Origin of the sequence: Pseudomonas sp. WS 5411, assembly GCF_012985595.1 — a bacterium.
In the GTDB taxonomy this organism is placed as follows: domain Bacteria; phylum Pseudomonadota; class Gammaproteobacteria; order Pseudomonadales; family Pseudomonadaceae; genus Aquipseudomonas; species Aquipseudomonas shahriarae.
The window spans coordinates 115,344-172,236 of sequence record NZ_JAARMC010000002.1 but is presented as its reverse complement, the minus strand read 5'-3'; the positions used below and the strand labels follow the sequence as shown (position 1 = coordinate 172,236).

51 protein-coding genes and 2 tRNA genes (2 of these 53 only partly in view) are annotated in these 56,893 nt (G+C 61.2%); 33 read left to right on the top strand and 20 right to left on the bottom strand.

Going from position 1 to position 56,893, the window contains the following annotated elements; translation table 11 throughout:
• The 4 genes from HBR93_RS04660 to HBR93_RS04645 all read right to left on the bottom strand — a co-directional run.
• On the bottom strand, positions 1-604 hold the 5' end (the start) of the coding sequence (locus tag HBR93_RS04660; RefSeq protein WP_169959884.1) for an iron ABC transporter permease. The gene continues 962 nt to the left of window position 1, outside the view; 604 of the gene's 1,566 nt are visible here — the first part of the coding sequence; its start codon is at positions 602-604; its stop codon lies beyond the left edge, outside the window.
• Positions 604-1,629 carry an extracellular solute-binding protein gene (locus tag HBR93_RS04655; protein ID WP_057958156.1) on the bottom strand — a complete coding sequence of 342 codons (1,026 nt, stop codon included), beginning with the start codon at positions 1,627-1,629 and terminating at the stop codon, positions 604-606. The genes HBR93_RS04660 and HBR93_RS04655 overlap by 1 nt, the downstream gene beginning before the upstream one ends.
• A gap of 144 nt (positions 1,630-1,773) precedes the next feature.
• Positions 1,774-1,860, bottom strand: a tRNA-Leu gene (locus tag HBR93_RS04650).
• Positions 1,861-2,039: 179 nt separating this feature from the next.
• Positions 2,040-2,126 (bottom strand) — tRNA-Leu (locus HBR93_RS04645).
• A 224-nt stretch (positions 2,127-2,350) separates the two neighbouring features.
• Here HBR93_RS04645 and rnr point away from each other — a divergent pair.
• The 15 genes from rnr to HBR93_RS04570 all read left to right on the top strand — a co-directional run bounded on the left by rnr (position 2,351) and on the right by HBR93_RS04570 (position 21,792).
• A complete protein-coding gene (gene rnr, locus HBR93_RS04640; protein WP_115127258.1) occupies positions 2,351-4,984 on the top strand; it encodes a ribonuclease R in 2,634 nt (877 codons plus the stop codon).
• The gene (gene rlmB, locus HBR93_RS04635; RefSeq protein WP_057444490.1) at positions 4,981-5,736 is read left to right on the top strand and encodes a 23S rRNA (guanosine(2251)-2'-O)-methyltransferase RlmB; all 756 of its coding nucleotides are present in this window, start codon (positions 4,981-4,983) and stop codon (positions 5,734-5,736) included. Before rnr ends, rlmB begins: the two co-directional genes overlap by 4 nt.
• Before the next feature lie 324 nt (positions 5,737-6,060).
• Positions 6,061-6,483, top strand: a complete 423-nt coding sequence (rpsF, locus tag HBR93_RS04630; RefSeq protein ID WP_003217491.1) for a 30S ribosomal protein S6 — start codon at positions 6,061-6,063, stop codon at positions 6,481-6,483.
• Between the two features lie 29 nt (positions 6,484-6,512).
• Positions 6,513-6,743 carry a 30S ribosomal protein S18 gene (gene rpsR / locus HBR93_RS04625; protein WP_003171373.1) on the top strand — a complete coding sequence of 77 codons (231 nt, stop codon included), beginning with the start codon at positions 6,513-6,515 and terminating at the stop codon, positions 6,741-6,743.
• 36 nt (positions 6,744-6,779) lie between these two features.
• A complete protein-coding gene (locus HBR93_RS04620) occupies positions 6,780-7,673 on the top strand; it encodes a hypothetical protein (RefSeq protein ID WP_057437422.1) in 894 nt (297 codons plus the stop codon).
• 18 nt (positions 7,674-7,691) lie between these two features.
• A complete protein-coding gene (gene rplI, locus HBR93_RS04615; RefSeq protein WP_003171376.1) occupies positions 7,692-8,138 on the top strand; it encodes a 50S ribosomal protein L9 in 447 nt (148 codons plus the stop codon).
• 110 nt (positions 8,139-8,248) lie between these two features.
• Entirely contained in the window at positions 8,249-9,646 is a 1,398-nt protein-coding gene (gene dnaB / locus HBR93_RS04610; protein WP_017138451.1) for a replicative DNA helicase, read from the top strand.
• A 189-nt stretch (positions 9,647-9,835) separates the two neighbouring features.
• Positions 9,836-12,139: a YgiQ family radical SAM protein gene (locus HBR93_RS04605; protein ID WP_057958158.1), complete on the top strand. Its 2,304-nt coding sequence runs from the start codon at positions 9,836-9,838 to the stop codon at positions 12,137-12,139.
• Between the two features lie 220 nt (positions 12,140-12,359).
• A complete protein-coding gene (locus tag HBR93_RS04600) occupies positions 12,360-13,277 on the top strand; it encodes an NAD synthetase (RefSeq protein ID WP_169959883.1) in 918 nt (305 codons plus the stop codon).
• Complete coding sequence (locus HBR93_RS04595) at positions 13,277-13,720, top strand: hypothetical protein (protein WP_169959882.1); 444 nt, start codon at positions 13,277-13,279, stop codon at positions 13,718-13,720. The genes HBR93_RS04600 and HBR93_RS04595 overlap by 1 nt, the downstream gene beginning before the upstream one ends.
• A 58-nt stretch (positions 13,721-13,778) precedes the next feature.
• Entirely contained in the window at positions 13,779-14,228 is a 450-nt protein-coding gene (locus HBR93_RS04590) for a hypothetical protein (protein ID WP_169959881.1), read from the top strand.
• A gap of 12 nt (positions 14,229-14,240) precedes the next feature.
• Positions 14,241-14,699: a hypothetical protein gene (locus tag HBR93_RS04585; RefSeq protein WP_057437428.1), complete on the top strand. Its 459-nt coding sequence runs from the start codon at positions 14,241-14,243 to the stop codon at positions 14,697-14,699.
• 237 nt (positions 14,700-14,936) lie between these two features.
• Positions 14,937-18,221, top strand: a complete 3,285-nt coding sequence (locus HBR93_RS04580; protein ID WP_169959880.1) for a transglutaminase family protein — start codon at positions 14,937-14,939, stop codon at positions 18,219-18,221.
• Between the two features lie 194 nt (positions 18,222-18,415).
• Positions 18,416-20,902, top strand: coding sequence for a circularly permuted type 2 ATP-grasp protein (locus tag HBR93_RS04575; RefSeq protein ID WP_057437433.1), 2,487 nt, complete (start codon positions 18,416-18,418; stop codon positions 20,900-20,902).
• Entirely contained in the window at positions 20,902-21,792 is an 891-nt protein-coding gene (locus tag HBR93_RS04570; RefSeq protein WP_115127263.1) for a transglutaminase family protein, read from the top strand. Before HBR93_RS04575 ends, HBR93_RS04570 begins: the two co-directional genes overlap by 1 nt.
• A gap of 176 nt (positions 21,793-21,968) precedes the next feature.
• Here HBR93_RS04570 and HBR93_RS04565 read toward each other — a convergent pair whose 3' ends face one another.
• Entirely contained in the window at positions 21,969-22,157 is a 189-nt protein-coding gene (locus tag HBR93_RS04565; RefSeq protein WP_057437435.1) for a hypothetical protein, read from the bottom strand.
• A 382-nt stretch (positions 22,158-22,539) separates the two neighbouring features.
• On the opposite strand from HBR93_RS04565, the gene azu reads away from it, so the two are divergent.
• Entirely contained in the window at positions 22,540-22,986 is a 447-nt protein-coding gene (gene azu / locus HBR93_RS04560; protein ID WP_057437438.1) for an azurin, read from the top strand.
• A gap of 133 nt (positions 22,987-23,119) precedes the next feature.
• On the opposite strand, the gene nadE is transcribed toward azu, so the two are convergent.
• The 3 genes from nadE to HBR93_RS04545 all read right to left on the bottom strand — a co-directional run bounded on the left by nadE (position 23,120) and on the right by HBR93_RS04545 (position 26,225).
• Positions 23,120-23,947 (bottom strand): ammonia-dependent NAD(+) synthetase, encoded by an 828-nt coding sequence (gene nadE, locus HBR93_RS04555; protein ID WP_057437440.1) that lies wholly within the window; start codon positions 23,945-23,947, stop codon positions 23,120-23,122.
• Between the two features lie 3 nt (positions 23,948-23,950).
• Complete coding sequence (gene pncB / locus HBR93_RS04550) at positions 23,951-25,165, bottom strand: nicotinate phosphoribosyltransferase (protein WP_057958168.1); 1,215 nt, start codon at positions 25,163-25,165, stop codon at positions 23,951-23,953.
• A 169-nt stretch (positions 25,166-25,334) separates the two neighbouring features.
• On the bottom strand, positions 25,335-26,225 hold the full coding sequence (locus tag HBR93_RS04545; protein WP_057437442.1) for a LysR family transcriptional regulator: 891 nt from the start codon (positions 26,223-26,225) through the stop codon (positions 25,335-25,337).
• 154 nt (positions 26,226-26,379) lie between these two features.
• Between HBR93_RS04545 and HBR93_RS04540 the strand changes: the two genes are divergently transcribed.
• The 9 genes from HBR93_RS04540 (at position 26,380) to HBR93_RS04500 (ending at position 37,469) form a co-directional block, all read left to right on the top strand.
• Positions 26,380-27,870, top strand: coding sequence for an aldehyde dehydrogenase family protein (locus tag HBR93_RS04540; RefSeq protein WP_057437443.1), 1,491 nt, complete (start codon positions 26,380-26,382; stop codon positions 27,868-27,870).
• Positions 27,871-28,014: 144 nt separating this feature from the next.
• Entirely contained in the window at positions 28,015-29,298 is a 1,284-nt protein-coding gene (locus HBR93_RS04535; protein WP_169959879.1) for an FAD-binding oxidoreductase, read from the top strand.
• A gap of 389 nt (positions 29,299-29,687) precedes the next feature.
• Entirely contained in the window at positions 29,688-30,824 is a 1,137-nt protein-coding gene (locus HBR93_RS04530; protein WP_057437446.1) for a branched-chain amino acid ABC transporter substrate-binding protein, read from the top strand.
• Positions 30,825-31,046: 222 nt separating this feature from the next.
• Positions 31,047-31,961, top strand: a complete 915-nt coding sequence (locus HBR93_RS04525) for a branched-chain amino acid ABC transporter permease (RefSeq protein WP_057437447.1) — start codon at positions 31,047-31,049, stop codon at positions 31,959-31,961.
• 2 nt (positions 31,962-31,963) lie between these two features.
• A complete protein-coding gene (livM, locus tag HBR93_RS04520; protein WP_115127266.1) occupies positions 31,964-33,241 on the top strand; it encodes a high-affinity branched-chain amino acid ABC transporter permease LivM in 1,278 nt (425 codons plus the stop codon).
• Positions 33,238-34,113 (top strand): ATP-binding cassette domain-containing protein, encoded by an 876-nt coding sequence (locus HBR93_RS04515; protein WP_057437448.1) that lies wholly within the window; start codon positions 33,238-33,240, stop codon positions 34,111-34,113. Before livM ends, HBR93_RS04515 begins: the two co-directional genes overlap by 4 nt.
• Positions 34,110-34,826: an ABC transporter ATP-binding protein gene (locus tag HBR93_RS04510; RefSeq protein ID WP_057437450.1), complete on the top strand. Its 717-nt coding sequence runs from the start codon at positions 34,110-34,112 to the stop codon at positions 34,824-34,826. The genes HBR93_RS04515 and HBR93_RS04510 overlap by 4 nt, the downstream gene beginning before the upstream one ends.
• 800 nt (positions 34,827-35,626) lie before the next feature.
• Positions 35,627-36,391, top strand: a complete 765-nt coding sequence (locus HBR93_RS04505; RefSeq protein ID WP_057437457.1) for an SDR family oxidoreductase — start codon at positions 35,627-35,629, stop codon at positions 36,389-36,391.
• Between the two features lie 172 nt (positions 36,392-36,563).
• Positions 36,564-37,469 carry a cation diffusion facilitator family transporter gene (locus HBR93_RS04500; RefSeq protein WP_057437459.1) on the top strand — a complete coding sequence of 302 codons (906 nt, stop codon included), beginning with the start codon at positions 36,564-36,566 and terminating at the stop codon, positions 37,467-37,469.
• 120 nt (positions 37,470-37,589) lie between these two features.
• Here the strand turns inward: HBR93_RS04500 and HBR93_RS04495 are convergent, their stop codons facing one another.
• The 5 genes from HBR93_RS04495 to ureE all read right to left on the bottom strand — a co-directional run bounded on the left by HBR93_RS04495 (position 37,590) and on the right by ureE (position 41,275).
• Complete coding sequence (locus HBR93_RS04495) at positions 37,590-38,711, bottom strand: AGE family epimerase/isomerase (protein ID WP_169959878.1); 1,122 nt, start codon at positions 38,709-38,711, stop codon at positions 37,590-37,592.
• Between the two features lie 174 nt (positions 38,712-38,885).
• Positions 38,886-39,458: a HupE/UreJ family protein gene (locus HBR93_RS04490; RefSeq protein ID WP_057437463.1), complete on the bottom strand. Its 573-nt coding sequence runs from the start codon at positions 39,456-39,458 to the stop codon at positions 38,886-38,888.
• A gap of 21 nt (positions 39,459-39,479) precedes the next feature.
• On the bottom strand, positions 39,480-40,094 hold the full coding sequence (ureG, locus tag HBR93_RS04485) for an urease accessory protein UreG (protein ID WP_003217431.1): 615 nt from the start codon (positions 40,092-40,094) through the stop codon (positions 39,480-39,482).
• A gap of 9 nt (positions 40,095-40,103) precedes the next feature.
• A complete protein-coding gene (locus HBR93_RS04480; protein WP_057437465.1) occupies positions 40,104-40,778 on the bottom strand; it encodes an urease accessory protein UreF in 675 nt (224 codons plus the stop codon).
• Entirely contained in the window at positions 40,775-41,275 is a 501-nt protein-coding gene (ureE, locus tag HBR93_RS04475; RefSeq protein WP_057437471.1) for an urease accessory protein UreE, read from the bottom strand. Before ureE ends, HBR93_RS04480 begins: the two co-directional genes overlap by 4 nt.
• A gap of 342 nt (positions 41,276-41,617) precedes the next feature.
• Here ureE and HBR93_RS04470 point away from each other — a divergent pair, with 342 nt between their 5' ends.
• Complete coding sequence (locus HBR93_RS04470; RefSeq protein WP_057437473.1) at positions 41,618-42,136, top strand: C40 family peptidase; 519 nt, start codon at positions 41,618-41,620, stop codon at positions 42,134-42,136.
• A gap of 5 nt (positions 42,137-42,141) precedes the next feature.
• Here the strand turns inward: HBR93_RS04470 and HBR93_RS04465 are convergent, their stop codons facing one another.
• Positions 42,142-42,774 (bottom strand): TetR family transcriptional regulator, encoded by a 633-nt coding sequence (locus HBR93_RS04465; RefSeq protein ID WP_057958175.1) that lies wholly within the window; start codon positions 42,772-42,774, stop codon positions 42,142-42,144.
• 152 nt (positions 42,775-42,926) lie between these two features.
• A complete protein-coding gene (locus HBR93_RS04460; protein WP_169959877.1) occupies positions 42,927-43,346 on the bottom strand; it encodes a hypothetical protein in 420 nt (139 codons plus the stop codon).
• 367 nt (positions 43,347-43,713) lie between these two features.
• Between HBR93_RS04460 and HBR93_RS04455 the strand changes: the two genes are divergently transcribed.
• On the top strand, positions 43,714-45,783 hold the full coding sequence (locus tag HBR93_RS04455) for an AsmA family protein (RefSeq protein WP_169959876.1): 2,070 nt from the start codon (positions 43,714-43,716) through the stop codon (positions 45,781-45,783).
• A gap of 136 nt (positions 45,784-45,919) precedes the next feature.
• On the opposite strand, the gene HBR93_RS04450 is transcribed toward HBR93_RS04455, so the two are convergent.
• Positions 45,920-46,450 carry a ferritin-like domain-containing protein gene (locus HBR93_RS04450; protein WP_029297770.1) on the bottom strand — a complete coding sequence of 177 codons (531 nt, stop codon included), beginning with the start codon at positions 46,448-46,450 and terminating at the stop codon, positions 45,920-45,922.
• A 175-nt stretch (positions 46,451-46,625) separates the two neighbouring features.
• On the opposite strand from HBR93_RS04450, the gene HBR93_RS04445 reads away from it, so the two are divergent.
• Positions 46,626-47,516 (top strand): triacylglycerol lipase, encoded by an 891-nt coding sequence (locus tag HBR93_RS04445; protein ID WP_057437484.1) that lies wholly within the window; start codon positions 46,626-46,628, stop codon positions 47,514-47,516.
• On the opposite strand, the gene HBR93_RS04440 is transcribed toward HBR93_RS04445, so the two are convergent.
• Positions 47,513-48,385 carry a DMT family transporter gene (locus tag HBR93_RS04440; protein ID WP_115127276.1) on the bottom strand — a complete coding sequence of 291 codons (873 nt, stop codon included), beginning with the start codon at positions 48,383-48,385 and terminating at the stop codon, positions 47,513-47,515. The two genes, HBR93_RS04445 and HBR93_RS04440, sit on opposite strands and share 4 nt — an antisense overlap.
• 97 nt (positions 48,386-48,482) lie before the next feature.
• Here HBR93_RS04440 and HBR93_RS04435 point away from each other — a divergent pair, with 97 nt between their 5' ends.
• The 4 genes from HBR93_RS04435 (at position 48,483) to HBR93_RS04420 (ending at position 51,318) form a co-directional block, all read left to right on the top strand.
• Positions 48,483-49,271: a helix-turn-helix transcriptional regulator gene (locus HBR93_RS04435; RefSeq protein ID WP_120734393.1), complete on the top strand. Its 789-nt coding sequence runs from the start codon at positions 48,483-48,485 to the stop codon at positions 49,269-49,271.
• Between the two features lie 71 nt (positions 49,272-49,342).
• Positions 49,343-49,642: a PsiF family protein gene (locus tag HBR93_RS04430; protein ID WP_057437488.1), complete on the top strand. Its 300-nt coding sequence runs from the start codon at positions 49,343-49,345 to the stop codon at positions 49,640-49,642.
• 197 nt (positions 49,643-49,839) lie between these two features.
• Positions 49,840-50,853 carry an AI-2E family transporter gene (locus tag HBR93_RS04425; protein ID WP_057958180.1) on the top strand — a complete coding sequence of 338 codons (1,014 nt, stop codon included), beginning with the start codon at positions 49,840-49,842 and terminating at the stop codon, positions 50,851-50,853.
• Positions 50,854-50,976: 123 nt separating this feature from the next.
• Positions 50,977-51,318, top strand: a complete 342-nt coding sequence (locus HBR93_RS04420) for a thioredoxin family protein (protein ID WP_057437492.1) — start codon at positions 50,977-50,979, stop codon at positions 51,316-51,318.
• Positions 51,319-51,355: 37 nt separating this feature from the next.
• Here the strand turns inward: HBR93_RS04420 and HBR93_RS04415 are convergent, their stop codons facing one another.
• Positions 51,356-52,624, bottom strand: coding sequence for an Hsp70 family protein (locus tag HBR93_RS04415; RefSeq protein ID WP_128593130.1), 1,269 nt, complete (start codon positions 52,622-52,624; stop codon positions 51,356-51,358).
• 272 nt (positions 52,625-52,896) lie between these two features.
• Here HBR93_RS04415 and HBR93_RS04410 point away from each other — a divergent pair, with 272 nt between their 5' ends.
• Positions 52,897-53,841 (top strand): DnaJ C-terminal domain-containing protein, encoded by a 945-nt coding sequence (locus HBR93_RS04410; RefSeq protein WP_120731426.1) that lies wholly within the window; start codon positions 52,897-52,899, stop codon positions 53,839-53,841.
• A 485-nt stretch (positions 53,842-54,326) separates the two neighbouring features.
• Here the strand turns inward: HBR93_RS04410 and HBR93_RS04405 are convergent, their stop codons facing one another.
• A complete protein-coding gene (locus HBR93_RS04405) occupies positions 54,327-55,451 on the bottom strand; it encodes a HAMP domain-containing sensor histidine kinase (protein WP_169959875.1) in 1,125 nt (374 codons plus the stop codon).
• Between the two features lie 100 nt (positions 55,452-55,551).
• A protein-coding gene (gene ureC, locus HBR93_RS04400; RefSeq protein WP_115127279.1) for an urease subunit alpha crosses the window boundary here: on the bottom strand, positions 55,552-56,893 show its 3' portion. 359 nt of this gene lie beyond the right edge of the window; 1,342 of the gene's 1,701 nt are visible here — the last part of the coding sequence; its start codon lies off the right edge, out of view — the gene reads right to left on this strand; it ends in the stop codon at positions 55,552-55,554.

The following is a 56,893-nucleotide window of genomic DNA, read 5'->3' as shown; positions in this document are numbered from 1 at the left end:
GCATATGCAAGGCGATCAACAGGGCGCCGGCCAGCAGCGACGGCCACAGCAACGGCAGGGTGATGCGAAAAAACACGCTCCAGCGATTGAGCCCCAGGGTGCGGGCCGACTCTTCCAGGGACGGGTCCAGGTTGCGCAGGGTGGCCGCCACCGGCAGGAACACCAGGGGGTATTTGGACAGGGTCATGACCAGGATGGCGCCGCCCAGGCCTTCGAACTGGGCGCTCAGGGATACCCAGGTAAAGCTGCTGACAAACGCCGGCACGGCAAACGGCAGGCACAGGATTACGCCCCATATCCGCCGGCCCGGCAGGTTGCTGCGCTCCAGCAGCCAGGCCAGGGACAGGCCGATCACCGCGCAGGCGACGGTCACGCCGACCATCAATGCCAAGGTGTTGCGCAGTAGCCCGAACACATACGGGCGCCACAGCAGATGCACAGCCTCGGCCCAGCCGGCTTGCCACGCCTTGAGGCCCACATACACCAACGGCAGCAGGCTCAGGCCCACCAGTAACAAGACTGGCAGCAGCAGCCAGATTGACGGGCGTTTGCGCGGGGGGCTAAAGCCCCCGCGCAAGGCGGGGGCGGATTGCGATGGGGTCATCAGTTCAAGCCAACGTCACGTTCCAGTTCCAGGGCTTCTTCAGCGTTGCCCAGGTCGGCGGGAGTGACTTTGGGCGGTTGCAGTTCGCTGAATGGCTTGAGGCCGCGGTTGGACTGCATGCCTTTGCGCAGCGGGTACTCGGCGGAGGTGTTGGTGATAACCCGCTGGCCTTCTTCGCTGGCCATGAACGCCAGCAGTTGCTGGGCTTGCTTGGGGTGCTTGCTGGATTTCAATGCCGCTGCTGCCGATACGGTGATCAGGCCGCCAGCATCGCCATCGGTGAAGTAGTGCAGTTGCGAATCCAGGTTGGTTTTTTCCTTTTTCAGGGCAAACCAGTAGTAGTTATTCACCAGCACCGTCGCTACTTCGCCGTTTTCCACGGCTTTGAGGGCGACCATGTTATTGCTGTAGACCTTGCCGAACGCGCGCAGCCCGGTCAGCCATTCTTCGGCGGCATCGCGACCATGCAGTTTGATGATGGCCACGGCCTGTTCCTGGAAGGCACCGCTGGTGGGGACGAAGCCCACTTTGCCCTGCCACTCGGGGTTGGCGAAATCCAGTACCGACTTGGGTAGCTCTTCTTCCTTGATCAATTTCGGATTGAAGGCCACTACCCGGGTACGTGCGGTGACGCCCATCCAGGCGCCATTGGCGGCCACGTATTCCTTGGGCAGGACATCCAGGGTACTGGCGTCGATAGTGGCCAGCAGACCTTGTTCGCCAAGTTTGTTCAGTGGCGGGGATTCTTCGGTGTAGATCACGTCGGCGGGGGAGCGCTCACCCTCTTCGACGACCTGGCTGGCCAGTTGGTTGCTGCTGCCCTTGCGTACATTCACATGAATGCCGGTCTTGGCTTCGAAGGCCTTGGCGAGTTCATCGCCGACTTCCTTGTGCTGGCCGTTGTACAGGGTCAGTTCAACCTTGTCGGCCGAGTAGGCGGTGGGAGAGAGCAGGGTCAGGCCGAGCAGAGTGATGGTCAGGCCACGCAGAAGGGATGTCTTGAGACGGATATCGCGGATCATCATCCGGGGTGTTCCTCACTTGAGTGCAACAAATCATTGCAAGGATAAACGATAAAACTTCTCAAGTGCGGGCGCAGCGGGAATTGCGGGTGGAGTTTTTAAACCCCAGAAACGAAAAAACCCGCTTTCGCGGGTTTGATCTGAATTTGGTGCCCAGGAGAAGACTCGAACTTCCACGACCTTGCGATCACCAGCACCTGAAGCTGGCGTGTCTACCAATTTCACCACCTGGGCATTATCAAGCAACGTTGCCGCTGTTGATGGGGCGAACTATACGGCGGGCTTTTTGATCTGTAAACCCCTGATTTGATTTTATAAATCAACTTTTGGGTTAAAAATCAAAGGGCTATAACGCAAAAACCCGCTTTCGCGGGTTTTTGTGAGACTCAAGGCGCAAACCTCAAGTTTTGAATTGGTGCCCAGAAGAAGACTCGAACTTCCACGACCTTGCGGTCACCAGCACCTGAAGCTGGCGTGTCTACCAATTTCACCATCTGGGCAGTATCTTCAACGTTGCCGTCGTCGATGGCGCGCACTATACGGAGTGGCTTTTGAGCTGTAAACCCCCGTCATCAAAAAAGCCTGGAAAATTTCGCAGGCGGTCACGCAAGGTGGTTTTGCGCGGCTATAAAACGCATTTGCGGGCTAGTTATTGCTTGAAATTTCCCGTTTCAATACGCGTATGCCAAACTAACCCACATATAGACAAGGTGAAAACTCTCTAATGGCCGATTGGCAGTCCCTCGATCCCGAGGCCGCTCGTGAAGCGGAAAAATATGAAAACCCTATTCCTAGCCGCGAACTGATCCTGGCGCATCTCGCCGATCGGGGTTCGCCTGCTAGCCGCGAGCAGCTGGTTGAAGAATTCGGTCTGACCACCGAAGACCAACTCGAAGCACTGCGCCGCCGCCTGCGCGCCATGGAGCGCGATGCACAGTTGATCTACACCCGTCGCGGCACTTACGCGCCGGTGGACAAGCTCGACCTGATCCTTGGCCGCATTGCCGGTCACCGTGATGGCTTCGGCTTCCTGATCCCTGATGACGGCAGTGACGACCTGTTCATGAGCCCGGCGCAAATGCGCCTGGTGTTCGATGGCGACCGCGCCCTGGCGCGCGTGTCCGGCCTGGACCGTCGCGGTCGACGCGAAGGCGTGATCGTCGAAGTGGTGTCCCGTGCCCACGAATCCATCGTCGGTCGCTACTTCGAGGAAGGCGGCATCGGCTTCGTGATTCCGGACAACCCGAAGGTCCAGCAGGAAGTGCTGGTGACTCCGGGCCGCAATGGCGCCGCCAAGGTCGGTCAGTTCGTCGAGGTGAAAATCACCCACTGGCCAACCCCGCGCTTCCAGCCACAGGGCGATATCGTCGAAGTGGTCGGCAACTACATGGCGCCGGGCATGGAAATCGATGTTGCGTTGCGCACCTACGATATTCCTCACGTCTGGCCTGAGGCTGTGCTCAAAGAAGCCGCCAAGCTCAAGCCGGAAGTCGAAGAAAAAGACAAAGAGAAACGCATCGACCTGCGTCATCTGCCGTTCGTCACCATTGACGGCGAAGATGCCCGCGACTTCGACGATGCGGTCTACTGCGAAGCCAAGCCCGGCAAGCTGCGCCTGTTCTCCGGCGGCTGGAAGTTGTTCGTCGCGATTGCCGACGTATCCAGCTACGTGAAGATCGGTTCGGCCCTGGATAACGAAGCCCAGGTGCGCGGCAACTCCGTGTACTTCCCTGAGCGCGTGATCCCGATGCTGCCTGAGCAGCTGTCCAACGGCCTGTGCTCCCTGAACCCGAAAGTCGACCGTTTGGCCATGGTGTGCGAGATGACCATCTCGAAAACCGGCGAAATGACCGACTACCAGTTCTACGAAGCGGTGATCCACTCCCAGGCCCGCCTGACCTACAACAAGGTCAGCACCATCCTGGAAACGCCGAAAACCAGCGAAGCCAAGGCTTTGCGCAGCCAGTACGCTGACGTAGTTCCACACCTCAAGCAGCTCTACTCGCTGTACAAGGTGTTGCTGGGCGCACGTCATGTCCGTGGCGCGATAGATTTTGAAACCCAGGAAACCCGGATCATCTTCGGTTCCGAGCGCAAAATCGCGGAAATCACGCCGACCACCCGCAATGACGCGCACAAGCTGATCGAGGAATGCATGCTGGCGGCCAACGTGGCCACCGCCGAATTCCTGAAGAAGCACGAGATTCCTGCGCTGTACCGGGTGCACGATGGTCCGCCACCGGAGCGCCTGGAAAAACTGCGCGCCTTCCTGGGCGAGCTTGGCCTGTCCCTGCACAAAGGCAAGGATGGCCCGTCGCCGAAGGATTACCAGGCTCTGTTGGCCAGCATCAAGGACCGTCCGGACTTCCACCTGATCCAGACCGTGATGCTGCGCTCCCTCAGCCAGGCGGTGTACAGCGCCGACAACCAGGGCCACTTCGGCCTGAATTACGAGGCGTATACCCACTTCACCTCGCCGATCCGCCGTTACCCGGACCTGCTCACGCACCGCGCCATCCGCAGCGTGATCCATTCCAAGCAGAACACCCCGCACGTCAAGCGCGCCGGTGCCATGACCATTCCGAAGGCACGGATCTATCCGTACGACGAAGCGGCCCTGGAACAGTTGGGCGAGCAGTGCTCCATGAGCGAGCGCCGTGCCGACGAAGCCACCCGTGACGTAGTGAACTGGCTCAAGTGCGAGTTCATGAAGGACCGCGTAGGCGAGTCGTTCCCAGGCGTGATCACCGCCGTGACCGGTTTTGGTCTGTTCGTCGAGCTGACCGACATCTACGTCGAAGGCCTGGTGCACGTCACCGCCTTGCCGGGTGACTACTACCACTTCGATCCTGTGCATCACCGCCTGGCGGGCGAGCGCACCGGTCGCAGCTTCCGTTTGGGCGATACCGTAGAAGTACGGGTCATGCGCGTCGATCTCGACGAACGCAAGATCGACTTCGAGATGGCTGAAAAAACCCTCGAAGCGCCGATTGGCCGCAAAAAGCGGGGTGCCGAAACCACAGCGCCGGCGAAAAAAGGCGCTCCTGCGAAAGCTGCAGCGGCTGCCGAGCCTGCGCCGGCCAAGCCTGCGCGCCGCTCCTCGGCCAAGGAAAAGGTCAGCGACGCGTACCGCCCCAGTGATGCGGCGGCGAAAAACGCCGAGTTGCGCAAGAGTCGCGAGTTGAAGCAGCAGTTGCTCAACGAAGCCAAAAGCGGTGGTAAAGCGGCGTCTGGGGGAAAGTCCCAGGCCGCCGACAAGCCGTCGAGCAAACCGAGTAAACACCGTAAAGGCCCGCCAAAAGCGGGTTCGGCCCCTGCCAAGAGCGGCGGGTCGCGCAAACCTAAGGCCAAGTCATGAGTCTGGAAAAAATCTACGGCGTACACGCCGTAGAAGCGTTGCTGCGTCACCACCCCAAGCGCGTCAAGCAAGTGTGGTTGGCCGAGGGTCGTAGCGAGCCGCGCGTTCAAGCGTTGGTCGAGCTGGCCAACCAGAATAAAGTTGCCATCGGCCAGGCCGAGCGGCGCGAAATGGACGTCTGGGTCGAAGGTGTACACCAGGGTGTGGTGGCGGACGTGAGTCCGAGCCAGGTCTGGGGCGAGGCCATGCTCGACGAGCTGCTCGACCGCACCGAAGGTGCGCCGCTGTTGCTGGTGCTGGACGGCGTGACCGACCCGCACAACCTTGGCGCCTGCCTGCGTTCGGCGGACGCTGCCGGCGCGCTGGCGGTGATCGTGCCGAAAGACAAGTCGGCTACCTTGACCCCGGTCGTGCGTAAAGTCGCCTGCGGCGCAGCAGAAGTGATTCCGTTGGTGGCCGTGACCAATCTGGCGCGCACCCTGGAAAAACTCCAGCAGCGCGGCTTGTGGGTCGTGGGTACGGCGGGTGAGGCCGAGGTCAGCATCTATGACCAGGACCTCACCGGCCCGACCATCCTGATCATGGGTGCTGAAGGCAAGGGCATGCGGCGCCTGACCCGAGAGCATTGCGACTACCTGGTGCACTTGCCGATGGCCGGTAGCGTCAGCAGCCTCAACGTTTCAGTCGCAACGGGCGTCTGCCTGTTCGAAGCCCAGCGTCAGCGTGGCGCCAAGGCCAAGTCCAAGAAGTAATTTTGAGCCTGGCATAGATGCAAAATGTGGGAGCTGGTTTGTGTGGGAGTCGGGCTTGCCCGCGATGCGGGCACCTCGGTACATCAGTTGTACTGAGGTGATGCTATCGCAGGCAAGCCAGCTCCCACACAAGTCAGCTCCCACATTGGTTTTTGGTCAAATAATCACCAATTGCCTTGCGCCCTTTCTCCCCCTTCTCTACAATTGCGCCCCTTGCCTTCCCGGCGGGCACGCATGTGCCTCCCAGCGGCAAGATTCCTAAGTGTCATTCACTCCTTGTCTGACCGTTTTTGAGCGGCAGGCTACAACCCGTAAGGAGCATTCATGCGTCATTACGAAATCATCTTTTTGGTCCACCCGGATCAAAGCGAGCAAGTCGGCGGCATGGTAGAGCGTTACACCAAGCTGATCGAAGAAGACGGCGGCAAAATCCACCGTCTGGAAGATTGGGGCCGTCGTCAACTGGCCTACGCAATCAACAATGTTCACAAGGCTCACTACGTGATGCTGAACGTTGAGTGCACTGGCAAGGCCCTGGCCGAGCTGGAAGACAACTTCCGCTACAACGATGCAGTGATCCGTAACCTGGTCATCCGTCGCGAAGAAGCCGTTACCGGCCAATCCGAGATGCTCAAGGCTGAAGAAAACCGCAGTGAGCGCCGTGAGCGTCGCGACCGTCCTGAGCACGAAGGCGCTGAAAGCGCTGATAGTGATGACAGCGACAACAGCGATAACGCTGACGAGTAATCCACGGACCTTATTAAGGAGCCTATCAAATGGCACGTTTCTTCCGTCGTCGTAAGTTTTGCCGCTTCACCGCTGAAGAAGTGAAGGAGATCGACTACAAAGATCTCAACACTCTGAAAGCCTACGTATCCGAGACCGGCAAAATTGTTCCAAGCCGTATCACCGGTACCAAAGCTCGTTATCAGCGTCAGCTGGCCACCGCTATCAAGCGCGCCCGCTTCCTGGCCCTGCTGGCCTACACCGACAGCCACGGCCGCTGAGACCGGGCAGTCGACAAGTAGTAAGGGATTGAATGCATGCGCGCCTTAGCTGAGTTCATCATGCGCGGTCGTGTGCAGGCCACTCTGGTAGTGGCTGGATGTGCTGCATTGCCGTTGTTGTATTGGTTGGGTGCTGCCGCAGGAAGCCTTGTGCTGCTGCGGCGCGGTTTGAAGGACGCCCTGGGCGTTCTTGCCCTGGGGTTGCTGCCGGCCTTGATCTGGTGGCTGCAATTCGACGATCCACGGGTACTTCTGGTACTGCTGGGGTCTTCGAGCCTTGCGTTGGTTTTACGCGCAAGTGAGTCCTGGGTCCGTACGCTGCTGGTCAGCGTGGCATTGGGAGTGGTGTATTCAGTGGTGCTTGGCGCGGCTTTCCGCCCGCAAATCGAGGCGCTGTCGCAGGAGTTGGTAAAAATCCTGCCACTGGCCCTCGGGGATCTCTACCAGCAATTGTCGGTAGATGAGCGAGCGCGCATGGCCACACTGATTGCTCCGGTCCTTACCGGCCTGATAGCGGCACTGTTGCAGATCGTCAGTGTGCTGAGCCTGATTCTTGGGCGCTACTGGCAGGCGTTGTTGTATAACCCGGGTGGTTTTGGTCGCGAGTTTCGCAGTATCAGAATCCCCGCAGGACCAGCGATGTTGCTGCTGGCGTGCATGCTTGTAGGGCCGAACTTTGGTCCGCAAATGGCCATGTTGACGCCGTTGTGCAGCGTACCGCTGGTGATTGCCGGGCTGGCCCTGATGCACGGGCTGGTGGCGCAAAAGCGCCTGGCCAAGTTCTGGCTGGTGGGGTTGTACGTGACGCTGTTGCTGTTTATGCAACTGATCTATCCGTTACTCGTGGTCTTGGCCATTGTCGACGGCCTGATTGATTTTCGCGGTCGTCTGGCGCCGAAAGACGCCGATAACGCGAACGGTGAAGGTTAAAAGTTAGAGGATTTTCACATGCAACTGATCCTTCTGGAAAAAGTCGCCAACCTGGGCAACCTGGGCGACAAAGTAAACGTTAAGGCCGGCTACGGTCGTAACTACCTGCTGCCATACGGCAAAGCTACCGCTGCAACCGCTGCCAACCTGGCCGCGTTTGAAGAGCGTCGCGCTGAGCTGGAAAAAGCCGCAGCAGACAAGAAAGCTTCGGCTGAAACCCGTGCTGCCCAACTGGCCGAGCTGGAAGTGACTATCACTGCCACCGCCGGTGACGAAGGCAAGCTGTTCGGTTCGATCGGCACCCACGACATCGCTGATGCACTGACCGCCTCCGGCGTTGAAGTGCAGAAGAGCGAAGTTCGTCTGCCGAACGGCACCATCCGCAACGTAGGCGAATTCGACGTAGCCGTGCACCTGCACGCTGAAGTTGAAGCCACCGTACGCGTTGTCGTGGTAGCAGCTTAAGTAGCACCTAACTGACTGGCACCTCGCGTGCCAGGCGGTTAACATCGGGCACGATCCTGTTTACAGGTCGTGCCTTTTGTTTTTTTCACACCCCCTAATTCCAAGTGGCCATGAACGATATTTCAGCTCCTGAGCAATACGATCTGCAAACCGCTGCCCTGAAGGTGCCGCCGCATTCCATCGAGGCCGAACAGGCCGTGCTCGGTGGCTTGATGCTGGATAACAACGCCTGGGAACGTGTGCTCGATCAAGTCTCGGACGGTGATTTCTATCGGCATGACCACCGCCTGATCTTCCGCGCCATTGCCAAGCTGGCCGACCAGAACTCACCGATTGACGTGGTGACCCTGGCCGAGCAACTTGACAAGGAAGGCCAGACCTCGCAAGTCGGTGGCCTCGGCTACCTCGGTGAGCTGGCGAAAAACACCCCGTCCGTCGCCAACATCAAGGCTTATGCCCAGATCGTGCGCGAGCGGGCGACCCTGCGCCAGTTGATCGGCATCAGCACCGAAATCGCCGACAGTGCCTTTAACCCTGAAGGTCGCACCGCCGCCGAGATCCTCGACGAAGCCGAACGGCAGATCTTCCAGATCGCTGAGGCCCGCCCGAAAACCGGCGGCCCGGTCAGCGTCAACGACCTGTTGACCAAGGCCATCGACCGTATCGACACCTTGTTCAACACTGACAACGCCATCACTGGTATTTCCACCGGCTACACCGACCTCGACGAGAAGACCAGCGGCCTGCAGCCGTCCGACCTGATCATCGTCGCCGGCCGTCCATCCATGGGTAAGACGACCTTTGCGATGAACCTGGTGGAAAACGCCGTGTTGCGCAGCGACAAGGCCGTGCTGGTGTACTCCCTGGAGATGCCAGGCGAATCGCTGATCATGCGTATGCTCTCGTCCCTGGGTCGGATCGACCAGACCAAAGTGCGTGCCGGTCGCCTGGAAGACGACGACTGGCCGCGCCTGACCTCGGCGGTCAACCTGCTCAACGACCGCAAGCTGTTTATCGACGACACCGCCGGTATCAGCCCGTCCGAGATGCGTGCGCGTACCCGGCGCCTGGTGCGTGAGCACGGCGATATCGCCCTGATCATGATCGACTACCTGCAGTTGATGCAGATCCCCGGCTCCAGCGGCGACAACCGGACCAACGAGATTTCCGAAATCTCCCGGTCCCTCAAAGCCCTGGCCAAGGAATTCAACTGCCCGGTGGTGGCGCTGTCCCAGCTCAACCGTTCCCTGGAGCAGCGTCCCAACAAGCGCCCGGTGAACTCTGACTTGCGTGAATCCGGAGCGATCGAGCAGGACGCCGACGTGATCATGTTCGTGTACCGCGACGAGGTGTATCACCCGGAAACCGAGCACAAGGGCATTGCCGAAATCATCATCGGCAAGCAGCGGAACGGGCCGATCGGCTTTATCCGCCTGGCGTTCATCGGTAAGTACACGCGCTTCGAGAACCTGGCGCCGGGCAGTTATAACTTCGACGACGACGAATAGTTTCCAGCGTCTATAAGGGCCCTGTCGCAGGCAAGCCCGCCCGCACATTTGAAAGCATTCACCATTCAAGTGTGGGGGGGGCTAGCCCGCGATGGAGTCAGCACAATTCCGACCATTACCGTCGGAATTGGTCAAATTTTGTGCTATATTCCGCGCCCGCGATTTTTCATCTCAACACCGGTCACCGTCATGCAAACAGCCAAGCCGTTATTTGACTATCCCAAGTACTGGGCCGAATGTTTCGGTCCAGCGCCATTCCTGCCCATGAGCAGGGAGGAGATGGATCAGCTTGGCTGGGATTCATGCGACATCATCATCGTCACCGGTGATGCCTACGTGGACCATCCTTCGTTCGGCATGGCGATCATTGGCCGGCTGCTGGAGTCCCAGGGCTTCCGCGTCGGGATCATTGCCCAGCCCAACTGGCAGTCCAAAGACGACTTCATGAAGCTCGGCGAGCCGAACCTGTTCTTCGGCGTCGCGGCCGGCAACATGGACTCGATGATCAACCGCTACACCGCCGACAAGAAAATCCGCTCTGACGACGCCTACACCCCTGGCGGCATGGCCGGCAAACGCCCGGACCGTGCGAGCCTGGTGTACAGCCAGCGTTGCAAGGAAGCCTACAAGAACGTGCCGATCGTGCTCGGTGGCATCGAAGCTTCCCTGCGCCGCATCGCCCACTACGACTACTGGCAGGACCGGGTGCGCAACTCGATCCTGATCGACGCCACCGCCGACATCCTGTTGTACGGCAACGCCGAGCGGGCGATTGTCGAAGTTGCCCAGCGCCTGTCGTGGGGCCACAAGATCGAAGACATCACCGACGTGCGTGGCACCGCGTTCATTCGCCGTGACACGCCAGCGGGCTGGTACGAAGTGGACTCCACCCGTATCGACCGCCCGGGCAAGGTCGACAAGATCATCAACCCGTACGTGAATACCCAGGACACCCAGGCCTGCGCCATCGAGCAGGAAAAGGGCCCGGTTGAAGACCCGGAAGAAGCCAAGGTCGTACAGATCCTCGCCAGCCCGCGCATGACCCGCGACAAGACCGTGATCCGCCTGCCATCGGTGGAAAAGGTCCGTGGCGACGCAGTGCTGTATGCCCACGCCAACCGCGTGTTGCACCTGGAAACCAACCCAGGCAACGCCCGCGCCCTGGTGCAGAAGCACGGCGAAGTGGACGTGTGGTTCAACCCACCGCCCATTCCCATGACCACCGAAGAAATGGACTACGTGTTTGGCATGCCTTACGCCCGTGTCCCGCATCCTGTGTACGGCAAGGAAAAAATCCCGGCCTACGACATGATCCGCTTCTCGGTGAACATCATGCGTGGCTGCTTCGGCGGCTGCACCTTCTGCTCGATTACCGAGCACGAAGGCCGGATCATTCAGAACCGTTCCGAAGAGTCGATCATCCGCGAGATCGAAGAGATCCGCGACAAGGTTCCAGGCTTCACCGGGGTGATTTCCGACCTTGGCGGGCCGACCGCGAACATGTACCGCATCGCCTGCAAGAGCCCGGAAATCGAATCCGCGTGCCGCAAGCCGTCCTGCGTGTTCCCGGGCATCTGCCCGAACCTGAACACCGACCACTCGTCGCTGATCCAGCTGTACCGCAGCGCCCGTGCCTTGCCGGGTGTGAAGAAGATTTTGATCGCTTCCGGCCTGCGTTACGACCTGGCTGTGGAGTCGCCGGAATATGTCAAAGAGCTGGTGACCCACCACGTCGGTGGCTACCTGAAGATCGCCCCGGAACACACCGAGGAAGGTCCGCTCAACCAGATGATGAAACCGGGCATTGGCAGCTATGACAAGTTCAAGCGCATGTTCGAGAAGTACACCAAGGAAGCGGGCAAGGAGCAGTACCTGATCCCGTACTTCATCGCCGCCCACCCCGGCACCACCGATGAAGACATGATGAACCTGGCCCTGTGGCTCAAGGGCAATGGCTTCCGCGCCGACCAGGTGCAGGCGTTCTACCCGTCGCCAATGGCCACCGCCACCGCGATGTACCACTCGGGCAAGAACCCACTGCGCAAGGTCACCTACAAGAGCGACGCGGTGACCATCGTCAAGAGCGAAGAACAGCGCCGTCTGCACAAGGCGTTCCTGCGCTACCACGACCCCAAAGGCTGGCCGATGCTGCGTGAAGCGCTGACCCGCATGGGCCGCGCCGACCTGATCGGGCCGGGCAAAGATCAGTTGATTCCGCTGCATCAGCCGTCCACCGACAGCTACCAGAGCGCCCGTCGCAAGAACTCGACGCCGGTGGGCAGCCATAAGGTCGCCAAGGAAACCACCACCAGGATCCTCACCCAGCACACCGGCCTGCCGCCTCGTGGCAGCGACGGCAGCAACCCGTGGGACAAGCGCGAACAAGCCAAGGCCGCGGCCATGGCCCGCAACAAGCAGGCGGCTAAAGAGCGCACCGACGCGGCCAAGGGCAAAGGCAAGAAGCCTGCGCGTAAGCCGGTCGTACCGCGTTGATCGCAGCCTGAAATGCAAAACGCCAGCCTCGTGCTGGCGTTTTGCTTTCTAGCGGGTGGGAAACCTGTTTGTTAAGGTGGCGCCCATTGAATCGCCTTCGCGAGCAAGCCCGCTCCCACATTCGACCGCATTCTCATGCTGGAACTCGGTCAACTGTGGGAGCGGGCTTGCTCGCGAAGGCGCCAGTTCAGACACCATCTATTTCAAGGAAGAACACCCCATGAGCAACCCCTTGCTCAACATCGGCATGGACTCCAACCGCTCCCAGTTCATGGCGCGCCAGCGCATCGAAAGCCAGATCAACCTGCCACGGCTGTTCGCGGCCATCGACGCCGACCCCGGCATCGTCGGCGCAGGGGTGGTGTATATCGACGCTGACTTCAATGTAATTACCCTGCGCGAGTTCAAGCCGATCTGCAGCATCAAGCCCAAGCGCATCATTTTGCGTGAGGCGCAGAGGTACATTTCGCCGGCGCAGTTTGCCAATCAGGTGGCTAACAACCCGCGTGAGTCCCGGTTGGTGGGCGAAGCAGTCAATACGACCCTGTCTTGTGCGGGCGCAATCCTCGGTTGGATTGTTGTGTTCAGCGGTACAGTCGCCGTGCCTTTCACGGGTGGCGCGAGCCTGGTGGTGGCGGGTATCGGTGCGACGGCTGCAGCGGCCAGTACTGTGCAATGTGTCGTCGGGGGGGTGAGAACTATCAACGAACTCAATGACCCGGCAGCCAACGACGATATGGATAGCGAGGACTGGTATCGCTATGCAATGCCGGTATTGGACGCCGCTTCACTGCTGGGTGCCGGCGCCTCTACTCTGACCACTCTTCGGCTGCTGCAGGCTCGAAAGGTGACCACTGGCAGAAGTTGGTACGAGTTGTCCAAGGGGTTGACCCGCCAGCAACGCAAGGCGCTCACCAAAGAGTTGCTGAGCCTGAAAGATCCAAGACTGAGCAATAAACTCTTGAAACTGCGCCAGCGCTCCGGTCTGCTGGCCAAGCGCTATTCAGCTAGCGAGATCAATCACGCTACTGTGACGCAGATCAGAGACTCCCTCGGGGCTGCCGTTGGTCTTACCGGGAGCGCTATATCAGGCAACATTCGAACGATTGCAGTTGGCCTCTATGAGGAGGTTGAGTGATGGATCGTCCTGGTTCATTAAGAGCTTTTTTGGCGCAATATTTTCCAGCGTTTATATGCGCGTTCTTCCTTGCCTGCTTCTCTCTCTCTGCCGCTATTTCATTGGCATCAAGTACATTTTTTCGCAGTGACCCAGAGCGGGCGCGTTACTCTTTTCTGGCGGCAGTTTTCTTGGGCTTGCTCTTGGCGTTCAGCCATTTCGTCATGATCAGAGGGCGAGAATGGGGGGCTTGGGCTATCGCAGCCTTCTACGTTGTATGTTTGCTGGTCGTGTTGCCAACCTATAGCTATCGGCCACATATGGCAGCGTATGTAATGGGGCTGCTGTTTCCGTTGGCGGGGTTGCTGTTGCTCAATAGTCAGCGTCATCGGGAAATGCGACAGAAACTCGTCGAGCTGCGCCATCTGCGCGAGGCTGCGACTGCAAAGTACAAAAACCTTTGATTGTTTATGTTCACTAGCCCTGCCTCAACGCGAGCGGCCTGTACGAGGAGTTAACGCAGTGAGCGGCTTTCCCGACATGGGCCGTTTCCTGGCCCGTTATTTCCCCGTGTTCATGGGCACCATCTTCATGGCGATCTTTTCGGGGGCTGCGGCGATTTCCATGGCTGGCGTGACGTATTTACGCGGCGTTGATCCTGCGCTCAAGTCCAGCTATACGGGGGGCGCGATCCTGGTGCTGGTGGCAGTGTTGGTGTTTGGCAATGTGATGATTGCGCGTGGGTACTCTTGGGCTACGAGGCTGGTGGCGGGATACCTGGGCAGTTGTCTGCTGTTCGTGTTGCCGATGATTCAATACGACGTCAATGGCCTGGTTTATGGCTCCACCGTACTGTTCCCGCTGCTGGGCTTGCTGCTGCTCAATAGCAAGCGCCATCGCGAAATGCGCCAGCGGCTGCTCGAAATACGCCACCTGCGCCAAGCCGTAATCGCAACGCGCAAAAAGCGTTGATGGGGTAAGCGAATGAACGAGTTAATGACGCTACGCGACTTTTTCAGGCAATACTTTCTGACGTTTCTGGGTGGTGTATTCGCTGCGTATTTTTCGTTGGCATTGGCTGTTGCGCTGGCGTTCGTCACTTATTTTCGTGATGTGCCGCTGGCTCAAGTGGGGCTCAAGATCATGTTGGTCGGGGCGCTGCTCATTCTGTTGACGGTCCATAGCAACTTTATGATTTTGCGGGGCCGACCCTCCTGGGTGTGGGTGATGGTCGGTATCTACCTCGCCTGTCTAGTGTTTGTAGTTCCAATGGTTCAGTACCAGCCTCATAAAGTTCTCTATGGGTTGGCGCTGTTATTCCCATTCCTTGGATTGTTGACACTTAACAGCAAGGTTCAACGAGAGATGCGTACAAAACTCGTTGGAATCCGTCGCATTCGGCAGTCTGTCAAATCAACCGCTAGATCGAGTAGTCGCATGTGAAGGCGTTGCCTTCGATAACCGGTTTCAACGCAACGCGCAAAAAGCGCTGATTGGGTAGATTCACCACTGCGCCCCGCACTTGCGCCACAAATATGTGCAACCCTCGCACCACGACGGCCGCTCTCGCGCCGTTTTGGTGCTGTACTGCACCGGCTCCCTCGATAAAGCGCAATGACCGCCGCTCTGGCATAAGTCTTGCGCGCTTTGTTTTCATGCTCTGGCTCGCAGGAGGCCGCCGTGTCGATTCATGTCGCGTTGCACCATGTTACGCATTACCGTTACGACCGCGCTGTGGAGCTTGGCCCGCAGATTGTGCGTCTGCGACCGGCGGCCCATAGCCGCACGCGGATCCTGTCCTACGCGCTGAAGGTGCTGCCCGAGCAGCATTTCATCAATTGGCAGCAAGACCCCCAGGGCAATTACCTGGCGCGCCTGGTGTTCCCGGAAAAGACCGATGAGCTGCGTATCGAGGTCGACTTGGTCGCCGAGATGGCGGTGTTCAATCCGTTCGACTTTTTCCTTGAGCCCTACGCCGAAAAAATCCCCTTCAGCTACGCCGCCGACGAGCAGCGCGAGCTGGCGCCGTATCTGGAAACTCTGCCGCTGACGCCGAAGTTTGCTGCGTACCTGGCCGGTATTGACCGCACGCCGCTGCCGGCCGTGGATTTCCTGGTCGGCCTCAACCAGCGCCTGGCGGCGGATATCGGCTACCTGATCCGTATGGAACCGGGCGTGCAAACCCCGGAATTCACCCTCGAAAACGCCTCCGGCTCGTGCCGCGACTCGGCCTGGCTGCTGGTGCAGCTGCTGCGCAACCTGGGTTTGGCGGCGCGGTTTGTCTCCGGTTACCTGATCCAGTTGACCGCCGACGTCAAAGCCCTCGACGGGCCCTCCGGCACCGAGGTGGACTTCACCGACTTGCACGCCTGGTGCGAGGTGTATTTGCCCGGCGCCGGCTGGATCGGCCTGGATGCCACCTCCGGTCTATTCGCCGGTGAAGGGCATATCCCATTGGCCTGTAGTCCCGATCCATCGTCTGCCGCCCCGATCAGTGGGCTGGTGGAGCCGTGCGAGTGTGAGTTCACCCACGAAATGTCGGTGGAGCGCATTTGGGAAGCCCCTCGGGTGACCAAGCCCTACACCGAAGAACAATGGCTGGCGATCCAGGCCCTGGGCCGGCAGATTGATAGCGACCTGCTCAAGGACGATGTGCGCCTGACCATGGGCGGCGAACCGACCTTTGTGTCCATCGACGACCCCGACGGTGCCGAGTGGAACACCGCTGCCCTGGGCCCGGACAAGCGCCGACTGTCCGCCGAGCTGTTCCAGCGCATGCGCAAGCACTACGCGCCCAAGGGCCTGGTGCACTTCGGCCAGGGCAAGTGGTACCCCGGCGAGCAACTGCCGCGTTGGTCGCTCAATTGTCATTGGCGTCGGGACGGTGTGCCGGTCTGGCACAACGACGCGCTGATCGCCGACGAGCAGCAAGACTACGGCGCGGATGAGGTCATGGCCGGGCGCTTCCTGGCGAGCATTGCCGAGCGCCTGAAGCTCCCAGCGCGCTTTGTATTCCCGGCCTTCGAGGACAATTTTTACTACCTGTGGCGCGAAGGTGCCTTGCCACAGAACGTCAGCGCCCAGGATTCACGCCTGGAGGATGAGCTGGAGCGCGAACGCCTGCGCAAGGTGTTCAGCCAGGGCCTGGGTAAAGTCATCGGTCATGTGCTGCCCCTGGCGCGCACCGCAGCCAATGATCGCTGGCAGAGCGGCCGCTGGTACCTGCGCGACACCCATTGCCGGCTGGTGCCGGGGGATTCGCCGCTGGGCTATCGCTTGCCCCTGGCCTCGCAGCCCTGGGTGACGGCGGCAGATTACCCCTTTGTGCACCCCACCGATCCCAATCAAGATCTGCCGGCGCTGGCCATCAGTGCGTCAGGCCTGGGCGAGCCGGCCCCCAGCGACGAGCGTGTGCCCAAGGTCGACGAGTCTGCCGACTGGCTGACCCGCACTGCCTTGTGCGCCGAAGCGCGGGGAGGGCGGCTCTACCTGTTTATGCCGCCCCTGGAGCGGGTCGAGGATTACCTGGAGCTGGTGACCGCCATCGAGGCCACCGCCCAGGAACTGCATTGCCCGGTATTGCTGGAAGGCTACGAGCCGCCGAGCGACCCGCGCCTGAGCAACTTCCGCGTGACGCCAGACCCTGGCGTGATCGAGGTCAACGTGCAGCCGTCCGCCACCTGGGACGAACTGGTGGAGCGCACCGAGTTCCTCTATGAAGAGGCCCGGCAAACCCGCCTGACCACCGAAAAATTCATGATCGACGGGCGCCACACCGGCACCGGCGGTGGCAACCACTTTGTGCTGGGTGGGGCCACGCCCAAGGATTCGCCGTTCCTGCGCCGCCCGGACCTGCTGCGCAGCCTGATCAGCTACTGGCATAACCATCCGTCGTTGTCGTACCTGTTTTCCGGGCTGTTTATCGGCCCGACCTCCCAGGCGCCACGGGTGGATGAGGCGCGCAATGACGCGTTGTACGAACTGGAAATCGCCTTTGCGCAGATGCCCGCGCCAGGCGAGGAATGCCCGCCGTGGCGGGTGGACCGCTTGCTGCGAAACTTGCTGATCGACGTCACCGGCAATACCCACCGCGCCGAATTCTGCATCGACAAGCTCTACTCGCCGGACGGTGCTACCGGGCGCCTGGGCCTGCTGGAGCTGCGCGCCTTTGAGATGCCGCCCCATGCACGCATGAGCCTGACCCAACAGCTGCTGCTGCGCGCCCTGGTGGCGCGCTTCTGGCGTGAGCCCTACGCGCCGCCGAAGCTGGCGCGCTGGGGCACGGAGCTACACGACCGCTTCCTGCTGCCGCACTTTATCGAGCAGGACTTTGCCGACGTGATCGTCGAGCTCAACGCCGCCGGTTATCCACTGCGCGCCGAGTGGTTCGCGGCACACCTGGAATTCCGTTTTCCCAAAGTCGGCGACTATGCCGTCAGCGGTATCGAGTTGGAACTGCGCCAGGCACTGGAGCCCTGGCATGTGCTGGGCGAAGAGGGCGCGGCGGGCGGTACGGTGCGCTACGTGGATTCATCCCTGGAGCGCTTGCAGGTAAAACTCAGCGGCCTGGCGCCGCAGCGCTATGTGCTGACCTGCAACGGGGTGGCGGTGCCACTGCACGCCACCGGCCGGGTGGGGGAGTTCGTCGCGGGCGTGCGTTATCGCGCCTGGCAACCGGCCAATTGCCTGCAGCCGACCATCGCGGTGCATGCACCGCTGGTGTTCGATTTGCTGGATACCTGGATGCAACGCTCCCTGGGCGGCTGCCAATACCACGTGGCCCATCCGGGTGGGCGCATTTACGACAGCTTGCCGGTGAATGCCAACGAAGCGGAAAGCCGGCGCATGGCGCGGTTTTTCCGCCTGGGTCACAGCCCGGGCAAATTGCCGGTGCCGGCGATGGTGATCAACGATGAACTGCCCATGACCCTGGATCTGCGGCGGTTCCCCAATAAAAATGACTAAACACAACCCCACCTGTAGGCGCGGGCTTATGTGGGAGCGGGCTTGCCCGCGATGACCGAGTATCAGCCAGGATATGCATTGGCTGATGCACTGCTATCGCGAGCGAGCCCGCTTCCCCACACGGCCAGTTTCCACAGAGGATTTGCAGTGTTTGTTAGGTTAATCTGGCTTCCCTTGCCCCTGCCGAGCGTTCCATGTCCGACTTGCTCGACCGTTACCCGCTGACTGCGGGCACCTATCACGAACTGCTGGATGGCAGCGGCGCGGTGCGCGCCCATTGGCAGCGCCTGCTCGACCACCTGCAGCGCAGCACCCCGGCGCAACTGGCCCAGCGCCAGGCGTTGCTGACGCGGCAGATCCAGGAAAACGGCGTGACCTACAACGTCTATGCCGACCCCAAGGGCGCCGACCGCCCATGGGAGCTGGACCTGCTGCCCCACGTATTGGCGGCGGATGAGTGGGCGCACTTGTCGGCAGGCATTGCCCAGCGTGCGCGCTTGCTCAATGCGGTGCTGGCCGACCTGTATGGCCCGCAACGCCTGATTGCCGAAGGCTTGCTGCCGGCAGAACTGGTGTTTGGGCATAACAACTTCCTCTGGCCGTGCCAGGGCATCCAGCCGCCCGATGGAGTGTTCCTGCACCTGTACGCGGTGGACCTGGCGCGCACCCCGGATGGCCGCTGGTGGGTCACGGCAGACCGCACCCAGGCGCCCTCCGGCGCCGGTTATGCCCTGGAAAACCGCACCATCGTCTCCCGTGCATTCCCGGATTTGTATCGCGACTTGCAGGTGCAGCACCTCACCGGGTTCTTCCGTACCCTGCAGGAAACCCTGGCCCGCCAGGCGCCCGGTGATGACCAGCCGCCGCTGATCGTGCTGCTGACCCCGGGGCGCTTCAATGAAAGCTATTTCGAACACCTGTACCTGGCCCGCCAGCTTGGCTACCCCTTGGTAGAAGGCGGCGACCTGACCGTGCGCGACAGCACGGTGTACCTCAAGACCCTCAGCGGCCTGCGCCGCGTGCACGCGATCATGCGCCGCCTGGACGATGATTTCTGCGACCCCCTGGAACTGCGCACCGACTCGGCCCTGGGCGTGCCCGGCCTGCTGGATGCGGTACGCCAGGGCAATGTGCTGGTGGCCAATGCCCTGGGCGCCGGCGTGCTGGAGTCCCCTGGACTGTTGGGTTTCCTGCCGAAGATCAATCAATTTCTGTTTGGTGAAGAACTGATCCTGCCGTCCATCGCCACCTGGTGGTGCGGCGAGGCCCCGGTACTGGCCGAAGCCCTGGAAAAACTGCCGGAGTTACTGATCAAACCAGCGTTCCCTTCGCAAAGTTTTGCCCCGGTGTTTGGCCGCGACTTGAACAACGAACAACGCCAGGCCCTGGCCGAACGCATGCAGGCGCGCCCATACGCCTACGTGGCCCAGGAGCTGGCGCAGCTGTCCCAGGCGCCGGTCTGGCACACCGTGGATGATCATCTGCAACATCGCGCCATTGGCATGCGCGTGTACGCGGTGGCCGGTGAGGATGGCTACCGGGTGCTGCCGGGCGGCCTGACCCGCGTGGCAGCCCACGCGGATGCCGAAGTGGTGTCGATGCAACGCGGCGGGGCGAGCAAGGACACCTGGGTGCTGGGCGAGCGTGCCCCCGGTGGCGAGCAATGGCGTGCGCAGCGGGTGATCGGCACCCATGACCTGGTGCGTCGCGACCCCTACCTGCCTTCGCGGGTGGTGGAAAACCTGTTCTGGTTCGGCCGTTACTGCGAGCGCTGCGATAACAGTGCGCGCTGGCTGCGTGTGGTGCTCGCACGCTATGTCGATGGTGACGACCCGCTGGCCCTACAGGCTGCCGTAGAACTCGGTGAGAGCCTGCGCCTGCTGCCGGAGGAGGGCGAGTTGCCCGAGCGCCTGCTGCAGGCCCTGCTCGGTGATGACTGGCCGTCGAGCCTGCGCGCCAACTTGCAGCGCTTGCAGTGGGCGGCGTCCCAGGTGCGCGGCAAGCTGTCCCGGGAGAACTGGCAGGCTCTGGTGGAGTTGCAGCGCGAAGCCCTGGAGCTGGAGCGCGAGACGCCGGATTTTGGCGAGCTGCTGGATTTTCTCAATCGCCTGGTGATGTCGCTGGCGGCCTTGTCCGGCTTTGCCCTCGACGACATGACCCGCGACGAAGGCTGGCGCTTTTTGATGATGGGCCGGCGCATCGAGCGCCTGCAGTTTCTCAGCAGCAGCCTCGCGGCCTTCCTGCGCGGCGTGGCGGTGTTCGACCAGGCCGGGCTGGAGTGGTTGCTGGAGTTGGGCAACAGCAGCATCACCTACCGCTCGCGTTACCTGGCAGTGCCGCAATTGATTCCGGTGCTGGACCTGTTGCTGCTGGATGAACAGAACCCCCACGCGGTGGTGTTCCAGCTCAAGCTGGTGAGTCGCACCCTGCGTCGCCTCAACGATGACTTCGGCGTGCCTCGGGAGACCGGGCTGGCGCCGCTGGTGGAGCGCCTGTCGCGCTTTGACCTGGGTTGCCTGGAGAACCCGTTGTTTGGTGACGCCAGCGTGCGCGCGGCCCTCGACGGCCTGGCGGACCTGTTGCAGGCGGTCGCCGATGAAAGCGGGCAAGTCTCTGATCGCCTGGCCCTGCGCCATTTTGCCCATGTGGATGATGTCAGCCAGCAAACGGTGTCTGTGTAATGAGCGCGCGCTATCAGATTTTCCACGATACCCATTATCACTACGACAGCCCGGTGTCCCTGGCCCAGCAACTGGCGCACTTATGGCCGCGCCCGTGTGCGTGGCAGCGCTGCACTTCGCGGCAACTGGAGATCAGCCCCGAGCCGACGGCGCGCCGTGATGAGCTGGATGTGTTTGGCAATCCGATCACCCGGCTGGCGTTCGAGCGGCCCCATGACGAATTGCTGGTCAATGCCGGCCTGACCGTGGAGGTTTTGGCCCGGCCTGTGCTGGATTTCAACCAGTCACCGCCCTGGGACCAGACCCGCAACCGCCTGACCTACAGTGGCCAGCCGTTGTCGGCAGAGGCGATCGAGGCGTGCCGCTATCGTTTCGAATCGCCCTACGTGCATTTGAAGAAAAACTTCGTCGATTTTTCCGAGAGCTGCTTTCCGGCTGGCCGGCCGCTGTTGCTGGGCGTGCAGGCGTTGATGGAGAAGATTTTCAGCGAGTTTACCTTCGATGCCGAAGCCACCCAGGTCGCCACGCCGCTGGTGGAGGTGCTGGAGCGTCGACGGGGGGTGTGCCAGGACTTTGCCCACCTGATGCTTGCCTGCCTGCGCTCACGGGGCCTGGCGGCGCGTTACATCAGTGGCTACCTGCTGACCCAGCCACCGCCCGGCCAGCCACGGCTTATCGGCGCTGATGCGTCGCACGCGTGGGTGTCGGTGTTTTGCCCGTTGTCGGGCTGGGTGGATTTTGATCCGACGAACAATGTGCAGCCGGCACTGGAGCACATCACCCTGGCCTGGGGCCGGGATTTTTCCGATGTCTCGCCGTTGCGCGGGGTGATTCTGGGAGGGGGCAGCCATGACCCGGAAGTGCGGGTGACGGTGATGCCGCTGGAATAACCGATGCGGTGTGGCCAATGCTCCCGTGGAGGGCAGACCGCTGTGGCGAGGGCGCTTGCTCCCGCTGGACTGCGTAGCCGTCCCAGTTCGGGGACCACTTCGCGCCCAACGCGGGCAAGCCCGCTCGCCACATAAAGCCTGCTCGCCACAGGTCAGGCATTCATTGAGGCGGGGGTTCAGGCCTCGGGTGCCGGGTCTTTCGGGGTTTCAGTTTCGTCAGCAATCACTTCCCCTTCAGCATCCGGGTTCAGTGCGCCTGCTTCTTCGTCGGCCGCAGCTTTCTTACGTTGCAGCTTTTCCTCTTTCTTCTGTTCCTTGGCCAAGTCTCTCTGACGTTTGGCGAAGGAGTAATTAGGTTTTGCCATGGGCGATCCTCTGGGGTCGAAGGTGAGGTTGAGCGGCGGGTATTCTGCCTTTAAACGGGCTCCAAGGGGTAATCGGGTTTCAGAATCGTCTCTGCTGACTAAACGTTAGTCGACATTAACCGTTTCGTAAGTACCGCTGGCGCCACAGGCGTAAGCGGCAAGGAGGCTGCATAACAGGCTATTGAGGTGCATGGCTCGGACTCCAGGAAGGAAAGATGAGCCGATCATAGGCAGCGTGCGGCACTTTGGCTGGTTGATTCTGTCGATCAGTCTGATAGCCTAAAGTTGTATACAATCTGTTGATTCAGATCATTGGAACATCTGCCTGCCTCAGGCACCCTTGTCGCATATGCGTTTTTTAAACCCTGCCTTGGAGATTCACATGTTCGCCAAAATCGTTGCTGTTTCCCTGCTGACTCTGGCCAGCGGTCAGTTGCTCGCTGCAGAGTGCAAGGTCACTGTCGACTCCACCGACCAAATGTCCTTCGACACCAAGGCCATTGAAATCGACAAGAGCTGCAAGACGTTCACCGTTGAGCTGAAGCACTCGGGCAACCTGCCGAAGAACGTCATGGGCCATAACTGGGTGCTGACCACTGAGGCTGATATGCAGCCGGTTGCAACCGAGGGCATGGCCGCCGGCATCGACAACAACTACCTGAAAAAAGACGACACCCGCATCATCGCCCATACCAAGATCATCGGCGCTGGCGAGACCGACTCGGTGACCTTCGATGTGTCCAAGCTCAAGGCTGACGGCAAGTACATGTTCTTCTGCTCGTTCCCAGGCCACATCGCGATGATGAAAGGCACTGTGACCCTGAAGTAAGGCCACAGACCGCGCTATCGTTCATCACCGGCAAGCCCGCCCCCACATTTTGATGTATGAATACATTCAACTGTGGGAGCGGGCTTGCCCGCGATAGCGGCCTGACAATCAATACACAACCACCCGCCTCACCTCAAGGCGCAAACGGCATCACCCGCTTGTGCTCAGTCTTGCGATAGGTCTCGCAGATAATCCTGAACGCTTCCTCACGCACCGGCTGGCCGTGCAGGAACGCATCGATTTCGGTATAGGTCACGCCATGGGACGCTTCATCCGGCTTGCCCGGTGAGAGGTCTTCCAGGTCGGCTGTCGGGATCTTCTCCACCAGCGACTCGGGCGCACCAAAGTACCGGGCAATCGCCCGTACCTGGTTTTTCACCAGCCCGCTCAACGGTGCGAGGTCGCAGGCGCCGTCACCAAACTTGGTGAAAAAACCCATCACCGCTTCCGCCGCATGGTCGGTGCCGATCACCAGGCCGCTCGCTGCGCCGGCGATAGTGTATTGCGCGACCATGCGCATCCGCGCCTTGGTATTGCCCAGTACAAAATCGCGGGACACCGCCGCCTTGCCCTCGAAGGCCGCTACTTCATTGGCCAGGGCCTTGACCGCCGGGCCGATGTTGACCGTGTGGCGTTCGTCGGGGTTGATGAAGTCAACGCTGGCCTGGGCATCGTGTTCGTCGAACTGGGTCTCGTAAGGCAGACGCACCGCGATAAAGCGGTAAGCGTCATCGCCTTTGAGCGCGCGCAGCTCTTTCATCGCCCGCTGGGCCAGCAGGCCGGCGGTCAGGGAGTCGACGCCGCCGCTGATGCCCAGCACCAGGGTCTTGAGCCCCGAATTGAGCAGGCAGTCCTGGATAAAGGTAATCCGCCGGGCCACTTCCGCTTCGAGGGCGGCGTGGTCCTGGAACGGTGGTTGGACCTTGAGCTGTTCAGCAATCTCACGCTGTACGGCTTGCATGATTCACTCCTCGCTAGAGATGGCAGGTACTTTGAAAACGTGGCGCAAATAGGCGACGAAGTTCGGATCCGTGCAGTGGGTCTTGCCCGCTTCATCGGAGATCTTCGCCACGGGCTGGCCATTGCAGGCGGTCATTTTAAGCACGATGCTCATCGGTTCCACACCTGGAATGTCACAGGTCAGGTTGGTACCGATGCCAAAGCTGACATTGATCCGACCGCGCAGCGCGCGGAAAATCTCCAGGGCCTTGGGCAGCGTCAGGCTGTCAGAGAACACCAGGGTCTTGCTCATCGGCTCGATGCCCAGCTTGTGGTAATGGGCGATGGCTTTTTCGGCCCACTGCACCGGGTCGCCGGAGTCATGGCGCAGGCCGTCGAACAGCTTGGCGAAGTACAGATCGAAATCGCTGAGGAAGGCATCGGTGGTGATGCAATCGGTCAGGGCGATCCCCAGCAGGCCACGGTACTCGCGGACCCAGCAATCAAGGGCGGCGATCTGGCTGTCGATCAGGCGCGGGCCCAGTTGCTGGTGGGCCATGATCCATTCGTGGGCCATGGTGCCCAGGGGCTTCATGTCCAGTTCGCGGGCCAGGTGCACGTTACTGGTGCCGACGAAACGGCCGGGGAAGTCGTGCTTGAGCACATTCACCACTTCCTCCTGCACGCGGTAGGAGAAGCGCCGGCGGGTACCGAAGTCCGCGACCTGCAACTCGGCCAGCTCGTCGCTGCTGGCATTGGCGGTCAACCAGTCGAACTTGCGATACAGCTGCTCGCGGGCCTGCTCCAGGATGATGGTCGGGTAGCGATAGCGGTTGCGCACTTCGCTGACAATCGCCAGTAGCGGCACTTCAAACAGGATCACATGCAGCCAGGGGCCGCGCAGGCGGATAAACAGCTCGCCATTCTCGATGCCGGTCTGCACATAGCGCAGGTTGAAGCGGAACAAACCCAGGAAGCGCAGGAAGTCCGGCTTCATAAAGCTGATGCGTTCCAGGAAACCCAACTGGTCCGGGCTCAGGCTCAACTCGGCGAGGCGCTCGATCTGGTAGCGGATTTCTGCCAGATAGGGGCGCAGGTCCTCGCTGTTACGGCAACGGAATTCCCATTCAACTTCCACGTTGGGGTAGTTGTGCAGCACCGCCTGCATCATGGTCAGCTTGTAGAAGTCGGTGTCGAGCAGGTTCTGCACGATGCGATCGGCAAACACACTCTCGCTCATAACGGGAATCTCCAGACAAGAATGGCGCTAGTGGCGCATAGACCTGTGTTGTTTTGCCAGAGGTTTTTTTGTCGTGGCCTCTGGCGTCATCGCAGGCAAGCCAGCTCCCACAGGAGAATGCATTCCAAATGTGGGCGCTGGCTTGCCTGCGATGGCGGTATTCCAGGGGCTAAACAACCTGCTCCATCATCCACTTCACAAAATCCCGCACCTTGGGCACCTCTGCCGAATGCTCCGGATACGCCAGGTAGTACGCATCCTGGCTGGGCATTGCGTGCTGCCAGGGGATCACCAACTTGCCGTCTGCCAACTCTTCTTCCACCAAAAAACGCGGTAGAAGCGCCACGCCACAACCTACCTGCGCGGCGCGGATGCACATATAGAAGGTGTCAAAGCGCGGCCCGTGGTAGCTGTGTTCGGTCTGGTAGCCGAGGCTGGCGAACCAGTCATGCCAGCCCTGGGGGCGCGAGGCATTTTGCAGCAGCACCAACTCGCTCAGTTGCGTGGGGTCGCTGAAGGGCTGGGCCGGCAGGCTGTCGGGGGCGCACACCGGCACCAGTTCCTCGCTGAACAGCTTGAGGCTTTCGGTGCCAGGCCTTGCGCCTGTGCCGAAGTAGAAGGCCAGGTCGGCCTTGCCTTGCAGCAACTCGTCCGGCGTCTGCTCGTTGCACAGGTCCAGGTGGATCTGCGGGTGGCGCAGGCGCCAGCCCTTGAGCCGTGGCACCAGCCAGCGCGCGCCAAAGGTGTAGGGCGTCGATACGCGCAGCACTTCGGTTTCGCCGCCGTAGGAGCGCAGGTAGTGGGTCGACATCTCCACCTGGCTCAAGATCTTGCGTACTTCCACCAGGTACAGGTCGCCCGCCGGGGTCATCTGCAAGCGCCGGCGGACCCGGCGAAACAGCAGGTGCTGCAGCAACTCCTCCAATTGTGCGACCTGCTTGCTGACGGCGCTCTGGGTGAGGTTCAGCTCCTCGGCGGCGCGGGTGAAGCTCAGGTGGCGGGTCACGGCCTCGAAGCACTGCAGGGCGGTGATCGAGGGCAAATGTCTTTTATTGAGCACGGCACGCCTCTTTTTTTGTTTTGCATGAATAAACGGAATGATATCTCGCCTAATCGTCGTTTGTTGGCAAGTCCTGGGCCAGCTACAAATAAGGTCTGGACCGTCGTGCGGGCCACGGCGCAATTTTTCTGTTGGTGGATTGAAGGAGTGACCCATGGTTGCCGCATTGCTTGATCGTCTCGGTGTAGACCCGGCGTTGTACCAGGCGGGGAAACAGCCTGTGCATTCACCTATAGATGGCAGTCGCATCGCCAGTGTGCACTGGGAAGGGGCGGCCGAGGTCGAGCAGCAGGTCAGTCGCGCCGAGCATGCATTCGACGCCTGGCGCAAGGTGCCGGCGCCTCGTCGCGGTGAGCTGGTGCGCCAGTTCGGCGACCTGCTGCGTGAGTACAAGGCCGACCTGGGCGAGCTGGTGTCCTGGGAAGCCGGCAAGATCACCCAGGAAGGCCTGGGTGAAGTGCAGGAAATGATCGACATCTGCGACTTCGCCGTGGGCCTGTCGCGTCAGCTGTACGGCTTGACCATCGCCTCCGAGCGCCCTGGCCACCATATGCGTGAAACCTGGCACCCGTTGGGCGTGGTGGGTGTGATCAGCGCCTTCAACTTCCCGGTCGCGGTGTGGGCGTGGAACACGGCGCTGGCGCTGGTGTGCGGCAACCCGGTGATCTGGAAACCCTCGGAAAAGACCCCACTCACCGCCCTGGCCTGTCAGGCACTGTTTGAACGTGTCGCGAAAAACTTCAGCGACGCGCCGCCGTATCTCTGCCAGGTGGTCATCGGCGGGCGCGATGCCGGCGCCGCCCTGGTGGACGACCCGCGTGTGGCGCTGATCAGCGCCACCGGCAGCACGCGCATGGGCCGCGAAGTGGCGCCCAAAGTCGCCGCACGGTTTGCTCGCAGCATTCTGGAACTGGGCGGCAACAACGCGATGATCCTCGGCCCCAGCGCCGACCTGGACATGGCCGTGCGTGCCATCCTGTTCAGTGCGGTCGGTACCGCAGGCCAGCGCTGCACCAGCCTGCGCCGGCTGATCGCCCACGAGTCGGTCAAGGACGAAATCGTCACGCGCCTCAAGGCCGCCTATTCCAAGGTGCGCATCGGTCACCCGTTGCAAGGCAACCTGGTCGGCCCGCTGATCGACAAACACAGCTTTGAAAACATGCAGGACGCCCTGGAGCAGGCCTTGAGCGAAGGCGGCAAGGTGTTTGGCGGCAAGCGTCAGTTGCAGGACCAGTTCCCCAACGCTTACTACGTGTCGCCAGCCATCGTCGAAATGCCCGAGCAGAGCGATGTGGTGTGCAGTGAAACCTTCGCGCCGATTCTGTATGTGGTCGGCTACAAGGACTTCAGCGAGGCATTGCGCCTGAATAACGCGGTGCCGCAGGGCTTGTCGTCGTGCATCTTCACTACCGATGTGCGTGAGGCCGAGCAGTTCATGTCGGCAGTAGGCAGTGATTGTGGGATCGCCAACGTCAACATCGGCCCGAGTGGCGCGGAGATCGGCGGCGCGTTTGGCGGCGAGAAAGAGACCGGTGGCGGGCGTGAGTCGGGTTCGGACGCGTGGCGCGGGTATATGCGCCGGCAGACCAACACCGTGAACTATTCGCTGGAACTGCCGTTGGCCCAGGGCATTACCTTCGACTGAATCAGGTGCGGTCAATGTGGGAGCTGGTTTGCCGGCGATAGCGGTATTGGATTCACCATCGTTATCGCCGGCAAGCCAGCTCCCACATCCGATTGGGTTCGCAATTCAGAATAAGCGTTGTTGGTTAGATCCCGGAGTCTGGCAATGCCATTACGCGAAGCGTGTTTGTGGGAACAACTGACCCCTGGCCGGCCGAATCGCGCCGCCCTCAAGGGTGAGGTCAAGGTGGATGTGTGCGTGATCGGCGCCGGTATCACCGGTTTGTCGGCGGCCATTCACCTGCTGGAGCAAGGCAAAAGTGTCTGCGTGCTGGAGGCCCATCGCACCGGCCATGGCGGTTCGGGGCGCAACGTGGGGCTGGTCAACGCCGGGATGTGGATTCCTCCGGACGAGATCGAGGCCGGTTTCGGCACGGCGGTGGGCAGCCAGCTCAACCGCATGCTCGGCGCGGCACCGTCCCTGGTGTTCAGCCTGATCGACAAATACAACATTGATTGCCAGCTGCGCCGCGAGGGCACGTTGCACATGGCGCACAACGCCCGTGGCGAAGCGGACCTGCGTAGCCGCGAGGAACAGTGGAAGCGCCGTGGTGCGCCGGTCGAACTGTTGACGGGGGCCGCGTGCGAGCAGGCCACCGGCACCCGAAAGATCGCCGCCGCCTTGCTCGACCGGCGTGCCGGTACCTTGAACCCGATGGCCTACACCAGCGGCCTGGCCCATACAGCCGTGGGCCTGGGTGGGCAATTGTTCGACCATTCCCCGGTGACCCAACTGGAGCGCCAGGGCCAGCACTGGTCTGTGCAAACTGCCCAGGGCGCGGTGCAGGCTGCACAAGTGGTGATCGCCTCCAACGCCTACACCGAAGGTGAATGGACCGAGCTGCGGCGCAACTTTTTCCCCGGTTATTACTATCAGGTAGCCTCCGCGCCGTTGACCGATGCCGCCGCGCAACAAATCCTGCCGGGCGGCCAGGGTTCCTGGGATACCCGTCAGGTGCTGAGCAGTATCCGGCGTGATGCCGACGGGCGTTTGTTGCTGGGCAGCCTGGGCAACGGCAACCAGAAGCCCGCCTGGTTCCTCAAGGCCTGGGCCGACCGTGTGCAGCAGCACTATTTCCCGTACCTCAAGACGGTGGACTGGGAATACACCTGGACCGGCTGTATCGCCTTTACCCCGGACCATCTGATGCGGCTGTTCGAGCCCGCGCCCGGTTTGGTGGCCGTCACTGGCTACAACGGGCGTGGCGTGACCACCGGGACGGTGGTGGGCAAGGCATTTGCCGACTACCTGTGTCACCAGGATCCCCAGGCTCTGCCGATTCCGTTTGCACCGATGCAGCCCCTGGCCGGGGTAGGCCTGCGCAGTTGCCTGTATGAAGCCGGGTTTTCGTTGTATCACGCCGGCCAATGCCTGCGAATTGTCATCTGATCAGCGAAATACCGCCCAAAAGCCGGCGTTTTCTTAGCCGGCTACTAATCTGTATTGGTGCGAGTCGTAGCAGTGACGCACTGTAAATGTGCACTTCCGTTACGCGCGTGGTTACAGATGTCCGAAGGGGCGCTTGATGGCTGGCTGACATCAGTCCAATCGGCGGGTTTCACTCTTTCGGGCCTTTGGTTGCACCTCTGCGTTCCAGAGGGTTGCACGTCCCGGCAAAAAGGCACCGAAACGCCTGTAATAACAATGACACCGTGTCTTTTTGAAATATAAAAACGCAATGGCACGCCGCTTGCTCTCAGCTTTCCGGTGAAGGTTTCAAGTGAAAGTTTGAAGTGAAATTGCAGTGCCCATTCAACAAAAAACTCGGAGCACCACTCATGTCCCAGACGTTTTACAAGAAAGGTTTCCTGGCCCTCGCGGTAGCTGCCGCGCTGGGTGTTTCTACGTTTGTTCAAGCTGATGTGAAGATTGGCGTGGCGGGGCCGATGACGGGCGCCAACGCAGCCTTCGGTGAGCAGTACATGAAAGGTGCCCAGGCGGCAGCCGATGTGATCAACAAGGCGGGCGGGATCAACGGCGAACAGATCAAGCTGGTGGCCGGTGACGATGCGTGCGAACCCAAGCAGGCCGTGGCCGTGGCCAACCGCCTGGCCGACCAGGACAAAGTGATCGGTGTGGTCGGCCACTTCTGCTCGTCCAACACCATTCCAGCCTCCGAGGTGTACGACGAAGCGGGCATCATCGCAATCACTCCAGGCTCCACCAACCCACAAGTGACCGAGCGTGGCCTGGCGGCCATGTTCCGTATGTGCGGGCGTGACGACCAGCAAGGCATCGTGGCCGGCGACTACATCGTCGACGTGCTCAAGGGCAAGAAAGTCGCGGTCATCAACGACAAGGACACCTACGGCAAAGGCCTGGCCGATGCCACCGCCGCCCAGTTGACCAAGCGCGGCGTCAAGCCGGTGCTGGAAGAAGGCCTGACCCGTGGCGAAAAAGACTTCAGCGCCCTGGTCACCAAGATCCGCTCGCTGGGTGCCGACGTTGTGTACTTCGGCGGCCTGCACCCGGAAGCCGGTCCACTGGTACGCCAGATCCGTGAAGCCGGCCTCAACGACGTCAAGTTCATGTCCGACGACGGTGTCGTGACCGACGAACTGGTGGCGACCGCCGGTGGTGCGCAGTACGTCAATGGCGTCTACATGACCTTCGGCGCCGACCCGCGCCTGCTGCCAGACAGCAAGGCCGTGGTGGAAGAGTTCCGCAAAAATGGCACCGAGCCTGAAGGCTACACCCTGTACGCCTACGCCTCGATCCAGGCCCTGGCCGCCGGCTTCAACGGCGCCAAGTCCAACAAGGGCGAAGATGCAGCCAAGTGGCTCAAGGCCAACCCGGTGCAAACCGTGATGGGCAAGAAAGAATGGGATACCAAGGGTGACCTGAAAGTCTCCGACTACGTGGTGTACCAGTGGGACAAGGACGGCAAATACCACCAGTTGGAAAAGCAGAAGTAATCAACCAGCCACCACCGACCCCTTGTGGGAATCGGGCTTGCCCGCGATGACGGACTGACAGCCAGCACCTGTGTTGAATGTGAGACCGCTATCGCCGGCAAGCCAGCTCCCACACTGGATCGCGGTTGCCCGGGCCATTGCGTCCGGCACCAGATCTGTCTTTTCCTCCAGAAGGACCGCACACCCCACGGTGTGCAGGTTCTCACCGCGTGAGATTGCGTTATGGATGGTATTTTCCTGCAGCAACTGGTCAACGGTCTGACCCTCGGGTCGGTCTATGGCCTGATCGCCATCGGCTACACAATGGTCTATGGCATCATTGGCATGATCAACTTCGCCCACGGCGAGGTTTATATGATTTCCGCTTACCTCGCGGCGATCAGTCTGGCACTGCTGGCTTACTTCGGCCTCGAATCCTTCCCGCTGCTCATTCTTGGCACCCTGGTGTTCACCGTTGTCGTCACGGGCGTCTACGGTTGGGTCATCGAGCGTGTCGCCTACAAACCGTTGCGTAACTCCACGCGCCTGGCCCCGCTGATCAGCGCCATCGGGATTTCGCTGATCCTGCAGAACTACGCGCAGATCGCCCAGGGCGCCAAGCAACAAGGCATTCCCACCCTGCTGGCCGGCGCCTGGCGCGTCGATATCGGCACCGGGTTCGTCCAGTTGACCTACACCAAGGTGTTTATCCTGGTCGCAGCCTTTGCCGGTATGGCGCTGCTGACCTACATCATCAAGTACACCAAGCTCGGCCGCATGTGCCGTGCGACCCAGCAAGACCGCAAGATGGCCTCGATCCTGGGGATCAACACCGACCGCGTGATTTCCTACGTGTTTGTCATCGGTGCCGCCATGGCGGCCCTGGCCGGTGTGCTGATTACCCTGAACTACGGCACGTTCGACTTCTATGCCGGCTTTATCATCGGCATCAAGGCATTTACCGCAGCGGTACTCGGCGGCATCGGCTCCCTGCCTGGGGCGATGCTGGGCGGGATCATCCTGGGGATTTCCGAGTCGCTGTTCTCGGGGTTGATCAACTCTGACTACAAAGACGTGTTCAGTTTCTCCCTGCTGGTGGTGATTCTGATTTTCCGTCCCCAGGGCCTGCTTGGTCGCCCTCTCGTGGCGAAGGTGTAAACATGTCTGCTGCCAAATCTATTGATATCAAGAAAAGTGTGGTCGATGCGGTCCTCGCCGGGCTGATTTCCCTGATCGTGTTCGGCCCTATCGTCGGCGTGGTCCTGGACGGCTACAGCTTCAACCTGGAGCCGGCCCGCGTGGGCTTGCTGGTCGCCATCGTCATGGCCGGGCGGCTGGTCATGAGCCTGTTCCTGCAAACGCCCAAGGGCTTGAAGATCCTCCAGGGTTTTGAAAGCTCGGGCTCCGGGGTGCATGTGCTGGCGCCGGACTACAAGTCGCGGCTGCGCTGGATCATCCCGGCGCTGATCGTGATCGCCATTGTCTTTCCGTTTTTTGCCAACAAATACCTGCTGACCGTGGTGATCCTCGGGCTGATCTACGTGTTGCTGGGCCTGGGCCTGAACATCGTGGTGGGCTTGGCCGGGTTGCTCGACCTGGGTTACGTGGCGTTCTACGCCATCGGCGCCTATGGCCTGGCCCTGGGGTACCAATACCTCGGGCTGGGGTTCTGGACGGTGTTGCCGCTGGCGGCCATTGCGGCCGCGTTGGCGGGGTGCATACTCGGCTTCCCGGTGTTACGAATGCACGGTGACTACCTGGCCATCGTGACCCTGGGTTTCGGTGAAATCATCCGCCTGGTGCTTAACAACTGGCTGTCGTTTACCGGCGGGCCGAACGGTATGCCGGTGCCATCGCCGACCTTCCTCGGCCTGGAGTTCGGCCGCCGCGCCAAAGAAGGCGGGGTGCCGTTCCATGAGTTCTTCGGCATTGCCTACAACCCCAACGTGAAATTCCTGTTCATTTACATCGTGCTGTTCCTGGTGGTGCTGGCCGTGCTGTACATCAAGCACCGCCTGACCCGCATGCCAGTAGGCCGCGCCTGGGAAGCCCTGCGTGAAGATGAGATCGCTTGCCGCTCCATGGGCCTGAACCATGTGCTGGTCAAACTCTCGGCCTTCACCATCGGCGCCTCCACGGCCGGTCTGGCCGGGGTGTTCTTTGCCAGCTACCAGGGCTTCGTCAACCCGTCTTCGTTCACCTTCTTCGAGTCGGCATTGATCCTCGCCATCGTGGTACTGGGCGGCATGGGCTCGACGGTGGGCGTGGTGATTGCCGCGTTCGTGCTGACCGTGGCGCCTGAACTGCTGCGTAGCTTCTCCGAGTACCGTGTGCTGCTGTTTGGCGTGTTGATGGTGGTGATGATGATCTGGCGGCCGCGTGGCCTGATCCGGATCAGCCGTGCCGGTGTGACACCACGCAAGGGGGTAGCGCCATGAGCAAGGAAGTGGTCCTCAACGTGGAACACCTGATGATGCACTTCGGTGGCATCAAGGCCTTGAGCGATGTGAGCCTCAAGGTCGAACGCAACTCGATCTTCGCCCTGATCGGCCCCAACGGCGCCGGCAAGACCACGGTGTTCAACTGTCTGACCGGCTTCTACACGGCCAGCGGCGGCAAGATCGAACTCAATATCCGTGGCAAGCAGACCAACGTGATCCAGTTGCTCGGCGAGCGCTTCAAACCCACCGACTTCGTGTCGCCCAAGAGCTTTTTCAGCCGGGTGTACTACAAGATGTTCGGCGGCACCCACCTGGTGAACCGTGCCGGCCTGGCCCGTACGTTCCAGAACATTCGCCTGTTCAAGGAAATGTCGGTGGTGGAAAACCTGCTGGTGGCCCAGCACATGTGGGTCAACCGCAACATGCTGGCGGGCATTCTCAACACCAAGGGCTACCGCAAGGCAGAAAGCGATGCACTGGACCACGCCTTTTACTGGCTGGAAGTAGTGGACCTGGTGGACTGTGCCAACCGCCTGGCCGGCGAGCTTTCCTACGGCCAGCAGCGCCGCCTGGAAATCGCCCGTGCCATGTGCACCCGGCCGCAGATCATCTGCCTGGACGAACCGGCAGCGGGCCTCAACCCCCAGGAAACCGAAGCCCTCAGCGCGATGATTCGCCTGCTGCGCGACGAACACGACCTCACAGTGGTGCTGATTGAACACGACATGGGCATGGTGATGAGTATTTCCGACCACATCGTGGTGCTGGACCACGGCAACGTCATCGCCGAGGGCGGGCCGGACGCGATCCGTAACGACCCGAAAGTGATTGCGGCCTACCTGGGCGCCGATGAAGAGGAGTTGGTATGAGTACGCCTATCCTCGAAATGAAGGACCTGGACGTGTTTTACGGCCCGATCCAGGCCCTGAAAAAAGTCTCGCTGCACATCGACGAAGGTGAAACGGTGAGCCTGATCGGCTCCAACGGCGCGGGCAAGTCCACGCTGCTGATGTCGATCTTCGGCCAGCCGCGCGCCGAGTCCGGGCAGATCCTCTACCAGGGCGTGGACATCACCCACAAGTCGTCCCACTACATCGCCTCCAACGGCATCGCCCAGTCCCCGGAAGGGCGGCGGGTGTTCCCGGACATGACCGTCGAGGAAAACCTGCTGATGGGCACCATCCCCATTGGCGACAAGCACGCCAGCGAAGATATGCAGCGCATGTTCGAGCTGTTTCCACGGCTCAAGGAGCGGCGTAACCAGCGGGCGATGACCATGTCCGGTGGCGAACAGCAAATGCTCGCCATTGCCCGGGCATTGATGAGCCGACCCAAGCTGTTGCTGCTCGATGAGCCGAGCCTGGGGCTGGCGCCGATTGTGGTGAAGCAGATCTTCGCCACCTTGCGCGAGCTGGCCGCCACCGGGATGACCATCTTCCTGGTGGAGCAGAACGCCAACCATGCGTTGCGCCTGTCTGACCGGGCGTATGTGATGGTCAACGGCGAAATCCGTTTGACCGGCACCGGCAAGGAGTTGCTGGTGAACGAGGAAGTGCGCAACGCCTACCTCGGCGGGCACTAACCCGGCCTGATCGCTCCCACGCTCCGCGTGGGAGCGCATCCTGTGACGCTCGGCGTCACGCTTTGGGACGCAGAGCGTCCTTGGCGGCATTCCCACGCGAAGCGTGGGAACGATCAGCGGGCGCCTGCATTTTTCGGTCGTCCACAGGCCCTCCGGCAAATTGTGGAAAACAAATCCACACACCTCCTCAAGCGCGACATATAGCCGCCGCAAATCCCTGTTTTGTCACACAAATGACTTGTCCCCATCCACTGTGGAACCGGCTGTGGGTAACATGGGAGTAGCTGGCTGCAAGCCTTTATCTACGCGGCCTGTAGCGCTATGGTTGTTTTTTGATCAGGGGCTTTTTTGTGGAGTGTCGCAGGTTTTGTCAACCTGTTCATAGACACAGGTATATGACCGAAACATGACATTCAAGCCTGTGGATAAGTCTGTGGTTAAACTCTGGAAAGACTGGTGTAGAGGCCGGATTTACTGGCCTGGAGCCATGCATCCCGACTCATCCTCCCGCAGGGGCCTACATATGGCCCGCCCAAGGTCAAGCAAAAAACTTTTTGAATCGCCCTGAAAGCCTTGTACATAGCGGCCTGGAGGGTTTTGTACTTGCCCCCAAAGACTGTGGGCGCAGCTGTGGATAACCTGCGCGCATATGGCTGCAGGCCACGGTTTATAAGGCTTTACTTGGAGTGATTAAAAAATGATCAGGTGTGCATGACGTTATGTGCATAGCGGTTGCCGCAACGGCGGCGTAAGGGCATTCTGCTGGCTGATTTTTTCCCGATGCCCGCAAGGAGAACACCATGTCCAACACGCTGTTTATTACTGGCGCAACTTCAGGTTTCGGCGAAGCCTGTGCCCGTCGCTTTGCCGAGGCTGGCTGGAAACTGGTGCTCACCGGCCGGCGTGCCGAGCGCTTGAATGCCCTGGTCGAAGAGCTTTCCAAGCAGACCGAGGTGCATGGCCTGGTGGTGGACGTGCGTGATCGCAAGGGCATGGAAGAGGCAATTGCCAACCTGCCGCCATCGTTCAGCAAACTGCGTGGGCTGATCAACAATGCCGGCCTGGCCGTGGGCACCGACCCGGCGCCCAAGTGCAGCCTCGACGATTGGGAAACCATGGTCGACACCAACATCAAGGGCCTGCTGACCACCACCAGCCTGCTGCTGCCGCGCCTGATCGCCCATGGTCGTGGCGCCGGGATCATCAACCTGGGCTCCATCGCCGGTAACTACCCGTACCCGGGCAGCCACGTGTATGGCGGCTCCAAGGCGTTCGTCAAACAGTTCTCCCTGAACCTGCGCTGCGACCTGCAAGGCACCGGCGTACGCGTGACCAACATCGAGCCGGGCCTGTGCGAGAGCGAGTTCTCCCTGGTGCGCTTCGGCGGTGACCAGGCGCGTTACGACGCCACCTATGCGGGCGCCGAGCCGATCCAGCCGCAAGATATTGCTGACACCATCTTCTGGGTGATGAACACCCCGGCGCATGTGAACATCAACCGCCTGGAGCTGATGCCGGTCAGCCAGACCTGGGCTGGGTTTGCGATTGAGCGTGGGGCTAAATAAGGCTTAGCACCGCGCCGCCTGCAGCGCGGCTCCCTCTTCTGAAATGCAATCAAATGGGGGAGCCGGGGTTGCCGGCGAAGGCGGCAAATCGGCCAAAAGGCGACATAAGGTACACTCCACTCCTGAAAACCCCACCGCAACCAGCGGTTTAAAGGTTTTGACAGGAGGATATGTGAGTAACCGAGGTGAGCAGGCACTGCTCAAACAATCGACCATCCTGATGTTCGCCGTGGCGATCGCCGGGATTGTCACGGGTGTGATATCAGGCGCCCAATCCATTTTATTCGATGGCTTTTTCTCGTTGATCGCGACCTTTATCAAGGTGCTGATGCTGATCACGGCCAAGCTGATCGCCAAGAAAAGCAATGACCGCTTCCAGTTCGGCTACTGGCACCTGGAACCCATGGTATTGCTGATCGAGGGCAGTTTCCTGCTGTTGATCGCCATCTACGCGTTTCTCAACGGGGTGTTCGGCATTATCAATGGCGGGCGCGAGATCGAGTTGGGGCTGGTGATCATCTACGCCGCGGTGTTTACCGTGGTCGAGTTCGCCTACTTCTTCTATGTGCGCCACCGCAACCGCAAGCTGCAGTCGTCGCTGATCCAGTTCGACAACATCAGTTGGTTGGTGGACGCGATGCTCTCCGTGGGCCTGCTGGTGAGCTTCCTGGCCGCGTTGTTGCTCAAGTCCCAGGGCTACGGCGAGTGGGCGGTGTATGTCGACCCCTTGATCCTGATCCTGCTGGCCCTGAGCATGCTGGCGCCGGCCTTGAAGATCCTGCGTCCGGCCTTGCGTGACGTGCTGGGGATTGCCCCGGACCAGTTGGACGACAAGGTGCGCGAAGTGATGGATGCGGCCCAGGCCCGGCATGGTTTCGAGGACTACGTGTCCTACGTGCAGAAACACGGGCGGGCGCGGTTTATCGAGATCCATGTGGTGTTGCCGGCCGATTACCCGGTGGATAAGGTCGCGACGCTCGACGGGCTACGTGAAGAGATATCCACAGGGCTGGGCGCGCCGGACAAGGCGCGGTGGCTGACGATCAGTTTTACTGGGGATCGCAAGTGGATTGCGTGATCGGCGGTTAGACCGAGGTGAGGCTCTCGCAGGCAAGCCAGCTCCCACATTCGACTGCGTTCCAACGATGGAACCCGTTCAAGTGTGGGAGCTGGCTTGCCTGCGATGGGGCCGGGAAAATCAGCCGAGAAACTCGCTCAACCCCTGATAGCAGGTAGCCAAATGGTAAGGCGTAGTCGACGGCATATCCCGCCGGCTCACCTCACCCTTGGCATCCAGACACTCATTCCAGCCCCTGGCATGCAGGAAGTGCTGCTGCAACGCCAGCAACTGGCGCTCCAGCACCGCCGCGCTGCCCGGGCGCAAGGTCAGTGCCCGCAGGTACTCGGCCTGGGCCCAGATGCGCTGGGTGGCGTCACGCACGCTGCCGTCCAGCGCCAACATGCCGCTGACGGCGCCAGTGAGGTTATCCACACCGGTTTGCTCGGCATAGGCAAATGCCCGGCTCAGCGAGGCATGCAGCGCAGTGCCGCGCAGCAGGGGCGAGGACTCCAGTAGGAAGAACCATTCAAACTGATGCCCCGGCTCGAACCAGTTATCCACAGCGCCCAGGGGTTTTTCCATCATCACGCCATGCTGGTGCTCGATAAAGCGCTGTTGCATGGCCGTCGCCAGTGCCAGCAGGGCCTGTTGCACCGCCGCGTCTTCACGCACCGCGAGGGTGGCGAGGAAGCCTTCGGCCAGGTGCATCAGCGGGTTCTGCAGCGGCCCGGACTTGAGGGACGACCAGTTACGCTCCAGGACCGCCTCATACAGGCCGTCGCCCGTGGCAAAGCGCTCGGCGACTACTTCCAGGGCGGCATTGAGCACCGACTCCACCAACGGCTCGCGGACCTTGGCCCAGTAATGGGCGCAGGCGAAGATGATAAACGCGTGGGTGTAGAGGTCTTTGCGCTGGTCCAGCGGATTGCCGTGGGGGTCGATGCTGTAGAACCAGCCGCCGTGCTCGGCGTCATGGAAGTGCCGTTGCAGCGAGCGAAACAACGCCGCAGCGCGCTCTTGCGCAAACGCTTTGCCTGGCTCGCCGATCAGGCTGGCAAACACATACAACTGCCGGGCACAGGCCATGGCGCGGTAGCGTTGTGGGGGCAAGGGGCGGTGGTCGGCGTCCAGCGCCTCATAGGGCAACGCCAGCTCGGCATTCCAGCCCGGACCCTGCCAGAGCGGCACGATCAGGTCGTTGAAGTGCGTGAGCACGGCGTTCAATTGAGGCTTGTGGGCGGAGCTTGGAGCGATGGGCATCGGCTGGCGTCGTCACGGCAGGGGTGTTTGCCGCGCATGGTAGCAGGCTTGAGAACAGTGGTGTCTGTGCGAGCGCTATCGCGGGCAAGCCCGCTCCCCATTTTTGAGTTGTGAACCCCTTCAAATGTGGGAGCTGGCTTGCCTGCGATGGGGCCCTTACAGGCGCCGCAAGGCTCAGCCCGCCAGCAACCAGACCCCGGTCGCCGCCGAAGCCGCGCCCGCCAGCCGCACCAGCGGCGCCGCCGCAGCCGGCAAGAAGCGCACCAGCGCATACCCGGCCGCGTGCAGCACCGCCGTCGCCCCGACAAACCCGGCTGCATACGCCCAGGGGCTGGTCATGTCCGGCAGCTCCAGGCCATGGGCCACGCCATGGAACAGGGCAAACACCGCTGTTGCGGCCACGGCCAGCGCCACCGGCGGGCGAATCGCCAAGGCCACCGCCAGGCCCAGGGCCAGTACCGACGCGGCAATCCCGCTTTCCAGGGCCGGCAAGGCCAACCCTTCAAACCCCAGCACGCCGCCGAGCAGCATGGTGCCGACAAACGTACACGGTAGCGCCCAACGCGCCGCCCCTTGTTGCTGCGCCGCCCATAGGCCGACGGCCAGCATCGCCAGCAGATGGTCCAGCCCGCCGAGGGGATGGCTGATGCCGGCCACCAGGCCATTGTCGCCGTGGCCCGGATGGGCAAAGGCCAGGGCTGGGACCAGTAGCAGGGTGGCGGCGGCAAACAGTTTGTTGAGGCTCATAAACAGCTCCTTGGTAAGGGATCAGGCTGCGGTCAGCAGGCCCTGGCGTTCGATAAAGGCGACGATTTCTTCCAGGCCGACGCCGGTTTTCTGGTTGCTGAAGACAAACGGCTTGCCGCCGCGCATGCGCTGGGTGTCGCTGTTCATCAGTTCCAGCGAGGCGCCGACCAGCGGCGCCAGGTCGATCTTGTTGATCACCAACAGGTCCGACTTGCAGATCCCCGGCCCGCCCTTGCGTGGCAGCTTGTCGCCGGCCGACACATCAATCACGTAGATGGTCAGGTCCGACAGCTCGGGGCTGAAGGTGGCCGACAGGTTGTCGCCGCCCGACTCCACCAGGATCAGGTCCAGGCCTGGGAAGCGCCGGTTCAGTTGATCCACGGCTTCGAGGTTGATCGACGCGTCTTCGCGAATCGCCGTGTGCGGGCAGCCGCCGGTTTCTACGCCGATGATGCGCTCGGGTGCCAGGGCCTGGTTGCGCACCAGGAAGTCGGCGTCTTCGCGGGTATAGATGTCGTTGGTGACCACCGCCAGGTTGTAGCGATCACGCAGGGCCAGGCACAGCGCCAGGGTCAGGGCGGTCTTGCCGGAGCCAACGGGGCCGCCGATACCGACGCGCAGAGGTTGTGTGTTCATGGGTTTCTCCTAGGAACGGAACAGGCGGCTGTACTGGCGCTCGTGGGCCATGCATGCCAGGGACAGGCCGAACGCGGCGCTGCCAACGTGGTGGGGATCGCACTGGCGGGCGTCCTGCTGGGCTTGTTGCAGCAACGGCAGCAGCTCGCTGGTCAGGCGTTGGGCGGCCTGCTGGCCCAGGGGCAGGGTCTTCATCAGCACCGCCAACTGGTTTTCCAGCCAGCTCCACAGCCAGGCGGCCAGGGCATCCTCGGGGCTGATCGCCCAGGCGCGCGCGGCAAGTGCCCAGCCCAGGGCCAGGTGGGGTTCGGGGGTGGCGTCGAGAAAGCGGCGCGCTGCGTCATCCAGTTCCGGCAGACCGTTGAGCAGTTGTTGCAGGGAGTAGCCCATTTGCCGGCTCTCCTGGAACAGTTCGCGGGTTTCGCGGCTGGCACGATGCTCTTCGCAGAGCTGGCGCAGGCGCGCCCAGTCCTGGTCGGCGGCGGCCTGGCAATGGGCAAGCAACAGCGGCGCTTCGAAGCGTGCGAGGTTGAGTAGCAGTTGGTCGCTGATCCAGCGTCGGGCGCTGTCGGCATCGCTGACACGGGCATTGTCCACGGCCATTTCCAGGCCCTGGGAATAGCTGTAGCCGCCAATCGGCAATTGCGGACTGGCCAGACGCAACAGCGCCCAGGCCGGGTTCACAGGCGCACGCCGAACTGATGCAGTTTGGGCGGGTAGTTGAAGTCTTCGTCACCGTGGCGTGAGTGATGATGACCGCCACCGTAGGCGCCGTGCTCGGGCTGGAACGGTGCTTCGAGGGTTTCGGCATGGGCCCCCAATTGCTCGAGCATGGCCTTGAGCACGTAGTCATCAAGCAGGCGCAGCCAGCCGTCACCCACTTGCAGGGCCACATGGCGGTTGCCCAAGTGATAGGCCGCGCGGGTCAGCTCGAACGCGCTGCTGCAGGTCACGTGCAGCAGTTGTTCAGGGCGCGCGCAGACACGTACGACACGTCCGTCTTCAGCTTGTAGGAATTCCCCATCATGCAGCGGCGGCTGACCGCGCTCCAGAAACAGGCCGACGTCTTCTCCCTCGGCACTGAAACAGCGCAGGCGGCTTTTGCTGCGGGCTTCGAAGTTCAGCAGCAACTCTGCGGCCCAGGTGGGTTGGGGGGCGATTCGGCGGTGGATCACCAGCATCAGGAAGCTTCCAGCTATGAGCGATAAACAGGCTAGAGCAAGGGGCTTGCCAACCCTGCTGGACGTAGGAAAACGCCGTAGGTCTGGGGCGTTGCGCCACTAAACGGGGCGAGGGGGTGGTGAGGGAGTGATTCATTGTGGTGCGTCATGGGCTGCGTAAGCACCCGAATTGGGCGGTTTTGGCGGGGCCCGCCAGGTGTTTTGCAGGGCGTTTCCTTCAGCTACTTGTCCCAGGGTTGATTTGGGATTGCTCCTACGCGCATAGGGGATTCCTCGCTCATATTTCTACGCGTCGTTTCACTAGGATTTCGCCCCCGTGTTTAATCCATTGCGACGTTCCTCATGTTTAAGTCATTTTTATGTGTAGTCATGGTCGGTCTGTTTGGCATCACCTCATCGGCTTCGGCCAACTTCAATAAGCGCACCACCTCCCTGGCCCCTTTCAGTTCATCGTTGCAGGCCGTGCCGCAACCCACCATCGAGAGTGTGGTCGACCGCGCCCATGAGTTGCTGGGCACCGCGTACACGTGGGGCGGCAGCTCCCAGGAGCAGGGGTTCGATTGCAGCGGGTTGCTGGTCTATCTGTTCAAGACCGAGGCCAATATTGTCATCCCGCGCACCACGGCGGCGATGCACCGGTCAACGGCGGCGACGATCAAGCGTGATGCGCTGCAGCCCGGCGATGCGGTGTTTTTCAAGGCCAATGGCAGCAGCCAGGTCGGCCATGTCGGCCTTTATGTGGGTGAGGGCAAGTTCATTCATTCGCCGCGCAAGGGCAAGAGCATCCGCATCGACTCCCTGGCCAACAACTACTGGAAGAAGAACTACACCACCGCCAAGCGTTTTCACACGGTGCGTTGACCGCGCTACTCGGTGCTGCCCAGGCCTTGCCAGTGCTTGAGGCCGATAAAGATGAAGCGCAGTTGCTGGGTGATCTTGGCCTGGGGCGTGAGATGCGGCGGCAGGGCGGCGGCGGGCGGGTCGATGATGTCGGGCAGGGTGGCGAACACGCTCTTGACGATCAGGTCGGCCATCACATGCAAGCCGTCGGCATCCAGGTGCTGGAGCTTGGGCATCAGCGTCAGGTCGGCTGCCAGGTCCGAGGTGATGTCCTCGCGCAGCGCGCCGATGGCTTGGCGCACGGCCAGGCAACCGCCGTATTGCTCGCGGGCCAGGAACAGGAATTGCGAACGGTTGGCCGCTACCACATCGAGAAAGATCCGCACCGAGGCATCAATGATGCCGCCCATGACGAATTCGTTGTGGCGTACCAGGCGGATGGTGGCGCGGAAGGTCTGGCCGACCTCACTGACGAGCACCAGGCCCAGTTGGTCCATATCGGCAAAGTGACGGTAAAAACCGGTGGGCACGATGCCGGCGCTCTTTGCCACTTCACGCAGGCTCAGGCTACCAAACCCACGGCCACCCTCCATCAGATGGCGGGCTGCGTCCATCAAGGCAAGGCGGGTCTGTTGCTTCTGTTCGGCGCGGGGGAGCATTGGCAGCTGGGCTTTGTAGACAAGGACAGCGACGCACTCTAGCAAAACAACTTTACCGGCGTCGAACTTGAAACAGGGCAAAAGGGGGGTAGGTCCCACAAAGTCAAAGCCCGATCACTGGGGATCGGGCTTTTTTCAGGGCCGGCACAGGCTTAGCTCGTAGCTTTATGCATGTCATCCAGACGGTCGGAGCCGCCCTCGGCAACGAATTCGCGCTGTTGCAGGCGGTCCGAGCCACCTTCAACCAGACCTTTCTGTTCCAGGCGATCACGGCCGCCTTCGGCTACGAATTCACGTTTCTGCAGGCGCTCAGAACCGCCTTCAACCAGGCCTTTCTGTTCCAGGCGATCGCGACCGCCTTCGGCGACGGCGTTGCGCTCTTGCAGACGGTCGGAACCGCCTTCAACCAGACCTTTCTGTTCCAGGCGATCGCGGCCACCTTCGGCAACGGTCTGGCTGATGTGCGCGGCGTCAGCCTTGGCTTGTGGGATGGCTTGTTCTGTGGCTGGCAGGGCAAAAGCGCTGGTGGCCAGGACGGAGAGTGCAACACTGAGCAGTAATTGGCGTTTCATGAGAGTGGCTCCTTGGGAGGGCGATAAAGTGGGTACGGAGCCAATGCTACTCTCGATATCTCGATATAAAAGTTCATAAACGCAATGGTAATAATCAACAGAATTGATTGTTCTGCGCCGAGGCTCTAAATCGCGGCTCTCAAGCACGCGCTTTTGCACCGAGGTGGGTATTTTCGACACGGGCGTGGGTAACAACGGTGCGTCATTGATGAAATAAGCTGTCGGATTAGTCAGAAAAAACGCTTTTCACTGCTAATTGCCCTCTGCGGTTAAACCCCCAGGCCATTTGCCAGTCGTAGCCATATAAGCTTTAGCCCTTGCGCGCGTTGCCCGTGGCACGCGCAGTCGTAATCAGGAGCCCTGTGCAATGACGCGCACTCGTAAAATTCTCGCCTGGAGCAGTGCTTGCTTCGTCCTGCTGATCGCCGCAGTGGTACTGATCCTGGTGTTCTTCGATTGGAACCGGATCAAGCCGCAACTCAATGCCAAAGTCTCCGAAGAGCTGCATCGCGCCTTTGCCATCAATGGCAACCTGGCGGTGGTCTGGCAGCGCGAGGCGGACGAGGGCGGTTGGCGCGCCTGGGTGCCGTGGCCCCATGTGGTGGCCGAAGACCTGAGCCTGGGCAACCCCGAGTGGTCGAAAAAACCGCAGATGGTCACCCTCAAGCGCGTTGAACTGCGCATCTCGCCCTTGGCCTTGCTGGCCCAGCGCGTGGTGATCCCGCGCATCGACCTGACCGAACCGAGCGCCGAGTTGCAGCGCCTGGCCGATGGCCGCGCCAACTGGACCTTCACCTTTGATCCCAAGGATCCGAATGCCGAACCGTCCAACTGGGTGGTGGATATCGGTGCCATCGGTTTCGACAAGGGCCACGTGACCCTCGACGATCAGACCCTCAAAACCCGTCTCGATGTGCTGATCGAGCTCCTGGGCAAACCCATCGCATTCAGCGAAATCGTCGGCGAACGCGATGCCAAAAAGGCCCTGGAGCAGGGCGCGACACCCCAGGACTATGCCTTCGGCCTCAAGGTCAGCGGCCAGTACCACGGCCAGAAACTCGCGGGCAGCGGCAAGATCGGCGGGCTGCTGGCCCTGCAGGACGCTGCCAAGCCATTCCCCCTGCAAGCCCAGGCGAAAATCGGTGATACCAGCATTGCCCTAGCTGGCACCCTGACCGACCCACTGAACCTCGGCGCCCTGGACCTGCGCCTGAAACTGTCCGGCACCAGCCTGGGCAACCTTTACCCACTGACTGGCGTGACCCTGCCGGACTCGCCGGCCTATTCCACCGATGGGCGCCTGATCGCCAAGTTGCAGGAGGCCGGCGGTGCGTCGTTCCGCTATGAGAACTTCAACGGCAAGATCGGCAACAGCGACATCCACGGCGACCTGGCCTACGTCGCCAGCCAGCCACGGCCCAAGCTCAGCGGCGCGCTGGTGTCTAATCAACTGCTGCTGGCCGACCTCGCGCCGCTGATCGGTGCCGACTCCAATGCCAAGCAAAAAGCCCGTGGCGGTGAAAGCAAGCAACCGGCGACCAAGGTGTTGCCGGTGGAGGAATTTCGCACCGAGCGCTGGCGCGATATGGACGCGGATGTCGAGTTCACCGGCAAACGCATCGTCCACAGTGCCGAACTGCCCTTTACCGACCTCTACACGCACCTGGTGCTCAACGACGGCCACTTGAGCCTCGAACCCCTGCGTTTCGGTGTGGCGGGCGGCAAGCTGGATGCGCAGATTCGCCTCAATGGCCGCATCACCCCGCTGGAAGGCCGGGCGAAACTGACGGCGCGCAACTTCAAGCTCAAGCAACTGTTCCCCACCTTTGAACCGATGAAGACCAGCTTTGGCGAGCTCAATGGCGATGCCGATATCGCGGGGCGCGGCAACTCGGTGGCAGCGTTGCTGGGCAGTGCCAATGGCGATCTGAAAATGCTCATCAACGACGGAGCCATCAGCCGTGGCTTGATGGAAATCGCCGGGCTGAACGTGGGCAACTATGTGATCGGCAAACTGTTTGGCGACAAGGAAGTGAAGATCAACTGCGCGGCGGCAGATTTCGGCATCAAGACCGGCCTGGCCACCACCCGCCTGTTTGTGTTCGATACCGAGAACGCGATCATCTACATCGACGGCACCGCGAACATGGCCAGCGAACAGCTGGACCTGACGATCAGCCCAGAGTCCAAGGGCTTTCGCCTGTTCTCGCTGCGTTCGCCGTTGTACGTCAACGGGCCGTTTATCAAGCCCAATGCCGGGGTCAAGACGGTGCCACTGTTGTTGCGTGGCGCAGGCATGGTGGCGCTGGGTGTGATCGTCGCCCCTGCGGCGGGCTTGCTGGCGCTGGTGGCGCCGAGTGGGGATGAGCCGAACCAGTGCGTGCCGCTGTTGCAGCAGATGCGGGAAGGCAAGGCACCGAAAACGGTGAAAGGCTAACTGAAGAAACCGATAGCTCAATGTGGGAGCGGGCTTGCCCGCGATAGCGGTGGGTCAGTCGCTAAAATGCTGACTGATACACCGCTCTCGCGAGCAAGCCCGCTCCCACCGTCGTTAGCTGTGCTGGCTGGCAGCCTTACAGGTCTTTGAGAATGTCCGCCATATCGTCAGCGTGCTCTTCTTCCTGGGCCAGGATGTCTTCAAAGATGCGGCGGGTGGTCGGGTCTTTTTCGCCGATGTACTGGATGATCTCGCGATAGCTGTCCACCGCGATGCGCTCGGCCACCAGGTCTTCGTAGACCATTTCCTTCAAGGTCTTGCCGGCTACGTACTGCGCGTGGGAGTTCTTGGACAGCAGGTCCGGGTTGAACTCGGGTTCGCCGCCCAGTTGCACGATGCGCTCGGCCAGTTTGTCGGCATGTTCCAGTTCCTGGTTGGCGTGCTCCAGGAACTCATCGGCGGCGACGCTGGCTTTCAGGCCGCTGGCCATGAAGTAGTGGCGCTTGTAGCGCAGCACGCAGACCAGTTCGGTGGCCAGCGACTCATTGAGCAGACGCAGGATCTCTTCGCGGTCGGCGCTGTAGCCTTCGGTCACCGCGCCGTTTTCCACATTCTTGCGTGCCCGTTCGCGAAGGGTGCTTACGTCAGACAAATGCATGTCAGTCATTTCAATCTCCTGAGGCTAATCCGGTTTTGCGCCACACTCTCGGGGCGTGATCGCTCCAAGTTGTGAGTGCTGCGCGGCGCAAAAAGTTTTATCGGATGTTGCCGGGTGTCATATCGGTGGCGGCAGGGCTGGTCTAGGATCAGCCTAATCGCCTCTTTCAAGGACGTTTGCCCCTATGACGCAGACATTGGCTACACGTTATCCCCTGGTTTTGGTGCCAGGCATGCTCGGGTTTGTACGGTTGCTGCTGTACCCGTACTGGTACGGCATCATCCCGGCCTTGCGTGCCGGCGGGGCGCAGGTGTTTGCGGTGCAAGTGGCGCCGCTCAACTCCAGCGAGGTGCGCGGCGAGCAGTTGCTGGTGCAGATCGAGCAGATACGCCGCCAGACCGGCGCCGACAAGGTCAACCTGATCGGCCATAGCCAGGGCTCGCTCACCGCCCGTTACGCAGCGGCCAAACGCCCGGAATGGGTGGCTTCGGTGACGTCGGTGGCGGGACCCAATCACGGCTCGGAGTTGGCAGACTACCTGCACACCCACTACCCGGCCGACAGCGCCAAGGGCCGGATCATGAGTGCGCTGTTGCGCCTGGTGGGCGTGGTGATGGGGCTTCTGGAAACCGGCTATCGCGGCCCGCGTTTTGCGGCGGATATCCACGCCTCCCATCAGTCGCTGACCAGCGCGGGAGTGGCGCTGTTCAATCGCCAGTACCCTCAGGGCCTGCCAGATACCTGGGGCGGGCAGGGCGCCGAGGAAGTGGGCGGTGTGCGCTATTACTCCTGGTCCGGCACCCTGCAGCCGGGCAAGACCGATCGCGGGCGCAACCTGCTGGACGGCACCAACCGCAGTTGCCGGCTGTTTGCGCGGACCTTCGTCAAGGAGAAAGGCCAGTGCGACGGCATGGTCGGGCGCTACAGCTCACACCTGGGCACGGTGATCGGTGACGACTATGCGCTGGACCATTTCGATATCGTCAACCAGTCGCTGGGCCTGGTGGGCAAGGGTGCCGAGCCGATCCGCCTGTTTGTCGAGCATGCACAGCGGTTGAAGGCGGCCGGGCTTTAACGTCTTACGGGCGTCGTCCAGCGCTCCGACAAAATCACCCCACCCAGTGTCAGTACGCCGCCGACCAGGTGATACAGCGCCAGCTGTTCCTTGAGCACCACTGCGGCAATCAGCGCGGTGATCAACGGCAGCAGGTTAAAAAACAGCGTGGTCCGGCTCGGCCCCAACTGCTTGACCGAATGCATCCACGCCAGCGGCGCAATCATCGAGGCCAGCAGGCAGGCGTACACCACCAGGCCAATATTCGACGGGCCGAGGCCGACCTTGTCCGAGGCCAGGAACAGTGGAAACAGCACCACCACAGCCACCAGCACCTGCAAATACAGGAGCACCAGGGGCGGCAGGCGCAGCTGCCATTTTTTCAACAGGGTGCTGTAGATCGCGTAGGCCAGGGTGGCCACCAACATCATCGCGTCGCCCAGGTTCACCCCGTGTTGCAGCAGCGCGCCGAGGCTGCCGGCTGACACCACCACCGCCACCCCGGCAAACGACAGTACCGCCCCGGTCAGGGCGCCGAAGGTCAGGCGCTGGCCGAGGCTGATAATCGCCGCAGTCAGGGCCATCAATGGCATCAGCGAGAGGATGATCCCCATATTGGTGGCGCTGGTCAGGCTCGCGGCGTAGTACGCCAGGCTCTGGTAAACCGCCATGCCGAGCACGCCGAGCACAGCGATCTTGCCCAGGTTGGGGCGGATCGATGCCCAGTTGGCAATGACCGGCTTGAGCATGAACGGGGTGAACAGGATGGCCGCCAGCAGCCAGCGATAAAAACCGATCTCGGCCGGGAAAATCGAGCCCACGGCGAGTTTGTTGACCACGGTATTGCCAGCCCAGATAAAGATGGCCAGCAGCGGATAAGCGTATTGCATTGCAAGGAACCAGGAACGTTAGTGAGGGTTGATTATCCTTTGTCTGGATCGAAGCCTATACTTCGATCCAGACAAGCCGCCTTTGTATCCAGACAATATGTCCAAGACCTACATCAACCTGCCCGATTTCGACGTGCTACCGGCCCCTGTGTACTTCCGCTACTCGGAATTTGCCGCCGACAGTCGCGCCTCCCGCCATCAGCATGCCTGGGGCTCCCTGGACTACTCGGCCCGTGGCGTGATGCGCTTTGAAGTGGGCGGCAACCGGTTTATGTCGCCGCCGCAATACGCGGTGTGGATCCCGCCCAACACCCAGCACAGTTCCTACAATGCCCAGGCGATTGTCTACCGCTCGGTGTACCTGTCGCCGTCGTTGTGCGAGCTGTTGCCCAAGCAGCCCTGCACCCTGACCATCAGCAACATCCTCAAGGCGATCCTCAGTGATTTCGCCGAGCGCGACGTGAACATCCCGGCCAACGAGGCCGACGTGCGCCTGGCCCAGGTGCTGGTGGACCAACTCCAGCAGGCGCCGGTGCATGACTGTTTCCTGCCGTATGCCAGCAGCCCCGGCCTGCTCAGCGTGCTTGAAGGCATGCAGGCCGATCCTGGGGACAACCGCGCGCTGGCGCTGTGGGCGCAGCAGGTGCATGTCAGCGAGCGCACCCTGGCCCGGCAGTTTGTGCGCGAACTGGGCATGAGCTTTGGCGAGTGGCGTCAGCGCCTGCGCTTTCTGGCGGCCATCGAGGCCCTGGAAAGCACGCGCAGCGTGCAGGAGGTGGCGTTTGACCTGGGCTACAGCACCGCCTCGGCGTTTATTGCGATGTTCCAGCGCCAGGCCGGTTGTACGCCGGAGCAGTATCGACGAACGAACTTACGTAGCAGGTGAAGGTGTAACAGGCTTTGTCTACACTGCAGGGGAGGCCGCGCCCCTCGGCGTGGTAACAGGGAGAAAACTCCATGAAGATGTTGCGTATTCCGTTGTTGATGATCGGTCTGCTGCTCTGTTCCCAAGGGTTTGCGGCCACTGCCCAGCAAAACAAAATGACCACCTGCAATGCCGAAGCCTCGACCAAGACCTTGAAGGGCGACGAGCGCAAGGCCTTCATGAAAACCTGCCTCTCGGCCCCGGCCGCCAACGACGCCAAGACCCTGACCCCGCAGCAGCAAAAAATGAAGGACTGCAACGCGTCGGCAAAAACCAAGGCGCTGACCGGCGATGCGCGTAAAACCTTTATGAGCACCTGCCTCAAAGGCTGACCCGCTTAAATACCCCTGTGGGAGCGGGCTTGCCCGCGATTGCGGTGTGTCAGCCGGCGAGATATCGACTGAGCCAGCGCCATCGCGGGCAAGCCCGCTCCCACAGTCGATGGCGTTTACAGCCATCAGACTTCTCGCTTGATTGTCCCAAGGCTGGCAGACTGCCCATCCTTTAACGCCGTTCGTTTAGAGGCTGTATGCCAACGTTTTCTCAGCGTCATGTGTTGTTGCTGGCCAGCTACATCATCATTTTCGGCGGCTTGTTGCTGGTTCTACCGTTAAAACTGCTGCCCAGCCTGTTGGCCGGCCTGTTGGTTTTCGAACTGGTCAACATGCTCACCCCACAGCTGCAACGCCTGATCGAAGGCCGGCGTGCGCGCTGGCTGGCGGTGGCGTTGCTTGGCACTGTGATTGTCAGCGCGCTGACCCTGATTTTCGCTGGCGCCATCAGTTTCCTGCTGCACGAAGCGGAAAACCCCGGGGCCTCCCTCGATAAATTCATGGGCGTGGTCGACCGCGCGCGCGGCCAGTTGCCGCCGTTCCTCGACGCCTACCTGCCAGCCAGCGCCGCCGAGTTTCGCGTGGCCATCGGCGAATGGCTGAGCAAGCACCTGAGCGAACTGCAACTGGTGGGCAAAGACGCCGCCCATATGTTCGTAACCTTGCTGATCGGTATGGTCCTGGGGGCGATCATCGCCCTGCAACGGGTGCCCGACCTGACCAAGCGCAAACCCCTGGCCGCCGTGCTGTTCGACCGCCTGCACCTGCTGGTCCAGGCCTTTCGCAACATTGTCTTCGCGCAAATCAAAATTGCCGCCCTCAACACCATCTTCACCGGGATATTCCTCGCGGTGGTGCTGCCGCTGGCGGGGATCCACCTGCCGCTGACCAAGACCCTGATCGTCCTCACCTTCCTGCTGGGTCTGCTGCCGGTGATCGGCAACCTGATGTCCAACACCCTGATCACCATCGTCGCGTTGTCGGTGTCGATCTGGGTGGCGGTGGCGGCGCTGGGCTACCTGATCGTGATCCACAAGGTCGAGTACTTCCTCAATGCGCGCATCGTCGGCGGGCAGATCAGCGCCAAGTCGTGGGAGTTGCTGTTGGCGATGCTGGTGTTCGAGGCAGCCTTTGGCCTGCCGGGAGTGGTGGCGGGGCCGATCTACTATGCGTATTTGAAGAGTGAATTGAAGCTGGGCGGGATGGTTTAGAGAGCCGCGGTAGGAGGCTGCCTTTGGCTCACACCTGTTATTTCTGACAGTAGACCCACCACGGGTTTGCTGGTCTGCTCCTGAGTGCGGAATATCATTTTTCGTTTCGACAGGAGCTAAATCATGTCTTTGCCTACGGTAGATGCCAGCAGCTTTGAAAGTCGTGTGCTCAAGGCCACGACCCCAGTGATTGTGCTGTTCAGTAATGCCAGCAAGCCCTCTTCAAACAGAATGGTCGTGACACTGGAGGCTGCAGCCCGGGATCAGGGCACGGCTATTGAGTTCCTCGACAAGACGCTGGAGGTCAATGGTCCGATCGAGAAGACGCCTGCTTATGACGTGCAGTCCGCGCCAACCACGCTGTTTTTCCGGGACGGAAAATTAGTCCGTACGGTTGTCGGTTTTTATGACTATGCCGATACCTTCAAGGCATGGGTCGATCAGTTGGCCACAGGTAAGTTGTGATGAATCGCCCCGTGCCATCACGAGGCGATTTCTTCACTCAGTAGCCGTAACGCTTACTGGCCTCAATCGCCAACCCGCTGCCGATACTGCCGAAGATGTTGCCTTCCACGTGCCGGGCATTGGGCAACATCGCCGAGATGCTCTGGCGCAGGGCCGGGATGCCGCTGGAGCCGCCGGTGAAGAACACCGTGTCGACCTGGGCCACATCCACCGAGGCGTCGTCGAGCAGTTGGGTCACGCTGTTGCGCACCCGTTCCAGCAGGTTGTCGATGGAGGACTCGAACAGGGCGCGGCTCAGTTCCACGCTCAGGCCCGGTTCTACCCGGTCCAGCGGCACATGGCGGCTGTCGTCGTGGGTGAGGTGGATCTTGGTCTCTTCGACTTCCATGGCCAGCCAGTGGCCGGCGCGCTGTTCGATCAGCTTGAACAGACGGTCGATGCCGCCGGTGTCTTCGATGTCGTAGCGCATGCTGCCCAGGGCCAGCTGGGATTTTTGCGAGTACACCGAGTTGATGGTGTGCCAGGTGGCCAGGTTCATATGGTGGCTGGTGGGCATGTAGGCGCCGCTTTTCATGCGGCTGCCATAGCCGAACAGCGGCATCATGCCGGCCAGCGAGAGCTGTTTGTCGAAGTCGGTACCGCCGATATGCACGCCGCCGGTGGCGAGGATGTCGTCGTGGCGGTTGTCATGCTTGCGTCGCTCGGGCGACAAGCGCACCAGGGAGAAGTCGGAGGTACCGCCGCCGATGTCGACAATCAGTACCAACTCTTCTTTTTCGATGGTGGACTCGTAGTCGAAGGCCGCGGCAATCGGCTCGTACTGGAACGAGACTTCCTTGAAGCCGAGCTTGCGGGCCACGTCCACCAGGGTGTCTTCGGCCTCTTTGTCGGCCATTGGGTCGTCGTCGACGAAAAATACCGGGCGGCCCAGCACCACTTCTTCAAATTCACGGCCGGCGGTGGCTTCGGCGCGGTTCTTGAGTTGGCCGATAAACAGGCCCAACAGGTCCTTGAACGGCATGGCCGTGCCCAGCACGCTGGTGTCGTGCTTGATCAGCTTGGAGCCCAGCAGGCTTTTGAGCGAGCGCATCAGGCGGCCTTCGTAGCCTTCCAGGTACTCGTGCAGCGCCAGACGGCCGTACACCGGGCGGCGTTCTTCGAAGTTGAAGAACACCACTGACGGCAGGGTGATCTTGTCGTCCTCCAGCGCAATAAGCGTTTCCATGCCGGGACGGATCCAGCCGACAGTGGAGTTGGACGTGCCGAAGTCGATGCCGCAGGCACGGGCTGGGGAGGTGTTGTTCATGTCTAACAGGTTCCGGTTAAAAAACGGCCGCGCAGTGTATGTCACTCGCGTGCAGATGCGTAGGCCGACTATCCGCTAAATACAGCAGACTTGTTACCTTGAAAGGTCGGCTCCTTGCCCCCAACTCCTGTGCATACGGTTGGTGGCTGTCGAAAGGATCAAGTTTGTCCTGCAAGCCGCCGATATTTTTCTGACGCACCTCGAATCGCCCCGCAATGCCCCGGCAGGCAGGGCCCGACTGTGCGATCTCGATAACGGATGGTGATGCCCCCATGGATTTCAAAGACTATTACAAGATTCTTGGTGTCGAGCCGACGGCCGATGACAAGCAGATCAAGGCCGCTTATCGCAAGCTGGCCCGTAAGTATCATCCCGACGTCAGCAAGGAAAAGGACGCGGAAGAGAAGTTCAAGGACGCCTCGGAAGCCTATGAAGCGCTGAAAAGTGCCGACAAGCGCGCCGAATATGACGAATTGCGCCGCTATGGCCAGCACGGTCAACCTTTCCAGGGGCCGCCAGGCTGGCAGAGCCGTGGCGGGTTTGGCGGTGGCCAGGACACGGGCGAGTTTTCGGACTTCTTCAGCTCGATCTTTGGTTCGCGTGGCAATGGCTTCGGCGGCGCTCAAGGGCGCAGCCCCGGCCGTCGCGGCCAGGATGTGGAGATGGAGCTGCCGGTGTTCCTGGAAGAGACGCTGTCTACCGAGTCCAAGGCGATCAGCTTCCAGGTGCCGCAATACAATGCGGCGGGCCAGCACGTCAGCAACACCACCAAGAGCCTGAACGTGAAGATCCCGGCCGGCGTGGCCGATGGCGAGCGCATCCGCCTCAAGGGCCAGGGCGCACCGGGGATTGGTGGCGGCGCGAATGGCGACCTGTACCTGATCATCCGCTTTGCGCCGCATCCGAAGTTTGAGGTGGAAGGCGAAAACCTGGTGATTAATTTGCCGCTGGCACCGTGGGAATTGGCCCTGGGTGCAGAAGTCGCGGTGCCGACCCTGACCGGCAAGATCAACCTCAAAGTCCCGGCCGGCAGCCAGAATGGCCAGCGCATGCGGGCCAAGGGCCATGGCTTGCTGAACAAGGCCGGGCAGCGCGGGTATCTGTTTGTGCAGCTCAAGGCAGTGATGCCAAAAAGCAGCGACGAAGAGGTCAAGGCGCTGTGGCAGGAATTGGCGAAAAAGGCCAACTTTGATCCACGGGAAACCTGGAACCGCTGACAGCTCCCACAGGGATCGGCGGCGCCTCTCAATCTGTGTCAGGAACGCAAGTTTACTGTGGGAGCTGTCGAGCTCCGGCGAGGCTGCGATGGCGGCGGCATTGCCAGTATTGATGTTGGCTGAGCCACCGCTATCGCAGCCTCGCTAAAGCTCGACAGCTCCCACAGGGATTGGCGGCGCCTCTCAATCTGTGTCAGGAACGCAAGTTTACTGTGGAGCTGTCGAGCCCCGGCGAGGCTGCGATGGCGGCGGCATTGCCAGTATTGATGTTGGCTGACCCACCGCTATCGCAGCCTCGCTAAAGCTCGACAGCTCCCACAGGGATTGGCGGCGCCTCTCAATCTGTGTCAGGAACACAAGCCCAATGTGGGAGCTGTCGAGCTCCGGCGAGGCTGCGATAGTGGCGGCACTGCCAGCGTTGATGTTGGCTGACCCACCGCTATCGCAGCCTCGCTCTCGCTCGACACACAAAGGATTTGCGTGGCCTATCGGCGTGGCAGTACCACGGTAAACGTGGTGCCCCCCGCCTCGCTGGACGCCACTTCAATCGTGCCTCGGTGGGCCTGCACCACTTCCTTGACGATAAACAACCCCAGCCCAAGGCTGGTCGAGTTGCTGCCCAGTTCTTCAGTGGCGCTGCGCACCAGAGGGTCGAATACGGTACCCAGCGCCGCCTGGGGAATCGGCGGGCCAAAGTTGTGCATGCGCAGTTCCACGCTGTCGGCGGTACCGTCGAGGCTCAGGGTCGGCGCCTGGCCGTTGAGCCCGTGCTGTAACGCATTGCCGATCAGATTCTGCAGCAGTTGATCAATGCGCCCGCGATCCCACTGCCCTTGGGTGTCCCCGTCGGTATGCAAGTGAACCTGGCAATCCGGGCGGCCTGCGCACGCTTCGGCGATGGCCTCCCTGGCTGCATCGGCCAGGTTCATCGGTTTGGGCTCGATCGGCAGGCTGCTGCCCAGCCGGCTGCGCACAAACTCCAGGAGATCGCTGACCATCGCTCCCATATGCCGGGCGCCATTCTGGATATTGCCCACCAGGCTCAGGCCTTTGCTGTCCAGCGGGGCTTTGCGCAACAACATCTCGGTGGACATCTTCACCGCCTGCAACGGTGCGCGCAGGTCGTGGCCGAGGATGGCGAGGAAGATATCCCGCGAGCGATTGACCTGCTCGGCGTAGGCCGCCGTGGATTCGGCCAGGGCTTCGTCGATGGCTTCGTTGAAGCGGATCATGTCCTGGAAATACGTCAGCTCTGGCGATTCCAGGTGATTGACCCACAGGCGGATCACGCAAGCGCGCAGGTGGCGGAACTCGGAGGTCATCTGTACCAGGTCAAAGCCAACGGTATGGCGCAGCTCGCCATGGCTGGCGGCGGCTTCGTCCAGGCTCGGGGTTTTTTCCAGGCCTTCGCCCTTGGCCTTGGCCGCCTGTTCGCTGGCGCTCTGGCGGGTGTTCATGTCCCGCGCAGCGGCCAGCAGGATGGAGTGCGCGTGGTCGCGCAGTTGCGTGCGGTTCAGGGTTTCGGCGGCCGGGGTCAAGGTTTCGGCAAACTGTTCCCATTCATCGACGATCCGGTCGGCATGTAACACGATGAATTCGGATAGGCGCATAGCCAGGTTCCCAAGTGCAAGACAGTGAAGAAGCGTGGCGCATCGTAGCGCCTTACACCTCTTCGCTTCACTGGCACGGCGGGTATCTGCCGATGAACGGTCAGAACAGGAAGTAACGCTGGGCCATCGGCAGCACGTCCGCCGGCTCGCACCACAACAGTTCGCCATCGGCCTTGACCTGGTAGGTCTGCGGGTCTACGTCGATGTCTGGCAGGTAGTCGTTGTGGATCAGGTCGGTCTTCTGCACCTGGCGGCACCCCTTGACCACGGCGATCTGCTTCTTCAGGCCCAACGCCTGCGGCAGGCCCTCGGCCAGCGCCGCCTGGCTGATAAACGTCAGGCTGGTGGCGTGCAGCGAGCTGCCGAAGCTGGCGAACATCGGGCGGTAGTGCACCGGCTGCGGGGTGGGGATCGAGCCGTTGATATCGCCCATCAGGCTGGACGCAATTGCCCCGCCCTTGAGGATCAACGTGGGCTTGATGCCGAAGAACGCCGGGCGCCACAACACCAGGTCGGCCCATTTGCCGACTTCGATGGAGCCCACTTCATGGCTGATACCGTGGGTGATCGCCGGGTTGATGGTGTACTTGGCGATATAGCGCTTGGCGCGGAAGTTGTCATTGCCCTCGCCGTCGCCGGGCAGCGGCCCGCGCTGTTTCTTCATCTTGTCGGCGGTTTGCCAGGTGCGCATGATCACTTCGCCTACGCGGCCCATGGCCTGGCTGTCGGAGCTGATCATCGAAAAGGCGCCGAGGTCATGCAGGATGTCTTCGGCAGCGATGGTCTCGCGGCGGATGCGGCTTTCGGCGAAGGCCACGTCCTCGGCAATGCTTGGGTCGAGGTGATGGCAGACCATCAGCATGTCCAGGTGTTCGTCGATGGTATTGCGGGTGAACGGCCGGGTCGGGTTGGTGGAGCTGGGCAGCACGTTAGGAAAGCCGCAGGCCTTGATGATATCCGGCGCATGCCCGCCGCCGGCACCCTCGGTGTGATAGGTGTGGATGGTGCGGCCCTTGAGGGCGGCGAGGGTGGTTTCGACAAAGCCCGACTCGTTGAGCGTGTCGCTGTGGATTGCCACCTGCACGTCGTACTCGTCGGCCACGCTCAGGCAGTTGTCGATGCTGGCCGGGGTGGTGCCCCAGTCTTCATGCAGCTTCAAGCCAATCGCCCCAGCCTTGACCTGCTCGATCAAAGGCTCGGGCAGGCTGGCGTTGCCCTTGCCGGTAAAGCCCAAGTTCATCGCAAACGCGTCGGCTGATTGCAGCATGCGCGCCAGGTGCCACGGGCCGGAGGTGCAGGTGGTGGCGTTGGTGCCGGTTGCCGGGCCCGTGCCGCCGCCGATCATGGTGGTGACGCCACTGGTCAGCGCCTCTTCGATCTGCTGCGGGCAAATGAAGTGCACATGGGTGTCGATGCCGCCGGCGGTGAGGATCATGCCTTCG

What these genes read in the sequence shown, in the direction of transcription:
- HBR93_RS04575 (WP_057437433.1), top strand. Translation starts at nt 18,416, where the DNA reads ATGTCCGACTTGCTCGACCGTTACCCGCTGACTGCGGGCACCTATCAC.
- HBR93_RS04425 (WP_057958180.1), top strand. Translation starts at nt 49,840, where the DNA reads ATGCCAACGTTTTCTCAGCGTCATGTGTTGTTGCTGGCCAGCTACATC.
- HBR93_RS04415 (WP_128593130.1), bottom strand. Translation starts at nt 52,624, where the DNA reads ATGAACAACACCTCCCCAGCCCGTGCCTGCGGCATCGACTTCGGCACG.
- ureE (WP_057437471.1), bottom strand. Translation starts at nt 41,275, where the DNA reads ATGCTGGTGATCCACCGCCGAATCGCCCCCCAACCCACCTGGGCCGCA.
- HBR93_RS04505 (WP_057437457.1), top strand. Translation starts at nt 35,627, where the DNA reads ATGTCCAACACGCTGTTTATTACTGGCGCAACTTCAGGTTTCGGCGAA.
- HBR93_RS04450 (WP_029297770.1), bottom strand. Translation starts at nt 46,450, where the DNA reads ATGACTGACATGCATTTGTCTGACGTAAGCACCCTTCGCGAACGGGCA.
- HBR93_RS04495 (WP_169959878.1), bottom strand. Translation starts at nt 38,711, where the DNA reads ATGCCCATCGCTCCAAGCTCCGCCCACAAGCCTCAATTGAACGCCGTG.
- HBR93_RS04620 (WP_057437422.1), top strand. Translation starts at nt 6,780, where the DNA reads ATGCGCGCCTTAGCTGAGTTCATCATGCGCGGTCGTGTGCAGGCCACT.
- HBR93_RS04405 (WP_169959875.1), bottom strand. Translation starts at nt 55,451, where the DNA reads ATGCGCCTATCCGAATTCATCGTGTTACATGCCGACCGGATCGTCGAT.
- HBR93_RS04445 (WP_057437484.1), top strand. Translation starts at nt 46,626, where the DNA reads ATGACGCAGACATTGGCTACACGTTATCCCCTGGTTTTGGTGCCAGGC.
- HBR93_RS04435 (WP_120734393.1), top strand. Translation starts at nt 48,483, where the DNA reads ATGTCCAAGACCTACATCAACCTGCCCGATTTCGACGTGCTACCGGCC.
- azu (WP_057437438.1), top strand. Translation starts at nt 22,540, where the DNA reads ATGTTCGCCAAAATCGTTGCTGTTTCCCTGCTGACTCTGGCCAGCGGT.
- HBR93_RS04410 (WP_120731426.1), top strand. Translation starts at nt 52,897, where the DNA reads ATGGATTTCAAAGACTATTACAAGATTCTTGGTGTCGAGCCGACGGCC.
- pncB (WP_057958168.1), bottom strand. Translation starts at nt 25,165, where the DNA reads ATGAGCGAGAGTGTGTTTGCCGATCGCATCGTGCAGAACCTGCTCGAC.
- HBR93_RS04655 (WP_057958156.1), bottom strand. Translation starts at nt 1,629, where the DNA reads ATGATGATCCGCGATATCCGTCTCAAGACATCCCTTCTGCGTGGCCTG.
- HBR93_RS04510 (WP_057437450.1), top strand. Translation starts at nt 34,110, where the DNA reads ATGAGTACGCCTATCCTCGAAATGAAGGACCTGGACGTGTTTTACGGC.
- HBR93_RS04595 (WP_169959882.1), top strand. Translation starts at nt 13,277, where the DNA reads ATGGATCGTCCTGGTTCATTAAGAGCTTTTTTGGCGCAATATTTTCCA.
- rpsR (WP_003171373.1), top strand. Translation starts at nt 6,513, where the DNA reads ATGGCACGTTTCTTCCGTCGTCGTAAGTTTTGCCGCTTCACCGCTGAA.
- rplI (WP_003171376.1), top strand. Translation starts at nt 7,692, where the DNA reads ATGCAACTGATCCTTCTGGAAAAAGTCGCCAACCTGGGCAACCTGGGC.
- rlmB (WP_057444490.1), top strand. Translation starts at nt 4,981, where the DNA reads ATGAGTCTGGAAAAAATCTACGGCGTACACGCCGTAGAAGCGTTGCTG.
- rnr (WP_115127258.1), top strand. Translation starts at nt 2,351, where the DNA reads ATGGCCGATTGGCAGTCCCTCGATCCCGAGGCCGCTCGTGAAGCGGAA.
- HBR93_RS04585 (WP_057437428.1), top strand. Translation starts at nt 14,241, where the DNA reads ATGAACGAGTTAATGACGCTACGCGACTTTTTCAGGCAATACTTTCTG.
- HBR93_RS04470 (WP_057437473.1), top strand. Translation starts at nt 41,618, where the DNA reads ATGTTTAAGTCATTTTTATGTGTAGTCATGGTCGGTCTGTTTGGCATC.
- HBR93_RS04605 (WP_057958158.1), top strand. Translation starts at nt 9,836, where the DNA reads ATGCAAACAGCCAAGCCGTTATTTGACTATCCCAAGTACTGGGCCGAA.
- HBR93_RS04540 (WP_057437443.1), top strand. Translation starts at nt 26,380, where the DNA reads ATGGTTGCCGCATTGCTTGATCGTCTCGGTGTAGACCCGGCGTTGTAC.
- HBR93_RS04565 (WP_057437435.1), bottom strand. Translation starts at nt 22,157, where the DNA reads ATGGCAAAACCTAATTACTCCTTCGCCAAACGTCAGAGAGACTTGGCC.
- HBR93_RS04530 (WP_057437446.1), top strand. Translation starts at nt 29,688, where the DNA reads ATGTCCCAGACGTTTTACAAGAAAGGTTTCCTGGCCCTCGCGGTAGCT.
- dnaB (WP_017138451.1), top strand. Translation starts at nt 8,249, where the DNA reads ATGAACGATATTTCAGCTCCTGAGCAATACGATCTGCAAACCGCTGCC.
- HBR93_RS04515 (WP_057437448.1), top strand. Translation starts at nt 33,238, where the DNA reads ATGAGCAAGGAAGTGGTCCTCAACGTGGAACACCTGATGATGCACTTC.
- HBR93_RS04535 (WP_169959879.1), top strand. Translation starts at nt 28,015, where the DNA reads ATGCCATTACGCGAAGCGTGTTTGTGGGAACAACTGACCCCTGGCCGG.
- HBR93_RS04490 (WP_057437463.1), bottom strand. Translation starts at nt 39,458, where the DNA reads ATGAGCCTCAACAAACTGTTTGCCGCCGCCACCCTGCTACTGGTCCCA.
- nadE (WP_057437440.1), bottom strand. Translation starts at nt 23,947, where the DNA reads ATGCAAGCCGTACAGCGTGAGATTGCTGAACAGCTCAAGGTCCAACCA.
- rpsF (WP_003217491.1), top strand. Translation starts at nt 6,061, where the DNA reads ATGCGTCATTACGAAATCATCTTTTTGGTCCACCCGGATCAAAGCGAG.
- HBR93_RS04420 (WP_057437492.1), top strand. Translation starts at nt 50,977, where the DNA reads ATGTCTTTGCCTACGGTAGATGCCAGCAGCTTTGAAAGTCGTGTGCTC.
- HBR93_RS04465 (WP_057958175.1), bottom strand. Translation starts at nt 42,774, where the DNA reads ATGCTCCCCCGCGCCGAACAGAAGCAACAGACCCGCCTTGCCTTGATG.
- HBR93_RS04525 (WP_057437447.1), top strand. Translation starts at nt 31,047, where the DNA reads ATGGATGGTATTTTCCTGCAGCAACTGGTCAACGGTCTGACCCTCGGG.
- livM (WP_115127266.1), top strand. Translation starts at nt 31,964, where the DNA reads ATGTCTGCTGCCAAATCTATTGATATCAAGAAAAGTGTGGTCGATGCG.
- HBR93_RS04440 (WP_115127276.1), bottom strand. Translation starts at nt 48,385, where the DNA reads ATGCAATACGCTTATCCGCTGCTGGCCATCTTTATCTGGGCTGGCAAT.
- HBR93_RS04570 (WP_115127263.1), top strand. Translation starts at nt 20,902, where the DNA reads ATGAGCGCGCGCTATCAGATTTTCCACGATACCCATTATCACTACGAC.
- ureG (WP_003217431.1), bottom strand. Translation starts at nt 40,094, where the DNA reads ATGAACACACAACCTCTGCGCGTCGGTATCGGCGGCCCCGTTGGCTCC.
- HBR93_RS04455 (WP_169959876.1), top strand. Translation starts at nt 43,714, where the DNA reads ATGACGCGCACTCGTAAAATTCTCGCCTGGAGCAGTGCTTGCTTCGTC.
- HBR93_RS04600 (WP_169959883.1), top strand. Translation starts at nt 12,360, where the DNA reads ATGAGCAACCCCTTGCTCAACATCGGCATGGACTCCAACCGCTCCCAG.
- HBR93_RS04430 (WP_057437488.1), top strand. Translation starts at nt 49,343, where the DNA reads ATGAAGATGTTGCGTATTCCGTTGTTGATGATCGGTCTGCTGCTCTGT.
- HBR93_RS04460 (WP_169959877.1), bottom strand. Translation starts at nt 43,346, where the DNA reads ATGAAACGCCAATTACTGCTCAGTGTTGCACTCTCCGTCCTGGCCACC.